Here is a 56,225-nt window from a genome sequence, read left to right as displayed (position 1 = left end):
TAAAGGCCGATAGGCTGCATGGCCAAGAAGAAAACAGCTGTCATCACTTCCCCATAAAAGGCACTATTATAGGAAAGCACAAAGTAAATCAGACTGTTGATAAAACCAAAAACATAGTTACTAGCCCGGCCTTCTGCTACCATGATGACACAGACAATCCCCGTCCAGGAGGCAAAGAGCCCCATCCAGTCGTGTTTGTCGCTACCGCTGGTAAACTCTAAAATCAGCGGCACACTGGATAGGCCGATGAGATAGAGCCACTGAAAAGCTGTCCGTCCCAAAAACATATCCGCAAAGGCTGCCTTCAAGAGCCCGAAAAATCCTAATTCCTTGGCTGCCTGGCCTAATTTCACAAAGGTGGCAGGGACATTTCGGATGCCCTCCACCCAGCCAGTCAGTATCTGTTTTATTTTTTCCATATCTCCTATTTTCTCCTAAAATTCCTGATAGATGGCATCAATCAGATCAATGGATTTTTGATAGTTTTCCAGATAGGACCCACCGATAAAGGCCAAATGCGCATCTGGGTGATTTTTTGCCACTAATTTTTTCAATAACTCCGTAAAAGCATGGCGTACTTCCTGGTCGGCCATAGACATGTCCCGAAAACCGTCGTCCACATAGTTACCTGTCGGCAGGACAAAGATAATCAAGTCCCACTTTTCATTCTTGACCGTGTCAGCACAGAGGGAATGGAAGGAGCTGGAGCTTTCGCCGATATAGTAGTTATAGTAGGCCTCGGTCACAGTCGCATTGGTATCCGCAATGACCAGCCCACGATTGGTGTCTGAGTCAATCAAATCAGAGGTCTGGCGATACTGGCCCGTCAGCAGGTAATTGTAATCCTTGCCTGTCAACTCATCGTCACGAACATTGTAGCGCTTTTGGTAATAGCGGGCGTACTCTAGGGAGACAGGACAGGAATAATAGCGTCCCAAATCCTTGACCAGGGTAGTCTTGCCGTTTGAGGCCGAACCAACCACCAAGACATTTTTTGAAAAATGCCGTCTGAAGGGCTTGGCAATCAGGTTCCAGTGCTTGGCTGGATTTTCCCGAATTAGGGTAGCCGAAATACCGAAATTACGCTCGGTGAAAGATGCTCTGAAGCCACGCTCTTCCAGCTCCGCAGAGTATTCTTTTTCAGAAACATAGAAGACCAATTCCTCGTCTTCGCCAGCCTGCACCAGCTGTTGTAAGGCCTCTAGCCAGGGCGCCCAACCTTCTGGATAAGGAGGCATGCCTGTTTCGTCTAGCTTATAAACCGAAATCAAGGACTCGTCATTAAAAGTTTCACGAATATAGCGAAAACGCTTTTGCAGACCCAGGCCAATCTTGTCCCCACGGTCATTTTCATAACCAGATACGATGACCACCGCTCGGTCACAGGCTCGCTTGGCCCGCTGGATCAGGTCAATGTGACCCTTGTGCATAGGCGCAAAGGTCCCAAAAATAACAGCAACAGTTTTTTTCATAAGATACCTATTTACATTTTATATTTTAGGGAAATGGCGAATACGTTCTCCCTTTCCTTCTTACACTATGTCAAATTTCAATTGGCCAGCTTTGACGCCCACTTTAAGGGTTTGACCGCCAACCAGGTCACCACGCAAGAGCATTTCTGCCAATGAATCTTCCAGCTTGGTCTGCAAGAGACGGCGGAGCGGACGGGCACCCATTTCTGGATCGTAGCCTTCTGTCGCTAGGAGTTTGAGTGCAGACGGTTGCAACTTGAGGGTCAGACCACGCTCGGCCGTGATGGCCATCAGCGGCTGCACCATGACCTTGACAATATCCTGCATATCCGCTTCAGATAGGCTGTGGAAGACAACCTTTTCATCAATACGGTTGATAAACTCTGGGCGGTAGGCCTTTTTCAATTCCTCGAAAATCCGTTTTTCCACATGCTCCTGGCTCTTGGACAAATCAAGGGCACCAAAACCAACCGTCTTATCGTCCCTCAGGGCAGTTGCCCCAAGGTTGGAGGTCATGATAATAATCGTATTAGAGAAATCTACCTTACGCCCCTTGTTGTCTGTCAAGACACCGTCGTCCAAGACCTGGAGGAGGATATTGAAAATATCTGGGTGGGCCTTTTCAACCTCGTCAAAGAGAAGGACAGAGTAAGGCTTGTTGCGGACTTTTTCCGTCAACTCGCCACCCTCTTCATAGCCAACATAGCCTGGAGGCGCACCGTTGAGGCGGCTGGCCGCAAATTTCTCCATATACTCGGACATATCAAAGCGGATTAGTGCCGACTCATCATCAAAGAGGACTTCTGCCAGGGCCTTAGCCAGCTCGGTCTTGCCGACACCTGTTGGCCCCAGGAACATAAAGGAACCGATTGGACGGCGACCGGTCCGAATGCCAGACTGATTGCGTCGAATGGCTCTGCTGACGGCTGAGATGGCCTGGTCCTGACCGATGACCCGCTTGTGGAGTTCTGCTTCCAGGTTCAGGTATTTCTTGGCATCTGTCTGGCTGAGTTTCTGCACTGGAATACCCGACAGGCGACTGAGGGTCTCCAAAATATCTGCCTCCGTCACTTCTAAGTCGTAACCTTGGCCGGCTTTAACAGCCTCTTTCTCAGCCAGGAGGAGCTTACTGACCGTTTTATATTTGCCAGCCATGAGGGCCTGGTCAAGGACTGTCAAGCCTGTCGCAACTGGCTGACCCTTGACACGGTTCTGCACCCTTGCCGCTGATTCGTCTAGTAAGTCAATTGCTGAATCCGGCAGGCGTTTGCTGGTCAAATACCGCTTGGCATAGGTCACGGCTGTCTCTACAGCACTATCTGTGATTTGGACCCTGTGGTATTTTTCAAAAGTCCCTTTGAGACCTGCCAAAATGGCAATGCTGTCCGCCACTGTTGGCTCTTCGATGATGACCTTGGCAAAACGGCGAACCAGAGCAGCATCCTTCTCGATATGTTTCTGATATTCCGACTGGGTCGTCGCACCAAGCGTCCGCAGAGTGCCACGCGCCAGAGCAGGCTTGAGGATGTTGGCCGCATCCATGGTCGAATCAATCCCAGAACCAGAGCCCATAATAGTATGAAGCTCATCGATGAAAAGAATCACCTGACCATCTTCTTCTATGTCGTTTATAATATTGTTCATCCGCTCCTCAAAATCCCCACGGAAACGGGTCCCAGAAACCACACTCATCAAATCCAGCTCCAAGACCCGCATCTTAGCCAGGCTAGGCGGAACATCTCCCGACGCTATACGCTGAGCAAGTCCCAGGGCCAGGGCTGTTTTCCCGACACCCGCATCACCGACCAAGACAGGATTATTCTTGGTCTTGCGCGATAAAATCTGCACCATACGCGAAATCTCAGTATCACGACCGATAACAGGCTCCATCTTGCCTTCACGAGCCAAGGCAGTCAAGTCACGGGTGTAATCTTCCAAACCACCTGTCTGGGGCTGAGGCATACCGCCACCCATCATCTGCCCCATGGTCTGTTGAGGAGCCTTGCGCCCCTTCAAGGCCAGACGAATGGCCTTAAGATCTTCCTTGTTGAAGCCTGCACGGGTCTCAAGATTTTTCCGCAAATCTAGCAGGCGAATCTTATCATCCGAGTCTTCATGGTGAAAACCAACCTTGTCCAAAATCTGACTGGCCACTGTTTTCTTGTCCAAAAGCATGGCTAGGAAAAGATGCTCTGTTCCTACTTCCTTAGCCTTGACGGCCTGCGCAATGGTTTTGGCATTGGCTGCCTTCTCATCCAAACGCTTGGACGACGGCAAAACCTTGAAGGACTCTATGTCCTCCTGATAGACTTTTTCGGTCACGACAAAGGTAGCATGCTCATAGTCTGCCACACTAGGTGGATAATCTGCCAGGACCGCTCCAGCCACTGTATCTTGGTTGATAACAAAGGCCAAGAGCACATGCCAGGTCTCCAACAAATCACTACTATAACGTTGGGCAATCAGCTGGGCATCCTCAAAAACCCGTTTCAATCCCTTTGAAATATTCATTCCCCTAATCCTCTTTCCTATCTAAGCGCCGTAAAATCTGACGCATCATGCGGGCCCGGATACTTGCCGCTTCCTTGCCGAGCACCTCATCTGTACCCGTCGCAAGAAACAAATTGCCCTCGCGCTCTGTCATCAATTTCTCATCAAACAAGAGCTGTAAAATATCATTATAAACGGTCGCAGACAACTGGTCGCCCATATTATTTAACAAATCACGAACCAATTCATGCTTGTCCGAAAAGGTAATGCGGCCAATTCGGATATAGCCTCCGCCACCGCGTTTACTTTCCACAATATAACCCCGACTGGCTGTAAACCGTGTCTTAATGACATAGTTTATCTGACTGGGCACGACCTCAAACCGACTGGCCAATTCACTCCGACGGAGTTCCGCCACATTGACCTGATCCAAGATCGCCTTGATATGCTCTTCGATATAGTCTGATGTATTTTTCATCGCCATGGAATCGCCTCTTTCTTTGACTTTCTTTGACCATTATACCCTAAAAAGAGGATTTTTTAAAGTAAAACTCTTTTCCAAGCAAATGGGAACATATAATATGTCTGAAAAAAACATTTATTTCTTTAGTTTTTCTTCAAAATATCTACCAAGCAAGGAAAACAATAAAGACTGGTCAAACTAGCCTAATAAATATCTTAACGGTGTCCAAACTCAAGGGCCAGAATAACCAGCTTATCCTCTTGAATATCGCAAATCAGTCTGTAATCGCCGATACGATAGCCCCATTCATTATGTCAAGCCCTTGCCATGCTGCCTAGGATTTTCTGTACCGTCCAGATGTTTGTCAATCTAGGCAAATAGTAACCTCTATACCTGCTTATCCATTTTACGAATCTGACGCTGTGCTCTTTTGGAATAGTCAATACGGTACATGTTAAAAACCTAGCTCTTTCTTGAAGTCAGCGTGCGAAATGGTTTCAGGGTCGTCTTGGTACTCCTTATAGGCTTGGTGGTAGATTTTTAAATCAAACTCATCTTCTATAGTCCGCTCCAGCGCCTTCTTAAATAAACTCGAGAGGCTTTGGCCTGTCAACTGCGCGTAACTTTTGAAAAAAGTTTCCTCTTCTTGGTTCAATCGAACTGTCACTGTACTCATGCTTTTCCCTCTTTTGTGTTACATTGTAGCACATTTGCCAAAAAAGGCAAACTATCCCTCCTCTTATATGGTTCTACTTACGCCAATTCTGCGCCCTCTATTTTTTCCCCACCCTGTCCGACGCTCTAGGAGGCCAGTGACGTCAAGAATTAGAAGACGGTTCAGGAGTTACAAACACGGGACAAGAGCAATAACTACAGAAGATAAAGCTCCCAACGTAGCAGAATTTTGTAATTCTTGCTAAATTCTTCTATAATGTAAAAAAAAAAAAAAGAGGTGAACATTATGGATTTCCAAACTTACATCGAAGATTTTACAACTGTTACTGTGCAAGAGGCTGAAAAGCTCTTGGCAGATAAAGAGGGGGACATTCTCTTCATCGGTCGCGCCACCTGCCCCTACTGCAATCGCTTTGTACCGAAACTCCACAAGGTCGCTCAGGAAAATCAGCTGACCGTCAACTTCCTGGACTCTAGCCAGATGAGCCCAGCTCTTCAAAACCTTCGTGACCACTACGGTGTCCCAACTGTACCAGGTCTCCTCGTCGCCAAAGCAGACGGTGTCCAAGTTCGTTGCGACTCTAGCATGACGGAAGAAGAGATTTTGAATTTCCTTTCTTAATTCAGCACAAAAGCACTGACCATCACGGCCAGTGCTTTTTAAGGAGATTATGAAAAATATTTAGGATTGGTATTAGTATACCCCAAATTTTCCATCTCTCCATCGGTCTTGAGACGGATTATTACTTGCTATCAAAAATATTTCCCAACTCAACGTCCACTCGGTTTTCTTTGACATTGATATCGGTCACGGCTAGCAGAGACTTGTAGTTAGCCACACTGCGGTCGCCTTTTTGATTTTCCGCAAAAACTGCTACACCGACCAAGGTCGAGTCAAACTCTGTCAAGAGGCTAATCATACCGTTGATAGTGCCACCATTTTTCAAAAAGTCATCGACAATGAGCACCCGGCTACCGGCCTTGAGACTGCGCTTAGAGAGGAACATCTTCTCAATCCGGTCGCTAGAACCCGACACATAGTTCACTGAAACGGTCGAACCTTCAGTAATTTTCAAGTCCCGACGAACGATAACAAAGGGAACATTGAGGACGTTGGCAACGGCATTGGCCAAAGGAACCCCCTTGGTCGCCACGGTCATAACAGCATCAATCTTCTCTGCCTTAAAGGCATCCGCAATAATGCGGCCAACATTTTTTAATACATGGGGCGTCGACAGCAAATCCGACGAATAAATATAGCCACCAGGCAGGATACGGCTACTTTCCGCCATCTGGTCACGAAGAGTCTGGGCAATCTCGATGGACTCTTCCTTAGAAATAGACGGCGTAAAGACAACACCCCCACTAGCACCCGTAATGGTCTCGATATGTCCGATAGAGCTCTCTTCAAAAGCTTTTTTGATAATGGCAATGTCCTCTGAAATCGAAGACTTGGCTGATTCGTACTTTTCCGCAAAGGTATTCAAACTGGTTAATTCATAGGGGTGGTTAATCAGGTAATTGGAAATAACCACCATCCGTTCACTTCTTCTTAATTTCATAACGATTTCCTCTTTCACTTTTTTTCATTATACCACACCAACACACAAAAAGCGAACTTTTTCTATCAAGAAAGTCCGCTTTTTTCGTTTTTTATCTATTTTTACCTAGATACCAGGAGGGAATGACCTCCTTATAGCCCTGATACCAATCAAAAAGCTGTTTAGCCTGCGTTTTCATCAGAGAAATCTGGTCTGGATTCACCTCTTCCGCCCAGACCAAGGCTCCAATGCTATTGACCGTCAGATAAAGGGCCAGCAGCTGCCAAAATTCTTCTGGAATAGTCTCTTCAAAATAGGCATCCAGCATCCCTCGAGCCAAAGCTGGAGAAGTTTCCACTGTAAATATCAGTCGATTGAACTCCTCCCAAGGATCGCCCTTGTCAAAACGATCAAAATCCAGCAGGTAAAGCTGACCATCCTGGCCCACCAACATATTCCCATCATGGAAATCCCCGTGGTGATAAGCAATCGGACGACCCCCTACCAAGTGACGACTGCGCTCGATGAACTCCAACATAGCCTGCCCCTGCTCATAAGCATGGCTAGCAGTCTGGTAAGCCGCAGTCTTTTTGTCAATTTTAGCCTGATAATAGCTCTCCCAATTCAAGCTAGTCTGGTCAATTGGGATTTGATGAAGGACTTTTAATAGCTTCCCCGCTTGGCAACCTAGCTCATAGAGAGTTTCATCCGACAAATTCGGAGCCGCTTGTCTCAAATCCTCCCCCTCAATCCACTCAAAAATCTGGTAGACTGACTGACCATCATAAGTCAATTCGACTGTTTTTTGCACTGGCAAATTCCTCTCAAACAAGATTTTGAGTAGGGCAAATTCAGCCTGCTTATCGGCCAACTTTTCCACAAGCGCAATCCGTAATAAAAATTTCTGACCATGTTCATCCACAGCCAGAAACTTTTGGTCAGCAGACCAGCCCTTGGTGATGGGCTGGCACGCAATCAATTTGGTTTTCATCTTCATTGGTCAATATCCGGTTTGTAGAAGGCGCGATTGTCCATGGCAAAGATACGGCTGGTCATCTCGCCCGGTCCCACCTTTTCCAGAGCCGTCAGCATCATCATCATTTCCGCATCAATGTTGTCAATCATGTGGAGAATTTCTGCCTCCATGATTTGCGGACGAACTGGGCTACCATATTCCAGCAAACCATGGTGGCTGAGAATAACATGGCGGAGAACGGTTACTTCTTCCAGACTATCATCGATGCCCAATTCCATCAGAACCTTGGTAATTTCTTCATCAATCAAGGAAATGTGCCCAATCAGATTGCCCCGAACAGTATAGCCCGTATTGTCTGGACCTGTCAATTCAATGACCTTGGCTAAGTCGTGCAACATAATCCCGGCAAAGAGCAGGCTCTTGTTGAGCTGCGGATAGACATCGCCAATCTTGTCCGCCAGACGAACCATGGTCGCCGTGTGGAAAGACAAACCGGAGTAAAAGGCATGGTGATTGGTCTTGGCCGCTGGATAGGAATAAAATTCCTTTTCGTACTTGCTGTAGAGAGCCCGAACGATGCGCTGCCAAGTCGCATTTTCAATCTGGAAAATCATCTGACTCAGGTAGTCCTTGGTGTCCTTGACATCAACAGGCGGTTTTTCCTTGAAATCCGCTGGATCATTTGGCTCGCCAGCTTTCGGCAAACGGATCACCAACTGATTGACCTGAGGCGTATTATTGTAAACCTCGCGGCGTCCTTGAACATGAACGACCACTCCAGCCACAAAATCCTTGATTTTTCCCGGTTGGGCATCCCAAACCTTGCCATCAATCTCGCCCGTATCGTCTTGGAAAGTCAGGGCTAGATAATCCTTGCCAGCTCTAGTCTGACGAACATCGGCTGACTTGATCAGATAAAATCCTTCGAAGAACTCATCTACTTTCATTTGGTTAATTTTCATCTAAATCCTCTTCTAATGGAGAAATGCCGAGCAGACCCTTGGTCTGGTCGTCTTCGTAGAGTTCAATGGTGCGCAGGGTCCGCTCAATGGCTGACGTCCGTGTCGTCAGGAGCTTGTCAATATTGGAGCTAGCTTGGCTAATCTGGCGCTGGGCCTTGATTAATAGATCGCTGAACTTGCCAAATTCCAGCTTGACATTGCCCAAGACCTTGCTGATATCATCTGCCGACCGCTGAATATTGAGGGTCTTAAAGCCGACGGACAGGGAATTGAGCAAGGCAGATAGGGTCGTCGGACCTGCCACTACAATGTTTTCCTGCCGGCGCAGGTCATCAAAGAAAATGGGATTGCGGACCACTTCCGCATAGAGCCCCTCGGTTGGCAAAAAGAGCACACCAAAATTAGTCGTTTCAGGCGGGTTCAGATACTTGCTCTGAATATCCTTGGCAAAGCGCTTGATAGCCGCCAACAGTTGCTTGCGGTGAAAGTCAATTTGGTCCCTGTCACCGGTTTCATAAGCATCTTCCAAACGGTAATAATCCGCCAGGGGAAACTTGGAGTCAATGGGCAGGTAGACATAATCCTCTGCTGATTGCCCCGGCAACTTGACAGCATATTCGACCCGCTCTCCGGAACCCTTAACCGTCGCAAATTCCCTCTCGTACTGGCTGGGCGTCAAAATATCCTCGATAATCTGTCCCAGCTGGAGCTCACCCATGATGCCTCGCGACTTGGTTCCGGACAAAACCTTATTGAGGCTGCCAACATCACGCGCCACTGTCTGCATCTCACCCAATCCACGATTGACAGATTCCAACTGCTTGGACACTGTTTCAAATGAGGCTTGCAGGCGAGTTTGCAGGGTTTTTTCTAATTTTTCTTCCACCGTCTGGCGCATCTCTTCCAAGCGTTTTTCGTTGGACTCCTGAATGGCTTGGAGGCGCTGGTCAGTGGCATCACGATTTTGCAGGAGACTGTGGTGAATATCCTGCCGAATGTCTGTTAATTGTTGATAGAGTTCGCGCCGGAGTTCATTGACTTCACGGCTGAGAACCTGTTGCTGCTTGAGACTGGTTGATTCCAATTGATAGGTCAACTGGTCCGACAATTGGTCAGCAGTGTCCTCGGCCTGGTCTTGCAACATCAGAGACAAGCTCTGCCATTTTCCATAGAGAAAGACCAAACCGACCACCACCAAAAGCAGCAAGATGATTTGTAGTATTTCCATCTAATCCTTATCCTTGCTGTAAATCAGGACCACATAGCCTGCGTCCAGACTGATGTCCATGTCCCTACCTATAAATTCGTTAGAGGCGTAGCATTTTTTGTAAAAATAATTTTCGTCGTCCAAGGGATACTTGGCATATTTGATGGTCAAGCGACTGCCGTCGGACGGCATGAAGGAAATATAGGTCATACCCGCAATCGGTGAAATCCTGTGCTGTCCAGCCGGCCGAAAACGAATGACATTCTGTTGGTCCACTAGCTCGATATGCTCCATAAATGGCGCCAAATTAGGTTCTGCTGCCAGAAACAAATTGGTCATGACATGGTCCATTCGACCGCCAAAGGCTGCGTAAATCTGAACCTGTGCCGTTTGATGCCGCTTGAAAATCTCCTTGAGCGCCAATTCCAAGTCCGTATCATCCTTCTCAGCTGGGGCCTTGATAACCAGCTCTGCTCTTTCCTCAATCCGCGATAAATCCGCTGGGCTGACCGAGTCAAAATCGCCAACTGCCATATCAAGAGGAAGGTCATTTTCCAAAAGCCGTAAACAACCTGCATCTACGCCCACATAGAGGTCCACAGGCGCAGGCAAGCTGTCAAACTGTCCACCAGCGACGACTGCGACCCTAATCATGAAGAGCTGCTCTCAACTTGGCAACATTGGCCTCCAAGTCACCCTTGAAGAGGAAGGAGCCAGCCACAAAGACGTTAGCGCCCGCGTCCTTGGCAGAATGAATGGTCTTATCATCAATACCACCGTCGACCTCGATGTCAAAATCCAATCCCTTAGCCTTGCGCATTTCCACCAAGGCTGCAATCTTTTCAGCCACCTCTGGAATGTAGGCCTGACCGCCGAAGCCCGGATTGACTGTCATCAGGAGCACTTGGTCCACCAAATTGAGCACAGGCTCAATGGTCACCAAAGGCGTACCCGGATTGATAACCACGCCAACCTTCATACCCGCCGCATGGATTTTCTGCAAGGTTCCATGCAGATGTAGGGTCGCCTCAGCGTGAATGGTTAAAATGTCCGCACCCGCACGGGCAAAGGTTTCGATATGATTTTCTGGATTGGACACCATCAAATGGCAGTCAAAGACCAGTTTGCTATAGGGACGCATGGCAGCCACCACGTCAGCACCGAAACTGATATTGGGCACAAAATGACCGTCCATGACGTCGATGTGGACATATTCAACACCAACCGCCTCTAGGCGCTCCAGTTCTGATTGAAAATTTGCATAATCTGCCGCCAAGATAGATGGCGCAATCTTGTAATGTGACATAGGAACCAACTTTCTATTTGAATTTCTTACTAACTTTGCTATAGGTTTCGCGCTGATTTTGGATTTCACTCAAAAATTGCAGGTAATTGTCAAAGCGACTTTGGGAAATGGCAAAGCTTTCTACCGCTGCCTTGACTGCACATTCCGGCTCGTGGGTATGAGTACAAGTTCTGAACTTGCAAGCCTGACTGGCCTCCGCAATTTCTGGGAAACAATCCGTCAGAGCCTCTGCCTCCTTGACCTCGTAGTCCAAGGATGAAAAGCCCGGTGTATCCGCAATTTTCCCGCCGAATACATTGTAAAAACTGACCGCACGTGTCGTATGGCGACCGCGACCAAGGCTGTCTGAAATCGCCCCCGTTTCTAAGGCCAAATCTGGCGCAAGGCGATTGAGCAGGGTCGACTTGCCCACACCTGTCTGACCCATAAAGACCGTGACCTTGTCGGTCAAGAGCGGCGTCAGCTCCTCCAAGCTGAAAATGAAGGGATAGCCAATTTTTTCATAGATGGCCTTGAAGGCATCCATTTCCGCATGGTCCTCCAGCAAATCCATCTTGGAAATGTAAACAATCGGTTCCATCTCCTTTTGCTCCAAGAGCACCAAAAAACGGTCTAAGAGATTGGCATTAAAATCCGGCTCCTTGGCCGACATAATCACGACCGCTTGGTCAATATTGACAATGGGTGGCCGCACCAAGCTATTCTTGCGCTCATGGATTTTTAAAATGTAGCCCTCCGACTGCTCCTCAGCCGAAAAGTCCACAAAATCTCCAACGTAGGGCGTCTGGCCTTTCTTGCGAAAATTTCCCCGCGCTCGGGTCTGATAAATCTGTCCATCCGCCTCGACATAGTAAAAACCAGCCAAGGCCTTAATAATTCTTCCTTGCAAACAAGACTCCTTTGGGTATTCTTATAAGTATTATACCAAAATTCCCTAGAAAAAAGGGAATAACAGGTGTTTAACTGCTACTCCCTCATCTAAAAACTGACTCTTTTTATCCATAGTGCGTTTTTCTACTTACGGCTATTTTTCTAGTAATTCTTTGCCAAATCGGTCCAGCGGGATAGCCCCTAGAGGTGCGGTGACTAGAATCCCCAAAACAGCCACAGATAAAATCAATTGCCCAGTAGCCAGACCGGCCGCCAGGGGAATACCACCGATAGCCCCCTGAACAGTTGCCTTGGGCAGATAGGCAATGACACAGAACAGCTTTTCCCGCTTACTAAAGCCATTGCCACTGACGCTAAGCCAGACAGCCAGGGAGCGGATGACCAGGGTCAGAGCAATCAAGCCCAGCGCTGGCAAACCAGCCACTGCAACGTAGGAAATATCCACGATGGCCCTGACCAAGACAAAGAGGAAAATTTCCCCAATGACCCACAAACGGCTAAAGAAACCAGCAAACCCTGCAACCTCAACCGGCAAGGCCTGACGATTGACCACCATGGTCGCCACCAGAATAGCCAACAAGCCTGAGAATGGAAATTGATTGGCATAGCGGGCCTCAATCGTCGCCAACAAGAAGGACAAGCTAAAGAGTAAGAAGTATTGGTAGATAGGAGGAAGACTGTCAGACTGGCGAATTGTTTTCAAGAAACTGGCAAAGGCTAAGCCTGCCAAGACCCCCACTAGCATACTGGTCAGAATAGTCAGTGGTATATTGACCAGGGATAGGACTTGGTAATCCCCCTTCTGAACCAGGCTAAGGAAGGACGTAAACAGGACAATCACCACATCGTCAAAGGTGGCCCCCGCCAGTATCAATTGGGGAATTTTCTTCTGATGGCCAACTTTATTTTCAATCAAGTCCACCATGCGCGGAACAACAACCGCAGGAGATACTGCTGCCATGACACTGCCCATCAGAGCGGCCTCCCCATAGGACAGGTCAAAGAAAAGAGGCGCCAACAGGGTATAGCCGACCAACTCTGCACAGGCTGGCAGGAAGGACATAAGCACGGCTGACCGACCAATGGACTTGAAATCCGATAATTTTATGGTCAAACCTGCCTTTATCAAAATAATAATCAGGGCAATCTTACGAATATCTGCTGAATTATCCAATAAACTCCTATCAATCCAATTCCCAACATAGGGTCCCAGCAGCATACCAACAAGCAGGAAACCAATGATTTTAGACAGACCACCCTTTTGGCATAGCCAAGAAACAGTAACCGCTGCTATACAAATTAAGGCCAAAGACAATAACATAAACCCCCTCATTTCTCCAAGAAAAATTCAAATCTAGATTGGTATAAACTCCCTACACCAAACTATTTGATTAGGAGAAACACATTAGCGCAGGGGTTGATTGTTCAAAAGGCTCGAGGAACCTTTGAAGCTGTGGGGGGCAAACGAACTCTTTCAACTTTCTGAGTTCTGGCCCACTCCCAGTATAAGCCAAATAGAGAAAGATGTAAAGTTGCATTTGCCTCTAGCCAAATGAAGAAAAACGTAGTATAATAGTATCTATAAGCGGAGGTGGTGGAACGGCAGACACGCATGCTTCAGGCGCATGTGCCCATCGGGTGTGAGGGTTCAAATCCCTTCCTCCGCATATCATGATAAAAACTCAAAACCCGAGTCAGACAACTGGCTTGGGTTTTAGTGTTATTCCGTAACCTTAAAGAAATTCTTTTGTTTGAGCAGGTAGCCCTTGCCTGTCGATAGGTCGTACTGGACCATCTTGAGTTCTTCTGCTACCTTGGCATCGCGCTCGGTCAAACCCACTCGGTCCTTGTGGAGGACTTCCGTCAAGAGGGCATAGTAAGGGCTGACCTTGGCATTGGTGGTCTCTAGCATGAGGGCATTCATATCGCTGGAATTGACCAACTCGTAATGACGGTCCTCCGTCTCAAAATTGCTCCAAATGAAGTAATCCGTCTTGTATTGGAGGCTAGGGTCTGTCACAAAAGCTGACTCAGGATAGAGCCCCGGCAGGTGGTCGCCATAGAAGACAACCGTTACCTTTTGATCCAACTGCTTGAGCTGGTCCAAGAAATCGCGGGTCGACTGGTCCGTAAAGGACAAAAGTCTTGCATAGCTGGTCAAATTGGCATTTTCCTCAGCCGTGAAATTGACCCCTGTACCTGTAATGGCAACTGGCTCCTCTGAGTGCCACTGGACATGGTTTTGCATGGTTATAGCCGAGACAAATCGAGGATTACCTGACCGCACCTGCTCCAGTATCAAATCATAGGTCTTCTTGTCGCTGACAAAATTCCCCTGATAATCCTCAGCCGTCACCGCAATAGGATGGGTCGTAGAGTTCAAGGTGTAAAATTGCTCAATCCCCAGCTGCTTGTAGATGGCATTGCGGTTGTAACTGGTATCAAAATAAGGATGGATGGCCACACGCGCCGTGTCCGCATACAAATCACTGATACTTGGCAACTTCTTCATCCGAGGTGCCACATCCAGATAGACAGACGAAATGGACGAATTGTAATTGTAAAAAGGCAAGCCACTGTAAACCTGAAACTCAATATTAGCCGTACCCCCACCATAATGGTCACTCTTCATGAGACCGCTGGTCGTCTGGCTCATAATCTGTTCAATATTTGGCAGGACATTCTGGCTCAAGGTCACACCCGGAATCCGTCTCGGGTCCGCTAGACTCTCGCTGAGAATGTAAATAACGGTCTGGTCGGTCAGCTGATTGGCACGTTCAGCGTTGATTTCCTCTGCCAGCTTTTCATATTTCTTGACGATAGCCTTAATGGTTTTCTCCGAATATCCCTGCGGTTCTTCCATACTGGTCTTACTCAACTGTTGCAGCCAGAGGAAGGATAGCGTGCGATAACGAGCCACGAAAGCATAGCCCTTCCAATCCACGTTCCGCCAATTATTGACCTGGGACAAAATCGGTATCCAACTGGCAATCTTGTGGTCTTTTTCCTTGCGGATAGCAAAGCCCATTCCCACAATCAAGAAAACAATCATGGCAACCGTCACCAAGCGCTTCCAGAAGGTCTTTACAATTGACCCCAGGAAATAGCGCCTGTGAATACGACGATAGAAATAAGCGGCGATGATTAGAAAGACGACTGATACAAGGACAATGCGCAAACTGATGAAGCTGAGAATCATCCCCATATTTCCAATCCACTTGAAATCATTTGGAGTCAGAGGCTCTGACCGGTAGCGGAATTTGAGGAAATTGGCTGTAATCAAGGTCACATTGAGACTGGCAATAACAGCCGCCGACAGGACCTGGCGATTGAGCATTAGGCTGATGATGACGTTGAGCAAAAAGAGACAGCCTATCTGAAAAATAATGGCACCAGGGAAGAGATGGCGGGTAAAATAAGACCCCGTCGCCCCAGCCATAGAGACCTGATAGCCGATATGGGACAGGCTTGCCAGCACCAGACTGATAAAGACCATGCTGTGGACATTGGTCCGATTGGCCTTAAACTCTACAAATGCCTTATGAAGATAGCAGAGAAATATATAGGTCCCTATAAAATGAATAGGCGCAAACAGCGGTGTCTGGCTGAAAAACTCTATGTAAGAACCTTTCTCAACCAAACTCTCATAATGGCTATCTTTCCAATAAGAGATAGCTAGAGGGCTGAGAGAAAGCAAACTGGTCAAGAGCAAATAGCCATCTGGTACCAAGTGATTGGCTGACCACTGGCTTAATTTTTCTCGAATTCCCGTCTTCTTCCGCCATAAAAATGCCAACAATACTGGAAGAGCCAACATCAATAGAAACTCAAATTGAAAGAGATTATTACGGAAAATATTCCAGGGTTGATATTTCTTGGCATTGAGCCGATAGACTAGATTGACAAGATACAGAAAGCCTAGAAAATAGCCGACATACTTGGCAAAGGTTTTGGTCTTGATAAACTGTTCGTACTTATCCAGCAGGACCAAGATATAAAAAGTAAAAATAAGATAGGCAAGCAAGGGCAGGGGGATAAACCAGAGCGGGAAAGATACTCCACTTAGTAATAGAGCCCGACCCATCGCCAGCAAAACGGTCATAATCATAACCAGAATAAATTGCTTGCTTGCCTTTGGATTAATTTGTTTCATAACATTTCTCTCTTAGGAAAGGTTTGATTTTTGGTAAATAAAGATGTAGTACATCGACCAGACTAGCCATCCAGTCAAGCTAATCGCGATAACAGGCAGTAACCACCATTGTTGTTTGTAGGATAGAATTAGGGTATTCTGCCCCGGTTGGCTGGTAACTGTTGGTACACCGATTGTGGAAAGAATCATATCTTCTCTATCTAAAGCGGTATCATTCAAAATAAGCTGACTGTCTTGGTAAACAATAACTGGTACCGCAGTTTCTTCTGCTTCTGACGCCGTCCAAGTCACCACCAGCTGATTACCATCAACTTCTTTGACAAAATCTTGATTTGGTAAAATCACTTGGTCACGATAGGTAAAATAGGTATTATCCGACTCTTCGTTGGTCAGATGTCCAGTCTTTTCTGATAAATCTGGTACATAGTCCGGCGTGGATTTCTGAGCAATGTGGATAAATTCGCCCAAGTCTTTAGAATGGAAAGAAGCTCGTAACTCTTCCGTCGTGCCATACAAGGTCGTATGAATTCGTTTTTGCAGGAAGGTCTCGCTATAGTAATGTCCATTGATTTCCTTAAAACTTTCATTCCAGAGGAAACCGACCGAAACAAGCAAAGAAATAACAGTCAAACCAGAGAAAATTTTCTGCATTTTTTCTGACAAGCCAGATACTTGTAGCCCTACCACTCCTAATAACAAGGCATTGGCATAGAGGAAGAAACGGAAAGGAAATTGGATCAACTCAACTAAGTCAATCCCCTTGCCAGCTACTAATTGCCAAGGGAAGAGGTTGGTTGACAAAATTAAAAATACTGCGTAGGTAAGAGCAAGGCCAGCCAGAACCAGCGATTGTTTCTTCCAATTTTTCACCAAGAAATAGAAATAAATTCCAAAGAAAATTGGCAATGGATATGGATAGTAGAGAAAGGCTGTTTTCAGCCATGTGACAGTATTTTGAACAAATTTCTTGTTAACAAATGGTGGCACCAAAGTGTTGGTCGCGTTGATATAAACCAGTGGCAACCAGATATTGATGGTCAGGAGCAGGAAAATCCCTACCGACAGGGCTACTTGCCCAATAATCTTCCATTTTTGGTCTGATTTCCACCAACCAATGAAAAAGAGAATGCCATAGGCAATAACCAAGAACAAGGTCGATAGCATATGGACCTGTAACATAAGACCCACAGCTCCTGCCATGAGGAATATCGGTACTTTTTTAGTCTGTAAGAAACGAACCGCAGGAATCAAACAAAGCGGAAAGAGAGCCACTCCCCAGCTGGTAAATCCTTGGGTTGCCCACCAATACTGAATGGAGTAGGTCGTCACAAAGAACATAGATAAGAGAATGGAATGAGTATATTTGACCTTGACCTCACGCATGAGGAAATAGAGGGAGGTTGCACTCAGAGTTCCCAAGAAAAGATTGGATAAAATCTGATAGCGGAACCAGGTCCCACTTAAAAGAACTAGCGCCCCCTGTAAATAGGCAAAATAAGGTCCATAGAGAGCATTGACAATCCGTCCTGACTGCTGGTAGCCATACAAACTGATGATATAGGAGAAATTCCCCTCCTTCATCTGCATAGCCGCATCATAGAAACGATTGTAGTGGAAAATCAAGTCCGCACCTGTCACCATGCCCTTAGTGAGCAAGTGGGGAACCAATAATAATAAAGAAAAGCCCACAAATAGGCCCAGGGCTACTAAATGGGGATGCTTTTTTAGCATAGTTTTTAACATATCGATACCTTCATAAAAAAAGAGGGAAATCCTCTCTTGTTTTTGTAAATATTCTGCCAATTTGCAGACAATATTTTTCAAAAGTTAGTCACTTTTCAGTATAGCAAGCTTTCCACCCACTGTCAACGAACAAGGCAAATAGGGAAACAATTTTCCATTAAAATAAATATTGATTGCAGATTTCTCCGCAATCAATACTTGCTTATAAACCGACTTCCCGGAGGCTGTCAGATAGACGCGCGAAGTCTGCCATGGAAAGGGCTTCTCCACGGACACTGGCTTCCAGCTCTGCCATGCCAAGTGCCTGCGTCAGCTTATCCTTGACCTCTTCGGACTTGCCGAAATGGTTGGTCAGGTTGTTCCACAGGGTCTTGCGGCGGTGAACAAAGCTGGCCTTGGACACACGGAAGAAGAAATCTTCATCTTTGACACTCACCAGGGGTTGGTCACGACGGACCATTTTGAGAATGGCGGAATCCACGTTTGGAGCGGGCACAAAGACAGTGCGAGGCACGATGAAGGCCACCTTGGCAGTCATGTAGTACTGGACCGCAATGGACAGGCTACCGTAGGCCTTGGTGTTTGGCTCGGCAGAGATGCGGTCGGCCACCTCCCGCTGCATCATGACCACGAACTCGCTGAAGGGAATCTTGCTCTCAATCAGGTGCATGAGGATGGGGGTAGTGATGTAGTAGGGCAGGTTGGCCACAACCTTGATGGGTAGGTCAGGATTCTTGAAATTCTGAATCTGGGTCTGCAGGTCGGTCTTTAGGATATCTTGGTTGACCACAGTCACATTGTCAAAGCGACCCAAGGTATCCGCCAAAATCGGAATCAGGCGGTCGTCAATTTCAAAGGCCATGACTTCGGCGGCACTCTCCGCCAAAAACTCGGTCAAGGCCCCGATTCCAGGCCCGATTTCGATGACATTGACATTCTGGTCAATCTCAGCCGTATCTACAATCTTCTGTAAAATATTGGTATCGGTCAAAAAGTTCTGACCGAAGGATTTCTTAAAGGTAAACCCGTGGCGTTCCAGGACGGCGCGGGTAACGTTTTTGTCTGCGATTCTCATGTGTGTTCTTTCTTGTTTTTTATTTCTAGACAAGCTTCAGATAGACAGCGAGGTAACAAAATCAATTTTAGTCAGTCTGATTATCTACATCTTTTATCTTTTTTCCTCAACCCTCACCTATAATGGTCCTTTAGAGACAAGATATACAATTGGTCTGCTTCTAGCATATAAATCAAGCGATTCTCCGCATCAATCCTTCTTGACCAGGCACCTTGATAGTCATACTTCAAAGGTTCTGGCTTGGCAATGCCTTCAAAAGGATGTCGCTGCATATCCTTGATAATCTTATTGATTCTCTTCAGTGTTTTCTTATCCTGACCTTGCCAATAAAGATAGTCTTCCCAGGCGTCGTCTGTAAAATGGATTCCCATATTAGTCCGCCTCTATCAGATTGCGTTCTTGGGTTTGCCCCGCTTTGACTTGAGCCATACCACGCAAGACTTTCTGAGATAGGTAGGCATTCCGAGCAACAGCGAGGGTTTCTTGTAAGCTATCCCACTCGCTCTTTGAGAGTACAACAATATCTTCCTCTGGATTTTTATTAACCACGACCAAAGGCTCAAACTCGTCATTGACCTTTTTCATATAGTCCTTTAAGTGGTTTCGAAAATGGGAATATACAATAGCTTCCATAAGCAATACCTCTCATCATTTCTAGGCTTACTATAGCATAGAAAAAAAGAGTTGTCAAACTTATTGTACAACTCTTTAGCGATTCTCCACCTTCCACGCGCCATCTTCAAACCAGTAAAAATTCTCCGTCAGTTGTGGATGTTCAAAGATTTCCAACATGGATTCAAAACCGTCAGCAAGTTGGAGATTCTTCAATTCTGCACGGTCAATCCAGAAGACCTCCCCCTCATCTGAAGTTTGGATAGAGCCTGAAAAATGGCTGGTTTTGTAGCAAAATACCAGATAGCGATAGTGGTCAGTAGGGTCCGTCCAGTTTTGAATGCCACAGAGTTCGAGGTTGAATACAGTCAAGCCCGTTTCTTCTTTGACCTCACGAATGACGGAGGAAATAATACTCTCGCCACGTTCGACATGGCCACCCGGAAACGTGACTCCCGGCCACTTCTCTGACTTCCTATTCTGGACCAATACCTGCTGACCGTCTGTAATCATACACATATTGGTTAGGATGATTTGCTCTCGTCTAGACATTCCCTATCTCCCCAAATCATCAAAATAATAGAGATTCAAAAATTCTTCCTCAGTAACAGGACGTTCAAAATTGTAAAACCAGCGATAGACTTCCACGGCTGGTCCATCAAACTCTACCCTGTCGTCCATTTCTAGCACACCGGCAATATGAAACAAACGGCTCTGCTTCCAAATACCTTCCGCATTGACATAGCCATCTTCAACTGAACCACGCAAATAGTCAGCTAGTTTGTTCTTATCAACCTGCTCATCCTCCCAAACAAGGACATTAGCCGGCAGCAAGTAGGTCACTTCTTCATAAGATGAGTAATTCTCATAAGTTGGCTCAAACTCGTTTTTTACCAAGCACTTAACAGCGTAAACTCTATCCATGATAGCTCACCATACACTCCTCAACTTCCGCCAAGCTTATCCCAAACAGTTCCAAGCGTTTGAGGAGTTGCTTACCATTGCAGTAGCCGATGCGGAGCTTTTCTCCCAGATACTCCCTCCGCTTGCGACTGTCTCCGCCCATAAGGAGCCCTAGGCGCATTAGATCTGACTTGGTGATGTCAAAGTTATGTTCATCATCATAGTAGCCACGAACGCCTGCGAGGGCCTTTTCCAAGTCCTCAAAGCTGGCGTGCTCAATGCCCAAGGACCGCCCTTTTGTCTTAGATTTAGGTGTAGCCTCGTCCCGCTGTAAGAAGGCGTGTTTGACCGTGGGAATGGCCTGCATAATGATCTTTCGAATCCGCTCCCCATTGTAGTCTGGGTCGGTAAAGACAATGACTCCCCGCAGGTCATGGAGTTTCTCGATGCGTTCCAAGTCATCGTCTGATATGGCAGAGCCTCTGGTTTCGTAGGTATCCACCTCATAAAACCGCTTCAAGTTTGCCGTATCGTCCTTTCCCTCGACAACGAGGACTTCTTGTATCTTAATTTTCTGTGTCAATTCTGAACAAGCTCCTTGCATTCTCGTAGGTCGCTCTCGCCACCTCTTCGACCGATTGGTTGCGAAGCTGGGCCAGCATATCCACCACATATCTAGTGTAGCCGGTGCGATTTTCCCGACCACGCTTGGGAACTGGGGCCAGGTAGGGCGCATCCGTCTCGACCAGGATTTTTTCTAGGGGCAATGCTTGCGCCGCTTCCTGAAGTTCGACAGCTTTCTTGAAGGTCACCACTCCCGAGAATGAGATGTGCATACCCAGGTCCATGAAAGCTTGAGCCTCCTCCAGAGTGCCAGAGAAGGAATGCATGATGCCTCCGCGTGGACCGACACCGACTTCCCTGATGATCTGGTAAGTATCTTCCAGAGCGTCGCGAGTATGAACCACAAAGGGTAAGTCCAACTGCTTGGCCAGCTCCATCTGTCGCTTGAAAACACGAGCCTGGGTTTCCTTATCCGCCGTCATCCAGTAGTAGTCCAGCCCAATCTCCCCCAGGGCAATGACCTTGGGATGTTTAAGAGCCCTGAGTAAATAACGTTCAACTTCTTCATCATAGGTCCCAGCCTCTGTCGGATGCCAGCCCAATGTCAGATAGATTTCGGGATGCTGATCTGCTAGTTCCATAGCCTTGTCAATGGTTGCTCGGTCAAAACCGACAACGTTGTGGAGGGTGACCCCCATTTCCTTAGCAAAGTCTAATTCTTCTTGGACCCGACCGTCAAACTGCTCGACGTTGAGGTGGGTGTGGGTATCAAAAATTTCTATCATCATACTTCTCTTTCTTTTCTACTATTATACCATAAGCCACCTCTGTCTTTGGCTGAGAAAAAGCACCGAACCCTGTCCGATGCTTTCTTTTATGGTCATTCTTCAAGCTGGCCGTCCTTAAATCCTGTGAGACCTTTTCTGTCTCTAGTATATTATATTTTTGAATAGAGTATGAACAGATGACCCCGATAACAGTTTTATCTTTCATCAGTATCCGGCAAACATTCCAATTATGAAAGATAGTCAGATAGAATGGCTTGATAAATCGCAATAAAATCCCAGTACTGCTCCACCGGTAAACGTTCATCAATCTTGTGATTGAGCATGGGAATGCCTGGGCCATAGACGGCCACGTCAAACGTTTTCTCCGACAGAGTAAATTGGGCTGCATCGGTTGTTCCCGACACCGCTAGAGGGACTAAGGTGGTTGGCAGATCGTTTTGTCCTGACAGGTCACCTCCTAAAACCTCTTCCATCTGCTTCAACTGGGCAGGAACCTGTAAACTAGGAAACTGCTGCTGTACTTTCAAAATAGACTGAATGAGTGGAGAATTCTTATCACTAACAACTGGTTTTTGATCAGCAGTCACCTCTATACTTAAATCAAATCCTTCTTGCTCATTCAGCTCTTCAATCACTTCCTTGACTGTTCGAATTACGTCTTGGTTATCAAAAGCAGGGATTGTCCTGGCATTAGCTTCAAAACTTGCCCAATCGGGAATAGAATTCACCTGTTGCCCCCCTGTTACCACCGTAATATTATGAAAGGTTTGACCCAACTCTGGATCAGTATGCTTTGTTGCTTCTTGTGCAATAGCTTCTGATATCTTCAGCATAGCATGATTGAGGTGCTCAATGGCATTGTTCCCGAGTTCTGGCATGGAAGAATGGGCTGCCGTACCCTTGGAAGTGACCTTGTAGTTCAACGAGCCTTTATGAGCATAAATAATCCCAATATTACAAGGTTCTCCAATTAGCATACCATCTAAATCATCCACATAGCCCAGCTTCGTTAGCTGCTTGGAACCATATTCTCCAACTTCTTCACCAACAGTCGCCAACAATCGAATGGTCCCTGAATAGTCTTGTGATTCATGGAGGGCAACCATAGCCAGAACAAGAGCTGCAAGACCCGACTTCATATCTGAAGCTCCCCGTCCCCAAAGAATCTTGTTTTCATCAACGAAACCTGAAAAAGGAGAATGGGTCCAATCCTCGGCATTTCCAGCACTGACAACATCCAAATGACCAGTTAGACCCAATTTTTTCCCAGGCCCATTTGAAATTTCCGCTACTAAACTGGCACGTCTTGGCGCAAATTCCACTAACTCGCTCTCGATGCCATGAGCAGATAAAAACTCTTGAATATAGCGAGCCAGTTCTTCTTCATTGTCATTTTCTGTATTAATCTGTATCATGTCCTGTAACAATTGGACTGCTTCTTCTTTTGTTACCATATCGATTCCTCCTTATAATATCCTAGTATATCACTTTTAATTGTTTTTTGATATATTGAATTCACGTGACAAGGAGCTTCCTTTTGCAATCACAGCCTAAATACCTTATAATATAGAGGTAAGTTGTATTTTGAAAGGAGACTCGCATGAAAAAAGCTTTATTAGTAGTGAATCCTAGTTCTGGTGGGGAACGTGCCCTGGAGTTTAGAGACTTGGCCCAGGCCAAATTGGAGGAATATTTTAACCAAGTCCTTATAAAAGAAACTCAAAAAGGCGGAGATGCTTGCCAATTCGTCAAGGAGGCTGCGCAAGAAGGTTTTGACAGTGTCTTTGTCATGGGCGGAGATGGGACAGTTAACGAGGGCATCAATGGTCTGGCTAAGGAAGAATATCGACCGAATTTTGGATTTTTCCCACTAGGTACGGTCAACGACTTAGCGCGAGCCTTGGGAATTCCCCTTGATCCAGCGCAAGCTATTAAACAATTTGATCCAAACCGTAAGCGCCCTCTTGATATTGGCCAGGTCAACGATAGCTACTTTATGAATGTCGTGGCAATCGGCGCTATTCCACAAGCTATCAATAATGTTGATCCAGATGAGAAAACCCGCTATGGGAAGATGGCCTATTTCATCAATGGCTTCAAGGAATTGATAAACAACCAACGCTATGAGTTTCAGATTCAATTAGACGGTGAGACTAAGGAAATTGCCTCGACAACCATCCTGATTGGACTGACTAATTCCATTGGTGGGTTTGAAACCCTTCTTCCAGATGCCAAGGTAGATGACGGCCTTTTACACCTGCTCTATCTGAAAGATAGCCACTTCTTAAATACGGTATCTGCCATTCCTCAGCTGATGGGCGGCGTCACAGAAGAAAGTAATAGCCTGGGTTATGCAACCTTCAAGGAAGGGGAAATCAAACTTCTCGATGGGGACCTACAAATCAACATTGATGGAGACGAGGGAGATCGTCTTCCTATTCGTATCTCGGTCCTTCCATCTCACCTATCTGTTTATTATTAAAAAAGAAAAAACCAGCAGACTCGAGTTTCTGCTGGTTTTACATTCGACTTCTTATGCCACTGCAAGCACTTTACGTCCTTTACGACGACGAGCTGCTAAGACACGACGGCCGTTTTTGGTTGACATACGGTTACGGAATCCGTGTTTACGAGCACGACGGATTTTACTTGGTTGAAAAGTACGTTTCACGATGAATACCTCCTCTTAGATTCTTGTATTCGTTTAGCCGGCTAGTTTTGATCAGTTACTAAACATACCAAACTATTTTATAAGAATTCTGACTGTTTGTCAAGGCATTTTGACCTATTTTCAGTAAGGAGTGTGAAAAAAAGAGGCTAAACCTCTTTTAATCGTTGTGTCCTTCAATGTCCACGACCACATAGCGGTTAGGCTCGCTACCTTCAGAATAGCTGGTCAAGCCGTCCATTTTGGAAATAATCCGGTGGATAATCTTGCGCTCACTGCTAGACATCGGATCTGTGTGATAGGCCTCTTGTTCTGCCAGGACCCGCTCCGCCAATTTTTGAGCGTAGCCTTGCAAGACTTCTGCACGATGTTCCACATAGTCATTAACATTGATATTGATGTAGAAATTGCGCTCATAGCGGTTGTAGAGGAAGTTCTGCGCCAACAATTGCAACGCCTTCAAGACCTTGCCGTGGTAGCCGATTACGCGACCAGGCTCATTTGTATCAACCTGAATGTTGATGGTACGGCGGTTATGGCTGGTCTCGATCCGTGCCTCAACGTCCATGTCATCCAAGATTTCCTGCACGTAAGCTGATACTTCTGCCACCACCTGCTCAATGTCATGCTGGTACTCGATTTTAATGTCTAAGTCGGAAAACTCTTCCGATTTTGAAACAGGCTCTGTCTCCTCAGTAGCCTCAGGAGTTTCAACAACTTCTTCAATTGTCTCTTCTGCAGTGGCCGGTTGCAGGAGTTCTTCTGGCAAAATTTCGATACGACCTGTTTCTTCTAAAATCGTAGTCGCTTCTTTTTCATTTTTCAGAATCTGAGCCTTGATATCATCCTCTAAGACCTCACCAGACTTTTCGTATTCCTTAACAGCGGCAACAACCTTACCAAGGTCAATCGTCGCTTCTGATACGCTTTTCACTGGCTCGTTTTGCTCGTTGATTTCATCTGGAACGCCACGAACAGCCTTCTGGTTAGCCTTGACAACCGTTGTTTCATTGATAACATCAATATCGACGACCGCTGGTTTCTTACCAAAACCAAGGAAACCTTTTTTCTCACGAGCAACGACAGTAATATGTGCCTTCTTACGAGGGATATTTAATTCTGCCAAACCATTTTGGATGGCTTCTTCAACATTTGCACCTGTAAATTTCATCTTTTCTCTCCTACTATCCTATTTCTTTTTCTGGGCTTTTTTCTGAGCTTTCCTGATTTTAGCCTGGCGCGCTTTCTCTGCATCAATCTTAGCTTGACGCTCTGCTATGATTTTAAAAGGATTATTGAAAATCAAGGTTTGAACGACTTGGTAGGCGTTGGACACGGTCCAATAAAGGGCAACCCCGCTAGCTGACGTCACCGCAAAGAAGAAAATGAGAAACGGCATGACGTACATCATCACGGTCAGAGCACCATTTTTCTCTGGCGCAGCCTTATTGGTCAACCAGGTACTAAGGAAGGTGAAGACCGCAGCCAGAATCGGCAAAATAAAGTACGGGTCCGGCTGACCCAAGTTCATCCAGAGAAACTGGCCAACCTTGAGAGCATCCACCTTAGTCAGGGCTTGGAAAAGAGCCAAAAGAATGGGCATCTGGATCAAAAGCGGTATAAAGGATGACCCCATGCTGACGCCGTTTTCTTTGTAAAGACGCTGGGTCGCTTCAGCCAATAATTGGCGGCTTTCCATATCCTTGCCTGGATAGCGTTCCTGCAACTCTCTCAGCTGCGGCTGAATTTCCTGCATCTTGCGAGAGGATTTTGCCTGAATCTGAAAGAGTGGCAACAATAAGGTCCGAATCAAGATAGTGAAAAGGATAATCCCAATACCGATATGACCATTGATAGACAAGAATTGGATGATGCTGGCAAACCACTCAATGAGTGAATCCCAGGCACCCGAAGATTGGTTGCTGGCTTGATTTCCACAGGCCGCTAACACGACAAGGGACAGGGTCAAGAGGCCCGCCCATTTAATTTTCTTTTTCAATCTCAACACCTTCCTGGTAGAGTTTCGCAAGTTTCAAAACATGGAGCAGATTCTTCTTGATTTCTTGGTAGGTCAATTCCTCCACACCCTTACGGGCAATGATAACAAAATCCTCTGCCTGTATATCCTCTTTCAATTCAAGCAGAACATGCCGCAGGCGACGCTTGATTTTATTGCGTGTGACGGCATTTCCTAACTTCTTGCTGACAGATAAACCTACACGAAAATGCTCTTTTTGATTGGCTAAACGGTAGACCACAAAGCGTCGATTGGCAACATTGTGTCCCTTGGAAAAAATATCATTGAAATCTCGTTCGCGCTTGACACGGTAGCTTTTTCTCAAACTGTCACTCCATCTTTCAAAATTACCTCTATTATACCATAAAATTCAAAAAAGCCAATAAACATCACGTTTAGAGGCATTTTTCATTATTTATCTGGGTTTAATTCTGCTGTCGCTTGCTGAATTTGGTGTTGAACTGACTCAAATCCTGTCCCACCCAGTGAGGTTCTGCGTTCCACCGCTGTACGAGATTGCAGGGCCTGGTAGATGTCCTCCTCAATCAAGTCCGTCACTTCTTGGTAACGTTCCAGCGGAATATCCTGCAAGTAGTGACCAGCCTTGGTGCATTCCAAGACTAGCTTGCCGACCACTTCATGGGCCTGGCGGAAAGGCATTCCCTTGCTGGCCAAGTAGTCTGCCAGCTCAGTCGCATTGGAGAAGTCTTTCTCAGTTGAAACAGCCATTCTATCCTTGTGAACGGTCATGGATTCCAGCATACCGGCCAGAATGTCAATGGCAACTGTAATGGTCTCCGCCGTGTCAAACATGCCCTCTTTATCTTCCTGTAGGTCTTTGTTGTAGGCCAATGGCAGAGCCTTCATGACGGTCAGTAAACCAACCAAATTGCCCACTACCCGACCCGATTTTCCTCTGATCAACTCTGCCATATCAGGATTTTTCTTCTGCGGCATGATAGAGGAACCTGTTGAGAAGGTGTCTGATAGGGTGACAAATTGGTACTCGTGGGAACACCAGTTGATGATTTCCTCGCATAAACGAGAAGCATGCATCATGAGAATAGAGCTATTGGACAAAAATTCCAAGATGAAATCACGGTCAGACACCGCATCCAATGAATTGCTGTAAGGTTTGGCAAAGCCCATCAAATCAGAAGTCAGTTGACGGTCAATGGGAAAAGTAGTTCCTGCAAGGGCCGCTGCGCCCAGCGGTGACATGTCCGCATGCTGGATATTGAAAGTAAAGCGCTCGCTGTCACGGGTGAACATTTGATAGTAGGCCATGAGATGGTGACCAAAAGAAATGGGTTGGGCATGCTGCAAGTGCGTATAGCCCGGCATAACGGTCTCCACATGTTCCTCAGCCAAATGGACCAAGACCTGACGTAGATTGGCCAATTTCTCAATCACCTCATGGAGCTTGTCCTTGAGATAGAGGTGCATGTCTGTCGCGACCTGGTCATTCCGTGAACGAGCCGTGTGGAGCTTGCCAGCCACTGGACCGATTTTTTCCGTCAAGAGCGATTCCATGTTCATGTGGATGTCTTCGTTGGTCACGTCGAATTCCAGCTGACCAGTCTCATACTCAGCCAAAAGCTCTTCCAGACCAGCCTTGATAGTGTCTGCTTCAGCCTGCTCAATGATACCTGTCTGACCCAGCATGGTCACATGGGCAATGGATCCTTGAATATCAAACTTGGCTAGTTTCTGGTCGAAGCGGATAGAGGCACCAAATTCCTCTACCCAGGCCTCCAAGCTGGCCTCAAAACGACCGCCCCATAATTTCTTTTCCATCAAAATCTCCTATTGGTTTTGGTGATGTACTTCCGCATTTACCTTGGTTGGCAAGCCCCAGAGCTTGATAAAGCCGACTGCTGCTGCCTGGTCAAAGGTATCTGCACTTGTGTAGGTTGCAAGATTTTCATCATAGAGTGAGTTTGGTGATTTTCTAGCAACGACTTGAGCTGTACCCTTGAACAATTTAACCTTGGCAGTACCGTTTACCACTGACTGGGTTTGTTTCAAATAAGCCTTCAAGGCATCTGTCGCTGGATTGAACCACAAACCGTTATAAATCAAGTTTGACAATTCATTGGAAATGATTGGTTTGAAATGAGCTACTTCACGAACCAGGGTCAAATCTTCAATTTCCTTATGAGCTGTCAAGAGGGTAATGGCACCTGGGCACTCGTAGATTTCACGCGACTTGATACCCACCAAACGATTCTCAACGTGGTCGATACGACCAACACCATGGGCGCCCGCAATCACATTGAGTTTCTGAATCAAATTAGCCAGGCTCAGCTCTTCTCCATTGACGGCAACAGGTACACCAGCCTTAAATTCGATTTCGACATATTCAGGCGTATCTGGTGCCTTTTCTGGAGCAGTCGTGATACCGAATGCATCTTCTGGCGCCTCGTTCCATGGATTTTCCAAGACACCACACTCATTGGCACGACCCCAAAGGTTTTGGTCGATTGAGTAAGGGCTGTCCAAATTAGCTGGAACCGGCACACCATTTTCCTTGGCAAAGATAATCTCTTCCTCACGAGACCAGTGCCATTCACGAACCGGAGCCACAACCTTCAAGTTTGGATCCAGGGCAGCGATTGCCACCTCAAAACGAACCTGGTCATTTCCCTTACCGGTACAACCGTGGGCAATAGTCGTCGCGCCAGTCTGGTGGGCAATTTCAACCAGTTTTTTAGAAATCAAAGGACGGCTGAGAGCGGATACCAATGGGTATTTTTGCTCATAGTAGGCTTGAGCTTGGAGGGCAGGAAGCACGTAGTCATAGGCAAACTCTTCCTTAACATCGATAACATGGGACTCAACCGCACCGATCGACAAGGCCTTGTCATGGATAAATTCCAAATCCTTACCCTCACCCACGTCCATGCAGACAGCGACAACATCATAATCCTTCTTCAACCATGCAATAGCAACCGAAGTATCTAAACCACCTGAATAGGCTAGGATTAATTTTTCTTTCGTCATAAACATTCTCATTTCTATTTAAATTAGCAAATAAAACTTAGTGACTATTATAGTGTATATTTATACTTTTTGCAACATATTTATACACATTTTTTAAAAAAATTGAATAAATCTCGTACATTTACAGAAAAAACAAGAAAAAGCCAGAGATTTTTCTCCGACTTCTAGACTATATTTTATCTCAACTCACATTAAGGTTGATAAATTTTCCGTTCTTTCAAGATTTTCCAAAAATAATATGCCAAACTAAAATCGAGCAATCCATGAAGTGCAGAACCTAGACCAACTAAGCCAAGCATAGTCATCCAATAAGTATCTGAAGTCTGCCCGCCCGAAGTCAGGGCCATAACCACAATATACTCCCCTAAGCCATGAAGTAGATTGAGACCAATCCCTAATAGGAAGAAACGCTTGGTGTCCATAAAACTTGGAAATCGTTTTATTAAAAAAGCTCCCAGAGTAAGAAAAATCAAGTGAGTTAATGCACGAAATACGATGACAATAGGAAATCCTGCTAAAAAGAAGCCTAGACTGGAGCCCAATGCTACCAATATGGCCGTTGCTGGTGAAATAAACATTGCAATAAACAACGGAATATGACTAGCAAGTGTGTAGGATGCTGGACCAATAACAATTTTAATCGGCATCATTAAAGGTATTAAAATGGCAAATGCGGTTAAAATTGCACTAATTGATAGCTGCTTGACGGAACTTTTAGATGATAGTGTTAATTGGGACATAAGGAACCTCTCTTTCTATAGGTTCGATTATAAACCAAAACATTACAGGTGTCAAGACACCTGTAATGTTGAGTTTGTAGACAAAGTCTCTTTTCAGACTTTCCTGAGGTGATGTCGGACGGTAGCGACTTCCTTCGGAATTCCATACCTAGCCTTTGAGCCTAAGGTCTCACAGGCTCCGAATGCTTGAAACGACAACGTTTCAAGCATTTTCATCACAGCGGAAAGTCCCGGCTTAGGGCTCGCTCCGCTTGCAAAATAAATCAAATTTTTATTTCTTCTTAGCGGAGCTACTAAGTTTATTTATACAAAAGCTAGTTTGTCTACGTTCTGAACATTACAGGTGTCAAGACACCTGTAATGTTTTATTGATTTTCTAGCAAAATTCCTGCAGCCTTTAATACCAAAGAAAGTTCTTGGTAGGCTTGAGCCGAGGGAAATGAGACAGTATGAGTATGAACTCCTTCTGTTAAATTACTCAATAGTACTCCTTTATAATGACTCAAATCATCTAAAAAACGGTCCCGATCTTCAAAACTGGTAATATTTAGTTTGCCAGATAATAGACCATAAATAGGATGTTCAATTTCGACATCAAGGATTTGAGCTCCTCCCTCTAATAGGATAGTCAACTCTTTTTCAACATCTTCTGGTCCATGTTGACAAGCTATTTTACGAATATAAGCTCCTTCAAGAGGCGCCAGAGAAGACTGCAGTAGGTAGCCTCTCGGAGTCGCCAAAACCAGATCCCCCTCTGCTCGAAGCAGGGCTATATCTCCCACAATCACCTGACGGCTCACTCCAAATTCTTTTGCTAGGTAATTCGCTGAAAGTGGTTGAGATGTTTCCTGTAAAAGTGATAAAATGTGCTTTCGTCTTTCTATTGCTTTCATGTGGTCTCCCCTCTACTTTCTTTCATTATACCAAAAACCGAGCCAATTCATTCATTCTTGTCTAATAGAAAAAACAGAAACTGCTATCCAGTTCCTGCCAATCTTGACTAATTTAATATCGTTTGAATAGTTGCGAAATCTAGACGTTTCATGGTCAACACTGCAGCATTCACAGCCTTAATCTGTTCTGGGCTAGCCGTATCGTATGCTTCCATCAACATACGCGGTACAATCTGCCAAGAAATCCCAAACTGGTCCTTGACCCAACCGCACATTTCCGCCTCTGGCACCGCGGACAGGAGGTCATAATAGAAATTGAGCTCATCCTGACTATCCACATAGACCATGAGCGAGAAGGCTTCGTTGAATGAAGCTTCGCCACCGTAGCCGTGGTCCATGACAATCAATTTCTGTCCAGCGACAAGAAGTTCTGCATAATTCAGTTTAGCAGCCTCAACAGCAGCTTCCCCTTCACCGTAGTAGGAAAGTTGACCGACACTAGCCTGAGGGAGCTTGTCCTTGTAGTAGTCTAACATAGGCTGGGACAAACCAACCTGTTCCTGCGAGAAGAGCAGGCAGATGTCAAACTGATAAGGCTTGTCCAAGTCAGGTGCATAAGACAGTTGCCAAGACAGACCAAAGCGGTCTTCCAGCCAGACATAGTAAGGGCTGAAGGGATATTCTGCCAATGGCATAAGCACACGACCACCGTCTGATAGCGCCTCATAAAGACGGCTTACGTCGTCCTTACTAGCTACATTTACCATGAGGGACATAGACTCATTGAGTTTGAAATAAGGCCCTGCACTAATAGCTGCCAGGGTCATGTCCCCCAGTTGGAATTGGACCAAATCAGAGTCGCCAGAAGGCGTATCCGTAATGGTATAGGCCCAGTCAATCTTGCCTCCGAAAAGGTCCACATAGAACTCTACAGCTTCTTTTGCCTCTGTATTGTACCAGAGATGTGGGATTATGGTTTGCATTGATTTCTCCTTTGAGTTAGTAGCCCCAGTATAACACTTGTCCGTACAAAAACAAAGCCTGTTGCTTTGCACTTTTAGATGTGCTATACTGAATAACTACAAAATTGACAGGAGAATGAAATGGAAATCTGGAACGCCTACACAGCCGACGGTCAGCTGACCGACCACACTCTCACACGCGGAGAATCCATTCCCCACGGCCTCTACCACCTAGTCGTCGAGTGCATCATCCGCCACCGCGACGGCAGCACTCTCTTCATGAAACGCGACAGCACCAAACCCTCCTACCCTGACTATTACGAAGCGACAGCAGGGGGTTCGGCTTTATTTGGGGAAATAGCAGAGCAGGCTATTTTACGCGAAGTCCGCGAAGAGACAGGCATTGAGCTGACAGCTGATCAGCTCCGCCACCATACACACTTTGTCGCCCATGACGACCAGTGCATTTTCCACTGCTACTGGGCCGAAACCAATTGGGACAAAGCTGCTATCCAACTGCAAGTCGAAGAAACCAGCAACTACATCTGGGTCCCGCAGGAAAAACTGAAAGATTTCCTAGAAACAGAGCTAGTCATTCCAAGGCAGAAGGACTATGTGGAGAGGCTATTTTTAGAAAGCTAAATTCCCCTAACAGACAAATCCCCACCGCCATATGACAGTGGGGATTATTTGTATTACAAACTCTTCAACATATTCTCAATATGCTGGATAGATTTTTCACGGCCGAGCAGGTAAATGGTATTTGGCAACTCTGGTCCGTGCATTTCGCCTGAGACAGCGATACGAATTGGCATGAAGAGGTTTTTGCCCTTGATGCCTGTTTCTTTTTGAACAGCCTTGATTTGCGGGAAGATATTATCTGGTTGGAAATCTTCGTCCGTCATAGCTTCCAATTTTTCCTTGAGGGCGTTGAGAACAGTTGGAACTGTTTCGCCTGCCATGACTTCTTTTTCCTCGTCTGTCAATTCTGGGAAATCAGAGAAGAAAAGGTCTGTCAAACCAACGATTTCATCCGCAGATGACATCTGTGGCTTGTAGAGTTCCACCAATTTTTCTGCCTTGTCTGTCAAGCGACCAGCCTCTTCCAAGAATGGTTTAGCAAGGTTGAAAATGGTCTCCAAATCAGCTTTTTTGATGTATTCATTGCCCATCCAAGCCAACTTTTTCGGATCAAAGGAAGCAGGAGACTTGCTGAGGCGTTTTTCGTCAAAGAGTTGGATAATCTCCTCTTTGGAGAAGATTTCTTCCTCACCACCAGGAGTCCAACCCAAAAGCGTGATAAAGTTGAAAACAGCTTCTGGCAGATAGCCTTTTTTGCGGTAATCTTCGATAAAGGCAAGAGTATTGGTGTCACGTTTGGACAACTTTTTACCCGTTGCAGAGTTGATAATCAAGGTCATGTGGGCAAATTCTGGAGCTTCCCAGCCTAGTGCTTCATAGACCATGAGTTGCTTAGGTGTGTTGGCGATATGGTCATCTCCGCGGATAACGTGCGAGATTTCCATCAGATGATCATCGATCACCACTGCAAAGTTATAGGTTGGGTAACCGTCACGTTTCTGGATAACCCAGTCACCACCAATGTTGCCACCTTCGAACTCGATTTGACCCTTAACCATGTCATTCCACTTGTAGATACCAGCTTCATTGACAGCCAAGCGTACAGTTGGGACAATGCCAGCCGCCTCACGCTCTGCGATATAGGCAGTTTTTTCATCCTCAGACATGCCCAGGTATTCATTGATATAGCGAGGTGTTTCACCTGCAGCTTCCTGACGCTCACGCTCCGCCGCCAACTCTTCTTCGGTCACGTAAGACTTGTAGGCCTTTCCTGAAGCCAAGAGCTCATCGACATACTTCTGGTAAATATCCAAACGCTCAGACTGGCGGTATTGCTCATGGGTTTCTGGACTCTCATCCCAGTCAATACCCAACCAACGCAGGTTTTCCAGCTGAGAACGCTCTCCGTCTTCCACATGGCGTTTGCGGTCTGTGTCCTCGATACGAATAAGGAAAGTACCGCCATGATGACGGGCAAAAAGATAGTTAAACAATGCTGTACGAGCATTTCCGATATGCAAAAGTCCCGTTGGACTTGGTGCGTAACGCACGCGAATTGGTTTAGTCATGTTTCTCTCCTGTAAAATTTCAATCAAGAACATTATAGCATAGATGCCCCGCAGATAACAGAAAAATCAGCCTAAGCAGACTGATTTTGAGGTGTTTTTTGGTTGCGTGCCAGCCAGTAGAGGACATAGAGGACTAACAAACCAGTAGCTGTTAGGAAAAGACCGCTAATCTGATCGACAGCCAATACCAAGACCAAACCTGAAACAAGTAGTCGGACAAAGGCCTGACCCAGCATAAAGTAGGTCGATACTGCACCGCCGATAGTTGCCAGTTGCTCCTCTGGCATGGAGTTGACAAACTTGGCATTAAACTTAGGACCGCTGGCACCAAAGCTAATTCCCATTGTAGTAAGGAAGAAGAAAATAATTGGCAGTTGATGTAGCAACATTCCGACAAACACGCCAAGAAGAGAGAAGGTGGCTGCCACTTCCAGCGTCACCATGCTGGTCTTTTTGAAGAGAGTAAAGACCAATGTCGAACCCAAGATATTGCCAACAAAGAAGATCAAAATGGTCAGGGCAAGGGTTGTTTCAACATTGAGGAAGACAAGGCCTGGGTCTTCGCTAATCAAGAGGACCAGAATAGGATAAAGGATAGCTCCGCAGGCATTGATAAGAGGGCTGGTAATCAGGACCAGACGGAACTCGGGAATCTTGCGCAGCTCCACGATGGCTTGCTTGAAGGAAGCTAGAATGCCTGGTCTCTTGGTTTTTTGCTCAGTCTGGCTCGGCTGCTCTACTATTTTCAAAGGCTGCTCCGTCAGGAGTTTGCGAAAGACTGGCGTCAGCAGCTGCATGATGAGGAGGGCGGCTAAAAAGGTGCCGGCGTTGAGAAAGGCCAGGTTTTGGTAGGAGAGGAGGCCGACCAAGAGGGCAGAGAGGGCCTGAAAGGCGATGTTGAGGAGGCTGGTCACGGTCTGGCGAAAGGCCGAGTACTGCTCCCGCTCTTCTTTGGGTGCTACGCGTAATCCCAGAGGTGTATAGAGGCCGTTTTCATAGAAGCCAGCGAAGTCTGCAAAGACATTGAAAGTTGCAGCCACCACGACAATCCAGAGGGCTGGCTCAAAGCCCATGCAGAATCCGAGGATGAGGTAAAGAAGAACACGAAAGAGAAGGGTCAGCTTGATAGTACCGATTTTGTTGACCGTCTTGTCTGCCAGATAGCCTGTAAAGAGCCCCATAAAGCTAGGGAAGATTTCCGAGAAGGTCACGATTGCCAGAGCCAGACGACTGTTGGGCACCAGCAAAACATAGTTCATCAAGGCCAGGTAATAAACCACATCGCCAAAATTGGACAACATATCCGCAGTCAGTACCCATAGGTAAGTAGCATTTTTCAAAATCTTTTTCATGATAATCCCTTTCTTTTGGTTAATTTTCGGAATATTCTGACTCTTTGTCCTGCAGAGGAGCCTGAATAGACTGCTCTCTGTTCACTCTAGGTGTAATAGATATTCAAAGTGGAGAAGGCCATATCTCCTGTGATATGTAGCATCTTTTCTCCTATACCAGTTGCATAGTTATTGACAGCAGACATAGAACTGTCTAGCTCCACGACCGCCTGCCAATTTGCCGGCAGATAAAGATTAACTGATGAGAAAGCTGCATCTATATGAAATTCAGCCTTATCTCCCAGAATAACCGCCTGATCAAAATAAACCATACTGGAGCCAAAGGCCACTTCCACACTATCATAGGTAAAATTTTCCTCATGAATGTAGCGAGTAGAGGAGCCAAAAGCTATTTCCCGACCCTTATCACCAATCACTCCTGTACCAACTCCATGAGCTGGTCTGCGCTTCTTGGGTTTAAAAATCAGTTTCAAGCCAAGGCAGAGCAGAACAAGTGACAGAACCATGTTCCAGGTCCCGAACTTCACCCAATCATAAACTGAGTTCACCGCTATAAAAGCTAGACCGAAACAAAAGATACTGGCAAGCCAATCCAGCTTCACCAAGCGGTGAAAACCAGTCACAAAGGTTAAAACAAACCAGACTGTTGTCCAAAATGGCAGAGCCAAATGCAAACCTAGTGAATCCCTAAATAGGACCAAGACTGCTAGGACTAGCAGGGCAATCCCTAAACCATATTTTTTCATCTCTCTACCTCACTTCTCGTAACTTTTCTTTTAATAAATGATAATAATGCCGCGACACATGGACTTCCTTGTGGGTCTGATAGAAGGAAATCCGACTAGTTCCTGAAAAGGATTTATCCAGCGAATAAACGGCCTTGCTATTGGCAATAGTTGACTTGGAAACCCGACAAAAATAAGCAGGGAGGCAGTCTTCCAGTTCATAGAGTTTCATCTTGACTTCATAGGCATCATCCCTGGTATGTCCCATCAGCTTGGTTCCATCCGTTTCAAAAAAGAGCAAGTCTTCCAATTTCAAGAAATACTCACTGGTTCCTTTGTAAAAGACAAGCGAGGGACGGCTAACCTGTTGCAAAGCCTGCTGGATGCGTTCCAACTCTGGTCCTAGTTGGCTACTTCTGATAATCACTTCGACTTGTTCTAAGCTGTCATCTAATTCAATCCGAACTTTCATACGACCTCCCTTTCATTTGATATACCTATTATATCAGGCTATGGTGTGAAGGCAAGGGCTTTTCAGTAAGTGGTAAAAAATGCCTGGTAAGTGGTGATGAAGGACAAGTAAAAAACCAGCCGCAGCTGGTTGAGTCTTAAAAAATCGCATCGAGCAAGGAAGTGCTACCACCACCGCCATCGCCACCTGTAACAATATGGCTGCCGATGACTTGGGCAAATGTTTCAATATTCAAACTTTGCACATAGATTTCACCATAACCTGAGAAGGTATTGACAATCCCTTCACCAGTACCGATAGATTGAAGAAAGCCATTTTCTAGATGAATATCATAATTGAGGTCACGGCTCCATGCAACTACATGGGCGTTGTCAATGGTGATGCTGCCACCTGTTAGCTCGATCTTCTTGATAGAACCAAAGGCATTTGCCAAAAGTGTACCCTCGCCTTCTGTAGTCATGACAAAGAGTCCGCCTTGGCCACCAAAGAAGGCACGGCCCACACTTTGGCGTTCCATCTTATATTGAGCAGAACCATCCAAAGCCAGAAAGGCACCATCATTGAGGCGGTATTGTTTGGCACCCAGCTCTAGAGCAATAACCTGACCAGGTGTGGACGGCGCCAGGGCGATTTTCCCGTCATAGCTATTAGATACAGCCTGGGTGATAAACATAGACTCACCCGACACCATGGAGCGACCGATAGCTCCCAGCAACTTACCGAATCCTGAACCACCGCGGGCATTGAGCTTAGTATTTAAGGTCACACTGGGTGTATGGTAAACCATGCTCCCCTGTTGAATATAAGCCGACTCTCCAGCCTCTAAGGCAATTTCCACCAAAGGAAATTGCATATTGCTATCAATTGTGTATTTCATACGATTATCAGACATGAGAGGACTCCTTTGTTTCTTTGTATTATTTTTATAAAACAATTCTACATCAACTCAGAATGACTGTCAAGCATTTTTACAAAAAAAAGCCGGAAATAATCCGACTTCACAACTCTGCTCTTAGAACCTGTATTAACAAGTAAGGTGCATGTAGATAAGAGATAGTTTTTTGCTGGAATACTGACTGTATTTCGAGAAAAACGAACGCTGAGTAGTAGAAAACTAGCCTTAGCTAAAGATGGCGAGCTATGAATACGGGTTCTTAGCTGACCTCTGTCATCCGACCCGTATCCACATCATAGACCGCACCTGAAATGACCACATCCTCAGGAATGAGCGGTGATTTCCGCAGTAGCTCCATATCCTCACGAACACTCTCTTCCACATCTGTAAATGGCAAGAAATCCTGCCCAGCAACGTCCACACCCAGCTCCCTGTGGATATGCTCCGCAAAAGCCTCATTGGTAAAGGTCTGCGCACCGCAGTCCGTATGGTGGAGAACCACAATCTCCCGCGTTCCCATTTGTTGCTGGGAAATGACTAAAGACCGAATCATGTCCTCAGTGACACGTCCGCCAGCATTCCGCAAGATATGGGCATCCCCTAGAGCCAGCCCCAAGGCCTGGGCAACGTGCAGGCGCGAATCCATACAGGTCACAATGGCCACCTTGGTCTTAGGACGCAAGGGCAAATGCTGGGTTCCATGCAAGTCAACATAGGCCTTATTGGCCTTCATAAAATTTTGAAAATAGGACATAAAGCAACCTCCTCTTGAATAGTTTCCGAAATTTTCAGAAAATTATCTGTTTCTAGCTTACCACAATCACTCTTTTATGTCGCAAAAAAGAGAGCGACAACTTGTCACTCCCGAACATTTCCTAAAATAGGATCCCTCTATTTGCCAAATAATCTAGCAAAAAAACCTTTCGGTTTTACCTCTTCCGCCTGGGCCTTAACCTCGTCTAATTCTAACTTGAGAACTTCCTTGTCCGCCATAGCCTTGGCTGTTAACTGCTGCTGTTGGTCCAGCTGCTTATCCTTCTCCGCAATCTGGATATCCTTGACCCGCAACTGCTCATCTTTCTCAGCCAATTGTTGATCCTTAACCTTGAGTTGGGCATACAAGCGCTCGATTTCTTCATTTTTTCCATCGATGACAATCTCAATCATTTCACGGTGAAGAACTTCGTCGCTGACTGGCTCATCTTCAAAAATCGTGGTCTTGTAAATCTCTTCCAGCTTGACCAGACCCTGACGATTGACCACCGTCACGCCCTTATCATTCTTCTCAACAAACTCATCTGGAAGTGATTTTACCCGGTTATTCATAGCCTGACGGCTGACACCTAAAATCTCAGCCAATTCGCTGACTGTTTTTTCAATTCCCATATTATCCTCAAATACTTGATTTTTCTACTGACTGTATCATTAAAATATTACCATAAGCACCCTAAACTGTCAAATTTAGACCAATAAATAAGTAGAGGGGAGTAACCTGCCAACCAGCTCTGCTATTTTATGATACAATAAAGGCATGAATACAGTAGATACCATTATTATCGGAGCGGGACCTGCTGGCATGATGGCCGCTATTTCTTCCAGCTTTTACGGCAAGAGGACCCTGCTCCTGGAAAAAAACAAGCGTTTGGGCAAGAAACTGTCTGGCACGGGCGGCGGTCGCTGCAATGTGACCAACAACGGCACACTAGAAGACCTGCTGGCTGGCATTCCTGGCAACGGCCGCTTTCTTTACAGCGTCTTTTCCCAGTTTGACAACCACGACATCATGAATTTCTTTCAGGAAAACGGAGTCATGCTCAAGGTGGAGGACCACGGTCGTGTCTTTCCGACTACCGATCGCTCCCAGACCATTATCAAGTGCCTGGAGATGAAAATGTTGGAAAATGGCGTCGATATCCGCACAGGTACGGAGGTGGTATCCGTCCGCAAGATTGACGACCTCTTCCATGTCAAGACCAGCGAGGAAACCTTTACGGCACCCCAGCTCATTGTCACCACTGGCGGCAAGACCTATCCCTCCACTGGCTCGACCGGTTTTGGACACGACATTGCCCGCCACTTCAAGCTGGAAGTCACGGAGATTGAAGCCGCAGAAAGCCCTGTCCTGACCGACTTCCCCCACAAGAAGCTTCAAGGCATTTCCCTGGACGATGTCACCCTGACCTACGGCAAGCACGTCATCACCCACGACCTGCTCTTTACCCACTTTGGCCTATCGGGGCCCGCTGCTCTTCGTCTGTCTAGTTTTGTCAAAGGCGGCGAAACCGCATTTCTCGATGCTCTGCCAACCTATTCTGACCAAGACTTGTTTGAGCATTTAGAAAAGAACAGAGAAAAATCCGTCAAGAATGCCCTTGCTGAACTCATGCCAGACCGCCTAGCCGACTTCTTCGCAGAGAACTACGACTGCAAGGTCAAGCAGGTCTCCCAAAAAGACCTGACTAATCTGGTCTCCCTGCTCAAATCCCTGCCGATCAAGATTACCGGCAAGATGTCCCTGGCCAAGTCCTTTGTGACCAAGGGTGGCGTTGACCTCAAGGAAATCAACCCCAAAACCTTGGAAAGTAAGAAAATTCCTGGCCTTCACTTTGCAGGTGAGGTCTTGGACATCAACGCCCATACAGGCGGCTTTAATATCACCTACTGTCTGGCAACTGGCTGGGTGGCAGGGAGTTTGCATTATTAGGAGGGAACCATGCCTATCAATTCATTCGGCCAAGAAATTGGTATGCCCTTGCCACATTACTCCAGTGGTGAGCGACCAAGTCTGGATATTCTTCAAGGAAAAACAGTCCGCTTAGAAAAACTGGGCCTGCACCATGCAGATGATCTCTATCAGTTTTATGGACCAAATGCCAAGAAAGCTGACTGGACCTACTTGGCCCTTGAACCCTTTGCAGACCGTGACTCTTTTCAAGCCTATTTCCAGACGATGTTGGATTCTATTGACCCTTATTATCTAGCTATTGTGGACCAGGAAAGCCAACAAGCCATTGGTAGCTTGGCACTAATGAATATTGTTCCAAATCACCGTAGCATCGAGGTTGGCTGGCTTATCTTTTCTCCACAACTGCAACGGACCCGACAGGCGACAGAAGCCCACTATCTTCTCATGAACTATGTGTTTGAAGAACTGGGCTATCGACGTTATGAATGGAAATGCGACTCGCTCAACCAAGCCAGTCAGGTCGCTGCCAACCGTCTGGGCTTTACCTACGAAGGTACCTTCCGTCAGGCTCTAGTCTATAAGGAACGCAATCGGGATACCGCCTGGTTTTCTCTATTAGACCACGAATGGCCCGACCGCAAGCATGCCCTTGAAAACTGGCTAAAGGATAGTAACTTCAATGGCCAGGGGCAGCAAAAACAACCCCTATCCTCTTTCTAAATTCAAGTAAAAATCTGCTTGAATTTTTTTGTTTTTTATTGTATGATAAATCCATAACAATATAACAAAAAGGAGATTGGCTATGCAACTGAAATTATCTTCTATTTCCAAGAAATTCGACCATAAAATCATTTTGGAAGACGCTTCTTTTACCTTTGAAAAAGGGAAGATTTACGGCTTGCTGGGGCGGAACGGAGCTGGTAAGACAACCCTGTTTAACTGCATTGCCCGAAATCTGACCTTGGATAGTGGCTCGATTCAGTTTGTAAAGGATGGAAATGCCTTTGACTACGATAATACGGACATCGGATTTACCCAAACCTACCCACAACTGCCTGCCTTTATGACGGCCTATGAGTTTGTCCGTTTCTATATGGATATTCACAAGGATAAGCTCAAATCTCCTCGCAGTCCAGAAGAATGGCTGAACTTAGTCGGTATCGGAGAAGAAGACCAACATCGCCTGCTCAAGGATTTTTCCCACGGTATGCAGAACAAGGTCCAGTTACTCCTGTCTTTGATTGTCCAGCCTCCTGTCCTGCTCTTGGATGAGCCGCTGACGTCCTTTGACCCTGTGGCTGCCCACGAGTTTAAGCAGCTGATTCGAGAAGCTAAGAAGGATTCTGTTATCATCTTTTCCACCCATATTCTTCAGCTGGCTCAGGATCTCTGCGACGAGATTGTGTTGCTCCATCACCATAAACTCCAAGCTGTGCCGACAGACAAGCTCCATGACACGGACTTTGAGCAGGAAATTGTCAACCTACTAACGGAGCAATAGGAGATAGCCATGAAGAAACAAATCAAAGACATGCTGAGCTACACCTGGTACCAGCAACAATTCAGAGCCTACAAGTCGGCCAATAGCCTGCTCTACTACCTACGAAAAATTCCTCTTGTCGGCCATAAAATTCCGGTCAACATCTTCAAAAGTTATGGTTTCAAGAGTTTTCTTTTCTATTTCAACATCATCCTCAGCATCCCAACGCGCTTTTTTGCCAAGTTCTTCTGGTTGGCACTCCACGTGGGCATAGCCGTTCTCTTCCTCAATCTCTTCAGAGGTGAACCTCAGTTTACCCTTGAACAAGAAGACATGTGGACCATGGGCTTTGTCAGCTGGTGCTACTTCATTGGAATAGCCAATCGATTTTTGGGGAGTTTTGACCCCTTTATCAGCCAGCCCGACCGGGAATTCATGACCCATTTCGGCTTATCACGAACCACCTACTTCTATAGTCGTATTTTCTTAGAACCTGTCTTGACTAGTATCTACTACCTGCCCGCTCTGGTAACCTTCTGCCTCTTGTCGGGACAATGGATTTTCCTCCCACTAGGTTTCTTGACCCCCATGGCGCTGAGCTTTTCTGGACAGGCACTCAACCGCTTCATTTTTCAAAAAGGCTTTCGCTACAAACGAAATGGTTGGTCATCTGCCGTCATCGGGATTTCTGGTATCATTCCCTATTTTCTTGCCTTTTATTACAGAGATAGCCTGAGCAACCAGCTGTTTATGGGGCTGGCTGTCTTACTAGGCATTCTCATCCTGGTCAGTCTGTGGACCTTGCTCCAGCCCTATCAGCTGAACAGCTACATAGAATTTTGCATGGACCAATCTGCTATCACCGATAAAAAAATCGCTGGTATCGTGCAGGGTAATGAATACACCCATCAAGGTCTGCAGATGCAGGAGAAACTCAAACTCAAAAAAGGCAAGGACCTTAGTCACCTGTCTGGCATGAACTACCTAAACGCTCTGCTATTTGACCGCTACCGAACCATCCTAGAGAAAAAATCCCTCTTTCGGGTCGGCATTCTGGTCTTAATTTTTGCGACCTTGGAGCTCATTCGGTTCTTGGACCCGACCTTTACGGTTCCTGCCGAGAAAGGATTTCTACCCCTCCTGCCGGTGACCTTTATAGTCATGTATGCCGGCTCAATGGGGAAAACCATTGCTCAAATGGTCTTTGTCAACTGCGACCTTTCCATGCTCCATTACCCCTTTTATCGGGAACCGCAGACCATTATTGCTGGTTTCAACTACCGATTCAAGCAGTCTATCTTCTACAACGCTCGCTTTGCTGTCACCCTCTTTTTAGGGCTTGTCCTCTTTACACGGGCAACATACACTCCTGGCAGCTATCTGCTGACTGCTCTGCTTTTGACCAGCCTGACCGCCCTCTTTTCCTTCCATGACCTCTTTATCTATTATATGTTGCAGCCCTTTACCAAAGACATGGAAGTGACCAACCCTGTCTATAAATTTCTCAGTGGAGCCCTCTACTGGGTGGCCTATCTCAATAGCCGCGTAGATATTGGTTCTCACTACTATGTCATCGGCGTGTCATGCCTTCTCCTGCTCTACGTCGGCTTCGGCTATTTCTTTCTCTTGAAAAAGGCGCCACAGACTTTTCGGTTGAAGACATAATACCTTCTGCAAACAACTCTCGTGACCACTCAGACTTTTTAGACAATTTTATCTGAATACACAAAAAGGCGACCACAATCGCCTTTTTTAATATGTCTATTTACAAAATCTTGTTCTCCCCTGTTTCACGGTGGAGCTGATAAAAACTAATCTTCTATCTGCAACTGGAATCGGGTGTGACCGACCACATAGTCTTCGATTGGCCCGTCTTGATTGCAGACCAGACCATGGAGGACACCGCCATAGATAGCACCGCCATCCATGCCAATTTTTCCATCACCACTGTCCCAAATCTGACTGATTCGCGTCTTAGTTCCAAACAAATTATAGACTGGTGTATGGCCGAAAATAATCCACTTGCCAGTTTCATTAGCTGCCTCGTGGAACTTGGATCGCAACCAAACCATGTCATGCTCACTGGTTTCCCGCCAATCATCCAAGGTCAGGTCAACCCCCGCGTGAACAAAGATATAGAGCTCCGTTTCTAGATAGTAGGGACAAGATTTGAGAAAGTCAATCAATTCCCCATATTGCTCTGAAACCTGATGGGCATCCACCATACCATCCACCGACGCATCCAAGGAACGCCCCAGCAATGAATTGATGGTCGTATCACCACCATTTCTCTGATAATGGTCATAGCGGTCCTGTGGGTCCCGCAACCAGGCCAGGAACATCCGCTCATGATTACCTGTCAGGCAAATGGCTCCCTGATTCTGCACCAAATCCATGACCAATTCCAAACAAGCCTTGGAATCCTCACCCCTGTCAATTAAATCCCCTAAAAAAATCAATTGCTGACGCTCAGGATTCCACTTCTGCAACAAATCAACCAAGAGTTGATACTTGCCATGAACATCCCCGACTACAAAATACTCTGGTTTCATAGACCTATCTCCTTGTAAAACCATTGTACCATAATTTTAGGCATAAGAAAAACCGACCAAGCGGCCGGCAATGAGAAAGAGACTAGAGTTATGCCTCTTGATTGTTATTGTAGGTTAATCAAACCAGTCTCTGTACCCCAAAATCCAGTTTGTACTTTGAGTTGGATACTTGGATCATTTGCTGTCTCTTCTGTAATATCAAAGATGACATTGCCAGTAATGGTACTCTCTGGATTTACCTCAGAGAGGAAGAAATTTGCATCTTGATTAGCAAATAGACCCGCTGACGAATCTGTCTCGTACTCCACTTCACCTTTTAACAAAGTAAAGAAGTCATCTGTTACTGTAATGGCTTTAGTCCCATTATTTTTTACGGTAACATTGAGCAACAAGAAAACTCCATTTGCATTTTTACCAAATTCACCACCAACATTAGTGACAATTTCTTTTGAATTTACAATATAGGTTACATCACCAACTGGTACTTCTTGCCCAATGCCATAGGTCACCTCTGCTGGCTTCTCCTCTGCTTTTTCTGAGCTACTTGCTGGAGTCTCCGTATTTGCCTGGCTTGTTTCCTGTGTTGAAGGTTGGCTTGAGGTTGTTGTTCCCTCTTTACCGCCGCCAAGTGCATTGCCTAAAGCTCCAAGTACAATTAAACCTGCCAACACGATAAACCAAATCCGTTTGTAAAATGGTTTCTTCTGTACATAGACATTGCCATGCTCATCCCTAATTTTCTTTGCCATAATAGCCTCCTAAAGAATGTTATATGTCCATTATATATATATATATATCGGTTGTCAATAGATAAATGCAAGAAAATTTAGAGAAAAATTACTTTTTTAGACAATAGACACCTAGACACACAGACAGGATTTGAGGCATAAGAAAAACCGACCAAGCGGCCGGTTCATATTCATTACAAACGTGCATTCAATTCTGCACCGAGTTCTTCAAATCCTGGCTTGCCAAGAAGAGCGAACATGTTTTTCTTGTAGGCTTCTACACCTGGTTGGTCAAATGGGTTGATGGCATTGAGGTAACCAGAGATAGCAATTGCCAACTCGAAGAAGTAGAAGGTGTAACCAAGTGTGAACTCATCTTGTTGTGGAAGAGTGACAAACATGTTTGGTACGCCACCGTCTGTGTGGGCAAGAAGTACTCCGTCCGTTGCTTTTTTGTTTACAAAGTCAACGTCTTTTCCTTGCAAGTAGCCAAGACCGTCAAGATCTTCTGCCATGTCAGGAATCAAGATATTTTTTCTTGGTTTGTCAACACGAACTACTGTTTCAAAGATATTGCGGTTTCCTTCTTGGATAAATTGTCCGAGCGAGTGCAAGTCTGTTGAGAAGTTAGCAGATGTTGGGTTGATACCTTTTTGGTCCTTGCCTTCTGACTCACCAGCCAATTGTTTCCACCATTCGCTGAAGTATTGAAGTGATGGCTCATAGTTTGCCAAGATTTCTGTTACATAGCCTTTTCTGTAAAGAATGTTACGAACAGCTGCATATTGGTAGGCTTCATTATCGGCAATTTTATCTGATGTGTAAGTCGTACGAGCTGCGTTTGCACCTTCCATAAGGGCATCAATATCTGCACCAGCTGCCGCGATTGGCAAAAGACCAACTGCAGTCAAGACAGAAAAACGACCGCCGACGTCATCTGGAACAACGAAGGTTTCCCAACCATTTGCGTCCGCTTCAACCTTAACTGCACCTTTTGCCTTGTCAGTTGTCGCATAGATACGCTTATTAGCTTCTTCTTGACCGTATTTTTTCACAAGCAATTCTTTGAAGACACGGAAAGCAATGGCAGGCTCAGTTGTTGTTCCTGATTTAGAAATCACGTTAACTGAGAAATCCTTGTCAGCAACATAATCCACCAAGTCAGCAAGGTAGCTTGATGAGATAGAGTTTCCAGCGTAAAGGATTTGTGGAGCGTTACGCTCTTCACGAGTTTGCAAGTTAACAAAAGAGTTGCTCAAGAAATCAATGGCTGCTTTAGCACCGAGGTAAGATCCACCGATACCGATAACCACCAAAACTTCACTTTCATTTTGGATCTTTGCTGCTGCTTCCTTGATACGTGCAAATTCTTCTTTGTCGTAGTTTTCTGGCAAATCCAACCAGCCGATAAAGTCGTTACCAGGACCTGTTCCTTGACGGAGCATTTGGTCAGCTAGAGTAACTTGTGGTTGCATATAGTCTACTTCTTGAGCACCAACAAATTGGCCCAAGACTTTTGAATAGTCAAATGTAATATGTGTCATGTCATTCCTCCATTTATGTACCATAATATGATAACGCTTTATCATGTTTTTTTCAAGGGATTTGTGAATTTTCATTCATTTTCATGAAATGGTTTGCGCTAGACCTGCTTTTTGATTGGATTTCCGATGATTTTTAGCGAATATCTTGTCTGACAATGTCTCACCCTCTCCCAAGACAGTGATACATTTTGGCAGGCAAATGGATAGTAGATAAAAAGGGAGCAACACTAGATACCAAATAAACATAACCTCAAAAATAAAGCGGGAATTGTTTCCTCTTTGAACATAGCGCTTCCTGTATTCTTCTTTCAAGGAAAAGTGAGGAATGTAAATATGGAAGGAAACTGGGTGTTGAATGAACATCTTAACCATCATGCGAAGTAAAAAATTCATTGCCACCAGAACCGTCTTGCCCTCATGCTCCAGGGCATAGGCCCTGTCAATATAAGTCTGACGGTAGCCCTTATCCTTAATAGGCCGCGGCACAGACTTCCTCTCTTCTTTGGTCAAATGGCTGACGCTCGAATTGTCATACTTGATGTCAGACATCTCTAAGTCTACGATGGCTGACGACTGTTTCGCAAGGGTCGATTTTCCCGTACCAGGAAAGGCAAAAATAAACATAGAATCTCCTCCTTTTCCCAGTAGAATAGCAGAGTAGACTAAAAAATACCTTAATGTAAATACATTATAGGCATTTTAGAGTATTTTTCAAGACCTATTTGAAAAAATCGGTATGGGGTCTGAGAGCTTGTTTTCTAACCTTCCTTATGCACTGTTTTGGTCTCATTGAGCCAAGCATAGGCAATCCCGATAAAGAGACCCCCACCTATCCAATTGCCAAAGAAAACTACGGTCCACTGGCGAAGAATATTGACCAAATCAAAACCTTTGATGTTGTCAACAGGGCTAAATCCAGCCAGCGAAAAAGAAGCAAAGTTGGCAATCAAGTGCTCATTGATGAGGAAAACAAACATGAAAATGGCAGATAGGGCCACAAAGAACTTGGCAGATTCCTCCTTCAGGAGCATATATCCCATAATAGCCATATTGACAAACATATTGGCAGTAATGCCCTCGATGAAGTTCATCCAATCTGTCTTGGCCAACTTGAGCTGGACCGCATTGATTACAAAACTCTTGTCTGTCAGTTGCTGGAAGGAAAAAGATTGATTGAATAGATAGGCCAAGACAATAGCACCAATCAAGTTAAAGAAGGTACAATAAAGCAATATCGTGCAGACCTTCTTCCAGGAAATCTGCTTGTAGTAGCCTCCTACTGTTAGATACATCATATTGGATGTCGCTAATTCGCCATTGAAAATCAAGACAAAAATCAAGCCGATAGCAAAGATAAAGGTAAAGACAAAGCGAGCCAGGGCCGGAAATTGGCTAGAAATGACATCCGCACCGATAATTCCCACAGCCGTTGACATGGTCAGATAGGCCCCAGCAAACATGGAACGCAGGGCATACCGACCCAAACTCTCATCAAAGAGAGCCTCTTTTTTGGCACAAGCCGCACCGATTTTCTCCTTAAAAACTGTCATAATCTCCTCTTTCTAATAAAATAAGAAAGGAAAAGTGCCCTGATGGCACCTTTCATTACAAATCTAATAGGCTTCTGATGCACCAGAGCTTGCATCCACATCGGAAGCAGCTGGAGCTGGAGCAGCACCTGCATCCGATGCACCGGATGTCGCATCGACATGGGCAGCTGCATGACCATGACCAGCAGCTGGCATAGCCTTACCGCCAACCAACTGTTGACCAGTTTCGTTGAGGTACCAATCCAACCATGGCTTGAAGTTGAAGATAATCTCGTTGATACCTGCAAAGGAGCCATCCGGATAGTACATAGCCTGATAGTTGTGGGTATTGATAACTTCTGGCGGTGTACCTGGAACAATGGTCCGAACGTATTCTTGGTTACCGTTACGGAGCGTTCCAACAACCCACTCCACGTTCTTCATGCGAGCTGGTGGCAGGGTGCCGTGTAGGGTTGCCAAACGACCGCCGACATGCTCTGGCAGACGTTTTCCAAGCATGGTTTCAGGATCTTGGTGAGCGGCATTATAGTAGAGGAACTGGTTGTTATCGTCTGTGAAAGTCAATTCAAAAGGCATGGCCTTGAGGAATTGATTGAGCTGATTAACCGTCAGTAGACCGTTGTCCAATTTGACATAGGTGTCTCCTTCAACAGCTCCAACCTGGGCAGCAGCCTTCTCCAACCAGTTTGGATCATCTGGGTCAATGCCCTGAACAGTCGTTGCAATTGGCTTACCGCAGTAAAGATCTTCTGGTTCAATTGGTTTTGGTTTTTTCAACTGAGACACTACTCCTACATATTTGATAAAGTTATCGAGACAGCTTTCTAGGAATTTCACTGTCCCCTCATTGATGATATTTCCTTTCTCATCAAAGGCCTCTTTTGCCTTGCCAAGTAGGAATTCATTTCCTGGAAGGGTATAGGCATTGACACCTGGAGCATCTAAAATCTTACGGAGATGGACCTGGGCACGGGATGTTCCTTGGTCATAGTAAGAAGCACCGACAATCATGACAGGCTTATCTGTCAGTGGGTGGAGCTTGAAGGACAACCATTCCAAGGTGCTCTTGAGGGCTGGTGTAATCGTATGGTTGTGCTCTGGTGTTGCAATGATGACACCGTCTGCACGAGTAATCTTATTGTACAAATACTGGATAGCAAAGCAGTCCGATTAGTCTTCATCTTGATTGAACATCGGAACATCCTTGATTTCCAAGACTTCTAGTTCAAACTTCAACTTAAATTGACGGCGGATATATTCCAAGAGCATACGGTTGTATGATTGGTCCGCATTTGATCCTACAATACCAACAAATTTCATCTTTTCGTCCTCTTCCTATAAACTTTCCCAGTCGAAATTCTCTGCCTCTTTGTGCAAGAGTTCCTTGGCATGAGACAATTTTCCAGTCATTTTCACAAATAAGCGGTAGTCGTCAAACATAGCCTCCAATTTTTGGATTGTTTCAATATCCACTAAATGACCTTTCTTATCAAAGGCAGTCAGGGAATTTGACAAGAGAAACTCATCAGGCAAAACGCTGGCTTTGAGCTCAGGAGCATTCAAAATCTGACGTAACTGCAACTGGGCACGGGAAGAACCCAAGGTACCATAAGATGCACCTGTAATCATAATCGGCTTGTTCAACAAGGGATAGATGCCATAAGACAACCAAGCCAAGGTATTCATCAAAACTGCTGGAATAGAGTGGTCATATTCGGGTGTTCCAATGATAACCCCTTCTGCCCCTTCAATTTTCTTAGCCAATTCCAAGACAGCTTCTGGTAATTGACGGGTGGCAGGCTTGTTAAACATTGGTAAATCCTTAATTTCTACCAATTCTATTTCAGCCATCTCGCTAAAATGTGTAGCCATGAACTGCAATAATTTCCTGTTGGTGGATACGGCGGAGTTTGTTCCAACCAATGCAATCAATTTCATCTTGGTCCCTCTTTTCATCGTATTTGTGACAGAAATCACGTTACCTCATTGTGATAACGTTTTCTTTATTAAAATGCAAGTCTTTTTTTCATTTTCCTTTTATGATACAATCGTAACATGAAAAAATATCTCTATTTTCTTTCCGGCTGCCTCAGTTTGCTTGTCGGAGTCATCGGCATTTTCCTGCCCATCCTCCCTACCACTCCCCTGCTACTCTTGGCTGGCTTTTGCTTTGCCAATAGTTCAAAGAAGTTTGAAACCTGGCTCAGGACAACCAGGCTTTATCAATTTTATGTCGCTGACTATGCGGAAACCAAGTCTATCAGCAAGAGTCGGAAAAAACGAATTATCCTGCAAATTTACATCCTCATGGGGATTTCTATCTATTTGGCCCCACTCCTATCAGTCAAAATCCTCTTAGTTGCTTTGACTATTTTCATTACCTACTATCTCTTCTTTATTATTCCAAATAAACAATAAAAGCAAGTTCCAAAACGGAGCTTGCTTTACTGTTTATATGTTAATTTTCAGCTACTTTTTTCAAGGAAAGGAGTAGACTGATAATACCAACTGAAACCAGGATATGGCTGATACCTGCCAAGCCTGCAATACTAGCATTGACGGCTTTTGACAAATCCATTTCTAGAACCTGGGTCATACCGCGAACAGCCAGCATGATAGCAGAAAGAGGCAAGCCGATGTGGTAGGTCACTAGGAAGACACGAAAAGACTTGATTTTTTCCAGTTCATGGCGCTGGGCAAAGAGCGCCACAATCATAAAGAGGAACATGCCCAATGTAAACAGGTGGGTGTGAACCAAATTAAGAGATGTCTGACCAGTAAAACCGGTTAATTTGATGATCTCACGGTAAGCAAGACCGCTGAGAAGACCTGCAATAGCGTAAATTAAGGCGATGTTGATGTATTTTTTCATCCTCTACCTCCCCTACTCTGCTCCAAGTTCTGGCAAGAGGCTGGCAAAATCATTTTTGATGGTATCCAGGCTAGTCTTGACTTCCTGGCGGGTCTGATTATTCTTGACAGTAATCTGGCCGCTTTCCAGCTCGCTTCCACCAAGGGTGATGATGTATTTGGCACCAAAGACATCCGCAGACTTAAATTGGGCTTTGAGCTTGCGGTCTAGGTAATCACGCTCGGCAGACAGGCCTTGCTTGCGGAGGGCTTGAACCAGCTCCAAAGCTCCGCCATTGGCCTCCTGACCCAAAACAGCGATATAAACATCCAGAGACTGGTCAATCGGCAGCTCAATTTCCTGCTTGTCAAGGACCAAAATCAGACGCTCAATCCCCATACCAAAGCCAATACCTGGTGTCTCAGGTCCATCGAAATAACTGACCAAGCCGTCATAGCGACCACCAGCACAGATAGTCAAATCATTGCCCCCCACCTCGGTGATGAACTCGAAAATGGTATGGTTGTAATAGTCCAAACCGCGAACCATATTCGTGTCAATGACATAGGTGATACCCAGGCTGTCCAACATAGACTGGACCCCTTCAAAGTAGGCCGCGCTCTCTTTATCCAAGTAATCCAAGATAGACGGAGCATTTTCAACTGCCGCCTTGTCCTCTTTTTCCTTGGAATCCAGCACGCGCAAAGGATTTTCCTCCAAACGGCGCTGGCTATCCTTGGACAACTGGTCCTTGAGCGGTGTCAGATAATCAATCAAGGCCTGGCGATAGGCCGCACGACTCTCTGGGTTACCCAGGCTGTTAAGGTGAAGGGTGATGTTTTGAATCCCCAGTTCCTCAAAGAAATGATAGGCCATGGCCATGATTTCCACATCCGTCGCAGGATTGTTGGAACCAAAACACTCCACACCAATCTGGTGGAACTGGCGCAGACGACCAGCCTGAGGACGCTCATAACGGAACATTGGGCCCATGTAGTAAAACTTGCTTGGCTTTTGCACTTCTGGAGCAAACAACTTGTTTTCCACATACGAACGAACCACCGGGGCGGTCCCTTCCGGACGAAGGGTAATATGGCGGTCGCCCTTATCATAGAAGTCATACATTTCCTTGGTCACGATGTCCGTCGTGTCGCCAACAGAACGGCTGATAACCTCGTAATGCTCAAAAATCGGCGTGCGAATCTCTGCGTAATTGTATCGCTTAAAAATACTGCGGGCAAAGCCTTCCACATACTGCCACTTGACCGTATCCTGTGGCAATAGATCCTGGGTTCCCTTAGGTTTTTGAAGTTTCATCTCGTCTCTCGTTTCTACAGTTTGTTTCCTATTTTACCATATTCCCAGGCTTTTTGGAAATGGCAGAGCGAGCAAAAAACCATGTCTGCTTGACACGGTTTCCACTGCTATTTCTTATCAACGATGACAAAGTTGAGGTCATCCAGAGATAAATCAACTTCTAACTTTTCATCGGAATTTAAATTGAGTAGACTTTCAAGAGAATTTTCCGCAAAGCCGACCACCTTTTCCTGACGTTCAGCGTCATTCAGGACATACTCACTGGTCTTGTAAATTGCCTCCTGGGACTTATCAGACAGAAATTCTTGCGCCTTTTGTCCGGCAGTAAAGACATCGACAGCCTTGTCAATCAAACCATTGCTATTATTGGAAATCTTGATTTCCCCATGTTGCTGGGAGTCCACCTCAACAGTCAGAAAATTTTTGAAGGTCAAGGTATTGTCCTCAATGCGAATATCATCCTTGGTCAAGCCTTCCAAATCCAGCTTAAACTCGGTCTGGATAGGAATCTCGACCGACATTTCTCGTCCGACAAAGAGCTTGGTGATAGGCTCTGTCCAGTCTGGCCACTCCTTCATTTTATTGTTTTCAAAGGTATGATTGGCAGTCGTTTCCACATCTGCACCTGCCACGATCAGCTTGGTCTCCTGCTCAAACCGCTTGATGACAAATTCATACTGGACCGTATGAGTGCCTCGGAACCAGGCAAAGATGCTATTTCTAAACCAGATGACACCAATTACTAAGACCAATAAAACAACCAAGAGGCTCGCCAACTTTTTAGCAAAAAATTTTCCAACTGTCTTCATACAGTTCTCCTTAAAAGTAGTTAATATGGATTTCTCCTTACAACCATTATATATATCATGTCAAGTATTTTCTGATGTTATTGTAAAAAATTTTGCCAACCTGTGCAAGTCCTTTTTCCCGTAAAGAAAAAGCGGTTTGCACCACTTTTAGGAGTTGTGTTTACTAGTTAGGTACATTTAGATATGAGATAGTCTTTTGCAAGTCAAGGCCGTTTGAGCTGGAATACTGACTGTATTTCGAGAAAAACAACGCTGAGTGGTAGAAAACTAGCCTTAGCTAAAAGTGCCGAACAGTGAATACAGGTTCTTAATCTTCCTTATAGAGAACAAAGGTCACCACAAAGGAAATCAGAACGGAAATGACCAGGCCGGCTACCGCTGTATAAAAATACTTGAGCGTGTCCTCACCGATATAGGCAGCAATGGTCAAAAGCCCTGGAGAACCACCAGAAAAATTGCGAGCCCCCATAATCCCCATAAAGAAACCACCAATACCACCGGCAACCATGGTCCCAATCAAGGCAGGACGGTGACGCAGGGTCACACCATACAGGGCGGGCTCAGTGATACCAAAAATCGCGGTAATACCAGCCGATGAAGCCAAGGCACGCTTATTGACATCCTTCGTTTTCAGTGCAATAGCTAAAGCTGCCCCACCCTGGGCCACATTGGACGGAAACATGCCAGGCTGAGCGATGGTATCATAGCCAATGGTCATGCGGTTGTTGATGCCAATCGATACTAGACCGTAGTGGGTACCAGTCATCACCAAGAAAGGCGACACTGTTCCTACAATAGTTGGCACAACCCAAGGACCAAATTCTTCCAACCAGAGGAAGAAGGCACCCAGCCAATTGCCCACAATAGTACCAAGCGGCCCCAGCACAATCAGAGTAACCAGGGCAGTCACCAGAGTTGTCAAGAGTGGAACAGAGAAGAATTTGATAGCCTTGGGCGAAATCTTATCCGCAACTCTTTCCACATAGCTCATGAACCATACTGCTAAAATTACCGGAATAACGGTCGAAGAGTAGCTTGATAGGGTAATCGGAATGGAGAAGAAATTCAGACCCGCCCCAGCCTCCTTGGCCGCTGTCACCAAGGCCACAAAGCTAGGGTGGAGCAAAATCGCCCCGATTAACATCCCCAGCTGCTGATTGGTCTTAAACTGTCGGGCAGCCGAGCCGCCAAGAAAGATAGGCAGGAAGAAGAAGCCAGCATCCCCAATAAAGTTGAGAATTTGATAGTTGGTATCATCAGCAGCCACCACACCAAACACCGTCAGCAAGGACAGCACAGCCTTGATCATCCCGGCTGCCGTAATGACTGGCAAAATCGGGGTAAAGATACCTGAGATAGTAGCCAGAACAGTCGCAAAAATTCCCTGCTTGCTCGAAGCTTCTTGGTCTGCGACTACTTGTTCTTCCAAATCCTCTGCCAAAGGACGATAGACCGGGCCACGTCATTTCCGATAATAACTTGGAATTGACCACCCTTATCAATCACACCCAAAATACCCTCTAACTGTTCCAGGCCAGCTTGGTCTGCCTTAGACTTATCCACCAAGGTAAAACGCAGGCGTGTCGCACAATGGGGCAGACTGGACACATTGGCCTTGCCTCCTACACCTTCTAAAATCGCTCTTCCTAAATCCCTATGACTCCTCCTATCTCCTTTTTCTCTCCTAATTTCCCCAGACCTTGTCCGTAATCGTCTTAATCAATTGTAATTTTTTCCACTCGTCTTCCTCAGTCAGAATATTTCCTTCTTCCGTAGAAGCAAAGCCGCACTGGGTTGAGATGCCAATGTTCTTGAGTGGAATCAATTTCGCTGCTTCTTCAATACGGGCAACCACCGCGTCAATATCCTCTAACTGAGGATCTTTAGATGTAACCACACCCAGCACCAATTCGACATTCTCACGGCCATTCCAGATGTCCACAATTGGTGAAAAATCGCCTGAACGCTCATCGTCATATTCTAAGAAGAAGATATCATAGTTGAGTTGACCCAGATACTTGGCAACCGTCTGGTAGCTTCCTTCAAAAAGGTAGGTTGACTTGAAGTTGCCTCGACAGATATGGGTCGCCACCGTCAAATCCTCTGGCAGGCCCTCCAAAGCCTTATTGATCACGTAGACATCATCTTCAGCAATCTGCTCAAATTCCGCCCGTTTTTCCTGTTGGTCATGATAGGTCTCCAATTGCTGAATCAAATAAGCCCAGGTTGTGTCGTCCAATTGAACATAGCGGGCACCCAGATCATAAAAATGCTGAATGGTATCATGATAGGCTTTTGCCAAACCGTCTAGGAAATCACTCCAATTTTCGTAGTAATCCGCATAGAGATCGCTGCGATGGTCACGCTTGATAACCAGTGACGGGCTTGGAATAGTCACCTTTGGTGTAACTCCCTCAGGCACGATAGACTGAAGGTATTGGAAATCACGGTAAAACGGGTGGTCTGGATTTTCAGCTACCTTGCCATTGAGGCGGACATTGGTCGTGCGAGTCTTAGCCCCGTGAAACTTGTAAGAATCCTCCTGCAAGTAAGCTTCGAACCCTGTCAATTCCCAGAGGAAGTCCAGGTGCCACCAAGAACGGCCGAACTCGCCGTCAGAAACTACCTTGAGCCCATTGTCAACCTGGTGATGGACCAATTCAGCGACCAATTTGTCCTGAATAGCGAGCAGGTCTTCGTGGCTGATTTTGCCTTGGGCGAATTGCTCACGGGCATCCTTCAAAGCTTGTGGACGAAGATAAGAACCGACATGATCGAAATGGTAATGTGTTTTTGACATGATGAAAACTCCTTGAAAAATTTTGATAGTTTCATTTTATTCCCAAAAGCTATAATTGTAAAATATATATTTTCTATACATTTCGATAGTTTTTTGCTATATCTGACCATTCACCTTGCTTGATGGCAAAAAATGGTAAATTCTCAAAGTAAGTTCTAGTTCTCTTTCTTTCAGAAGTTACTTTGAGAAAACTGCATAACATCAACAGAA

59 protein-coding genes, 1 tRNA gene and 2 pseudogenes (1 of these 62 running past the window's edge) are annotated in these 56,225 nt (G+C 45.7%); 9 read left to right on the top strand and 53 right to left on the bottom strand.

Features of this window, described 5'->3' with window-relative positions; all coding sequences use genetic code 11:
- The 6 genes and pseudogenes from pnuC to relB form a co-directional block, all read right to left on the bottom strand.
- Window positions 1-419: the 5' portion of a nicotinamide riboside transporter PnuC gene (pnuC, locus tag ACHBGV_RS00310; RefSeq protein WP_172079647.1), read on the bottom strand. It extends 385 nt beyond the left edge of the window; only the first 419 of its 804 coding nucleotides appear in the window; it begins with the start codon at window positions 417-419; its stop codon lies beyond the left edge, outside the window.
- 15 nt (window positions 420-434) lie between these two features.
- The gene (locus tag ACHBGV_RS00305; RefSeq protein ID WP_257117149.1) at window positions 435-1,472 is read right to left on the bottom strand and encodes an AAA family ATPase; all 1,038 of its coding nucleotides are present in this window, start codon (window positions 1,470-1,472) and stop codon (window positions 435-437) included.
- Between the two features lie 60 nt (window positions 1,473-1,532).
- Window positions 1,533-3,983, bottom strand: coding sequence for an ATP-dependent Clp protease ATP-binding subunit (locus ACHBGV_RS00300; RefSeq protein WP_394735388.1), 2,451 nt, complete (start codon window positions 3,981-3,983; stop codon window positions 1,533-1,535).
- A gap of 4 nt (window positions 3,984-3,987) precedes the next feature.
- Window positions 3,988-4,446: a CtsR family transcriptional regulator gene (locus tag ACHBGV_RS00295; RefSeq protein WP_125265901.1), complete on the bottom strand. Its 459-nt coding sequence runs from the start codon at window positions 4,444-4,446 to the stop codon at window positions 3,988-3,990.
- Between the two features lie 194 nt (window positions 4,447-4,640).
- A pseudogene (locus ACHBGV_RS00290) lies at window positions 4,641-4,878 on the bottom strand (type II toxin-antitoxin system RelE/ParE family toxin).
- Between the two features lies 1 nt (window position 4,879).
- A complete protein-coding gene (gene relB / locus ACHBGV_RS00285; protein WP_172009559.1) occupies window positions 4,880-5,101 on the bottom strand; it encodes a type II toxin-antitoxin system RelB family antitoxin in 222 nt (73 codons plus the stop codon).
- Between the two features lie 285 nt (window positions 5,102-5,386).
- On the opposite strand from relB, the gene ACHBGV_RS00280 reads away from it, so the two are divergent.
- Entirely contained in the window at window positions 5,387-5,722 is a 336-nt protein-coding gene (locus tag ACHBGV_RS00280) for a thioredoxin family protein (RefSeq protein ID WP_105111719.1), read from the top strand.
- Window positions 5,723-5,843: 121 nt separating this feature from the next.
- Here the strand turns inward: ACHBGV_RS00280 and purR are convergent, their stop codons facing one another.
- From purR to ACHBGV_RS00240, 8 genes are all read right to left on the bottom strand, one after another.
- Window positions 5,844-6,662 (bottom strand): pur operon repressor, encoded by an 819-nt coding sequence (purR, locus tag ACHBGV_RS00275; RefSeq protein ID WP_172059175.1) that lies wholly within the window; start codon window positions 6,660-6,662, stop codon window positions 5,844-5,846.
- Between the two features lie 91 nt (window positions 6,663-6,753).
- Window positions 6,754-7,632, bottom strand: a complete 879-nt coding sequence (locus ACHBGV_RS00270) for an aminoglycoside phosphotransferase family protein (RefSeq protein ID WP_125265948.1) — start codon at window positions 7,630-7,632, stop codon at window positions 6,754-6,756.
- 2 nt (window positions 7,633-7,634) lie between these two features.
- Window positions 7,635-8,579, bottom strand: a complete 945-nt coding sequence (locus ACHBGV_RS00265; protein ID WP_172059174.1) for an HD domain-containing protein — start codon at window positions 8,577-8,579, stop codon at window positions 7,635-7,637.
- A complete protein-coding gene (locus tag ACHBGV_RS00260; RefSeq protein WP_394735387.1) occupies window positions 8,569-9,807 on the bottom strand; it encodes a DNA recombination protein RmuC in 1,239 nt (412 codons plus the stop codon). The genes ACHBGV_RS00265 and ACHBGV_RS00260 overlap by 11 nt, the downstream gene beginning before the upstream one ends.
- The gene (locus ACHBGV_RS00255; protein WP_394735386.1) at window positions 9,808-10,440 is read right to left on the bottom strand and encodes a thiamine diphosphokinase; all 633 of its coding nucleotides are present in this window, start codon (window positions 10,438-10,440) and stop codon (window positions 9,808-9,810) included.
- On the bottom strand, window positions 10,433-11,092 hold the full coding sequence (rpe, locus tag ACHBGV_RS00250) for a ribulose-phosphate 3-epimerase (RefSeq protein ID WP_394735385.1): 660 nt from the start codon (window positions 11,090-11,092) through the stop codon (window positions 10,433-10,435). The genes ACHBGV_RS00255 and rpe overlap by 8 nt, the downstream gene beginning before the upstream one ends.
- A 13-nt stretch (window positions 11,093-11,105) precedes the next feature.
- Window positions 11,106-11,981: a ribosome small subunit-dependent GTPase A gene (gene rsgA / locus ACHBGV_RS00245; RefSeq protein ID WP_394735384.1), complete on the bottom strand. Its 876-nt coding sequence runs from the start codon at window positions 11,979-11,981 to the stop codon at window positions 11,106-11,108.
- Between the two features lie 135 nt (window positions 11,982-12,116).
- Window positions 12,117-13,304 (bottom strand): cation:proton antiporter, encoded by a 1,188-nt coding sequence (locus tag ACHBGV_RS00240; RefSeq protein ID WP_394735383.1) that lies wholly within the window; start codon window positions 13,302-13,304, stop codon window positions 12,117-12,119.
- A gap of 264 nt (window positions 13,305-13,568) precedes the next feature.
- Between ACHBGV_RS00240 and ACHBGV_RS00235 the strand changes: the two genes are divergently transcribed.
- Window positions 13,569-13,650, top strand: a tRNA-Leu gene (locus tag ACHBGV_RS00235).
- A gap of 53 nt (window positions 13,651-13,703) precedes the next feature.
- Here the strand turns inward: ACHBGV_RS00235 and ACHBGV_RS00230 are convergent.
- The 10 genes from ACHBGV_RS00230 to ACHBGV_RS00185 all read right to left on the bottom strand — a co-directional run bounded on the left by ACHBGV_RS00230 (window position 13,704) and on the right by ACHBGV_RS00185 (window position 23,275).
- Window positions 13,704-16,136 carry an LTA synthase family protein gene (locus ACHBGV_RS00230; protein ID WP_394735382.1) on the bottom strand — a complete coding sequence of 811 codons (2,433 nt, stop codon included), beginning with the start codon at window positions 16,134-16,136 and terminating at the stop codon, window positions 13,704-13,706.
- Between the two features lie 12 nt (window positions 16,137-16,148).
- A complete protein-coding gene (locus tag ACHBGV_RS00225) occupies window positions 16,149-17,879 on the bottom strand; it encodes a hypothetical protein (RefSeq protein ID WP_394735381.1) in 1,731 nt (576 codons plus the stop codon).
- A gap of 202 nt (window positions 17,880-18,081) precedes the next feature.
- Window positions 18,082-18,954 carry a 16S rRNA (adenine(1518)-N(6)/adenine(1519)-N(6))-dimethyltransferase RsmA gene (rsmA, locus tag ACHBGV_RS00220; protein ID WP_394735380.1) on the bottom strand — a complete coding sequence of 291 codons (873 nt, stop codon included), beginning with the start codon at window positions 18,952-18,954 and terminating at the stop codon, window positions 18,082-18,084.
- A 113-nt stretch (window positions 18,955-19,067) separates the two neighbouring features.
- Window positions 19,068-19,325 (bottom strand): Txe/YoeB family addiction module toxin, encoded by a 258-nt coding sequence (locus ACHBGV_RS00215; protein WP_172059171.1) that lies wholly within the window; start codon window positions 19,323-19,325, stop codon window positions 19,068-19,070.
- A gap of 1 nt (window position 19,326) precedes the next feature.
- Window positions 19,327-19,587, bottom strand: coding sequence for a type II toxin-antitoxin system Phd/YefM family antitoxin (locus tag ACHBGV_RS00210; protein ID WP_029693774.1), 261 nt, complete (start codon window positions 19,585-19,587; stop codon window positions 19,327-19,329).
- A gap of 75 nt (window positions 19,588-19,662) precedes the next feature.
- Window positions 19,663-20,118: an 8-oxo-dGTP diphosphatase gene (locus tag ACHBGV_RS00205; RefSeq protein ID WP_394735379.1), complete on the bottom strand. Its 456-nt coding sequence runs from the start codon at window positions 20,116-20,118 to the stop codon at window positions 19,663-19,665.
- Between the two features lie 3 nt (window positions 20,119-20,121).
- The gene (locus tag ACHBGV_RS00200) at window positions 20,122-20,490 is read right to left on the bottom strand and encodes a hypothetical protein (RefSeq protein WP_394735378.1); all 369 of its coding nucleotides are present in this window, start codon (window positions 20,488-20,490) and stop codon (window positions 20,122-20,124) included.
- A complete protein-coding gene (rnmV, locus tag ACHBGV_RS00195) occupies window positions 20,483-21,073 on the bottom strand; it encodes a ribonuclease M5 (RefSeq protein ID WP_161943339.1) in 591 nt (196 codons plus the stop codon). Before rnmV ends, ACHBGV_RS00200 begins: the two co-directional genes overlap by 8 nt.
- Window positions 21,036-21,818 carry a TatD family hydrolase gene (locus ACHBGV_RS00190; protein WP_394735425.1) on the bottom strand — a complete coding sequence of 261 codons (783 nt, stop codon included), beginning with the start codon at window positions 21,816-21,818 and terminating at the stop codon, window positions 21,036-21,038. The genes rnmV and ACHBGV_RS00190 overlap by 38 nt, the downstream gene beginning before the upstream one ends.
- 230 nt (window positions 21,819-22,048) lie before the next feature.
- The gene (locus ACHBGV_RS00185; RefSeq protein ID WP_172079658.1) at window positions 22,049-23,275 is read right to left on the bottom strand and encodes an ArgE/DapE family deacylase; all 1,227 of its coding nucleotides are present in this window, start codon (window positions 23,273-23,275) and stop codon (window positions 22,049-22,051) included.
- A 146-nt stretch (window positions 23,276-23,421) separates the two neighbouring features.
- Between ACHBGV_RS00185 and ACHBGV_RS00180 the strand changes: the two genes are divergently transcribed.
- Entirely contained in the window at window positions 23,422-24,303 is an 882-nt protein-coding gene (locus ACHBGV_RS00180; RefSeq protein WP_394735377.1) for a diacylglycerol/lipid kinase family protein, read from the top strand.
- A 51-nt stretch (window positions 24,304-24,354) separates the two neighbouring features.
- Here ACHBGV_RS00180 and rpmH read toward each other — a convergent pair whose 3' ends face one another.
- From rpmH to ACHBGV_RS00135, 9 genes are all read right to left on the bottom strand, one after another.
- Window positions 24,355-24,492, bottom strand: a complete 138-nt coding sequence (rpmH, locus tag ACHBGV_RS00175; RefSeq protein WP_018368178.1) for a 50S ribosomal protein L34 — start codon at window positions 24,490-24,492, stop codon at window positions 24,355-24,357.
- Window positions 24,493-24,649: 157 nt separating this feature from the next.
- Window positions 24,650-25,660, bottom strand: a complete 1,011-nt coding sequence (gene jag, locus ACHBGV_RS00170) for an RNA-binding cell elongation regulator Jag/EloR (RefSeq protein ID WP_105111055.1) — start codon at window positions 25,658-25,660, stop codon at window positions 24,650-24,652.
- 18 nt (window positions 25,661-25,678) lie between these two features.
- Window positions 25,679-26,488, bottom strand: a complete 810-nt coding sequence (locus tag ACHBGV_RS00165; RefSeq protein WP_105111056.1) for a YidC/Oxa1 family membrane protein insertase — start codon at window positions 26,486-26,488, stop codon at window positions 25,679-25,681.
- Complete coding sequence (gene rnpA, locus ACHBGV_RS00160) at window positions 26,472-26,831, bottom strand: ribonuclease P protein component (RefSeq protein ID WP_105122258.1); 360 nt, start codon at window positions 26,829-26,831, stop codon at window positions 26,472-26,474. The genes ACHBGV_RS00165 and rnpA overlap by 17 nt, the downstream gene beginning before the upstream one ends.
- Before the next feature lie 86 nt (window positions 26,832-26,917).
- On the bottom strand, window positions 26,918-28,306 hold the full coding sequence (gene argH / locus ACHBGV_RS00155) for an argininosuccinate lyase (protein ID WP_394735376.1): 1,389 nt from the start codon (window positions 28,304-28,306) through the stop codon (window positions 26,918-26,920).
- A gap of 6 nt (window positions 28,307-28,312) precedes the next feature.
- Window positions 28,313-29,509 carry an argininosuccinate synthase gene (locus ACHBGV_RS00150; protein WP_125265882.1) on the bottom strand — a complete coding sequence of 399 codons (1,197 nt, stop codon included), beginning with the start codon at window positions 29,507-29,509 and terminating at the stop codon, window positions 28,313-28,315.
- Window positions 29,510-29,700: 191 nt separating this feature from the next.
- Complete coding sequence (locus tag ACHBGV_RS00145) at window positions 29,701-30,249, bottom strand: hypothetical protein (RefSeq protein WP_024403818.1); 549 nt, start codon at window positions 30,247-30,249, stop codon at window positions 29,701-29,703.
- 365 nt (window positions 30,250-30,614) lie between these two features.
- The gene (locus ACHBGV_RS00140; RefSeq protein WP_394735375.1) at window positions 30,615-31,142 is read right to left on the bottom strand and encodes a transcription repressor NadR; all 528 of its coding nucleotides are present in this window, start codon (window positions 31,140-31,142) and stop codon (window positions 30,615-30,617) included.
- 107 nt (window positions 31,143-31,249) lie between these two features.
- Window positions 31,250-32,125, bottom strand: a complete 876-nt coding sequence (locus tag ACHBGV_RS00135; RefSeq protein WP_394735374.1) for a VOC family protein — start codon at window positions 32,123-32,125, stop codon at window positions 31,250-31,252.
- A gap of 120 nt (window positions 32,126-32,245) precedes the next feature.
- On the opposite strand from ACHBGV_RS00135, the gene ACHBGV_RS00130 reads away from it, so the two are divergent.
- Entirely contained in the window at window positions 32,246-32,746 is a 501-nt protein-coding gene (locus ACHBGV_RS00130; RefSeq protein WP_394735373.1) for an NUDIX domain-containing protein, read from the top strand.
- 53 nt (window positions 32,747-32,799) lie between these two features.
- On the opposite strand, the gene gltX is transcribed toward ACHBGV_RS00130, so the two are convergent.
- From gltX to ACHBGV_RS00095, 7 genes are all read right to left on the bottom strand, one after another.
- Window positions 32,800-34,254, bottom strand: a complete 1,455-nt coding sequence (gltX, locus tag ACHBGV_RS00125; protein WP_394735372.1) for a glutamate--tRNA ligase — start codon at window positions 34,252-34,254, stop codon at window positions 32,800-32,802.
- Window positions 34,255-34,325: 71 nt separating this feature from the next.
- Window positions 34,326-35,606 (bottom strand): MFS transporter, encoded by a 1,281-nt coding sequence (locus ACHBGV_RS00120; RefSeq protein WP_394735371.1) that lies wholly within the window; start codon window positions 35,604-35,606, stop codon window positions 34,326-34,328.
- 86 nt (window positions 35,607-35,692) lie between these two features.
- The gene (locus tag ACHBGV_RS00115) at window positions 35,693-36,352 is read right to left on the bottom strand and encodes a hypothetical protein (RefSeq protein ID WP_394735370.1); all 660 of its coding nucleotides are present in this window, start codon (window positions 36,350-36,352) and stop codon (window positions 35,693-35,695) included.
- 4 nt (window positions 36,353-36,356) lie between these two features.
- Window positions 36,357-36,803, bottom strand: coding sequence for a LytTR family DNA-binding domain-containing protein (locus tag ACHBGV_RS00110; protein WP_125265876.1), 447 nt, complete (start codon window positions 36,801-36,803; stop codon window positions 36,357-36,359).
- A 136-nt stretch (window positions 36,804-36,939) separates the two neighbouring features.
- Window positions 36,940-37,695 carry a TIGR00266 family protein gene (locus ACHBGV_RS00105; protein ID WP_394720126.1) on the bottom strand — a complete coding sequence of 252 codons (756 nt, stop codon included), beginning with the start codon at window positions 37,693-37,695 and terminating at the stop codon, window positions 36,940-36,942.
- 262 nt (window positions 37,696-37,957) lie between these two features.
- Window positions 37,958-38,452, bottom strand: a complete 495-nt coding sequence (locus ACHBGV_RS00100; RefSeq protein WP_105122268.1) for a carbonic anhydrase — start codon at window positions 38,450-38,452, stop codon at window positions 37,958-37,960.
- Window positions 38,453-38,589: 137 nt separating this feature from the next.
- Complete coding sequence (locus ACHBGV_RS00095; RefSeq protein ID WP_105111069.1) at window positions 38,590-39,084, bottom strand: DUF536 domain-containing protein; 495 nt, start codon at window positions 39,082-39,084, stop codon at window positions 38,590-38,592.
- Window positions 39,085-39,229: 145 nt separating this feature from the next.
- Here ACHBGV_RS00095 and ACHBGV_RS00090 point away from each other — a divergent pair, with 145 nt between their 5' ends.
- The 4 genes from ACHBGV_RS00090 (at window position 39,230) to ACHBGV_RS00075 (ending at window position 43,529) form a co-directional block, all read left to right on the top strand.
- Complete coding sequence (locus ACHBGV_RS00090) at window positions 39,230-40,402, top strand: NAD(P)/FAD-dependent oxidoreductase (RefSeq protein ID WP_394735369.1); 1,173 nt, start codon at window positions 39,230-39,232, stop codon at window positions 40,400-40,402.
- Between the two features lie 9 nt (window positions 40,403-40,411).
- Window positions 40,412-41,104, top strand: a complete 693-nt coding sequence (locus ACHBGV_RS00085; RefSeq protein ID WP_394732662.1) for a GNAT family N-acetyltransferase — start codon at window positions 40,412-40,414, stop codon at window positions 41,102-41,104.
- An 82-nt stretch (window positions 41,105-41,186) separates the two neighbouring features.
- Entirely contained in the window at window positions 41,187-41,885 is a 699-nt protein-coding gene (locus ACHBGV_RS00080) for an ATP-binding cassette domain-containing protein (RefSeq protein ID WP_394732661.1), read from the top strand.
- 9 nt (window positions 41,886-41,894) lie between these two features.
- Complete coding sequence (locus ACHBGV_RS00075) at window positions 41,895-43,529, top strand: hypothetical protein (RefSeq protein ID WP_394735368.1); 1,635 nt, start codon at window positions 41,895-41,897, stop codon at window positions 43,527-43,529.
- A 146-nt stretch (window positions 43,530-43,675) separates the two neighbouring features.
- On the opposite strand, the gene ACHBGV_RS00070 is transcribed toward ACHBGV_RS00075, so the two are convergent.
- The 7 genes and pseudogenes from ACHBGV_RS00070 to ACHBGV_RS00040 all read right to left on the bottom strand — a co-directional run bounded on the left by ACHBGV_RS00070 (window position 43,676) and on the right by ACHBGV_RS00040 (window position 50,176).
- A complete protein-coding gene (locus ACHBGV_RS00070; RefSeq protein WP_394735367.1) occupies window positions 43,676-44,416 on the bottom strand; it encodes a metallophosphoesterase family protein in 741 nt (246 codons plus the stop codon).
- 104 nt (window positions 44,417-44,520) lie between these two features.
- Complete coding sequence (locus tag ACHBGV_RS00065) at window positions 44,521-45,165, bottom strand: DUF4352 domain-containing protein (RefSeq protein ID WP_257117169.1); 645 nt, start codon at window positions 45,163-45,165, stop codon at window positions 44,521-44,523.
- Between the two features lie 173 nt (window positions 45,166-45,338).
- Window positions 45,339-46,688, bottom strand: a complete 1,350-nt coding sequence (locus ACHBGV_RS00060) for a glucose-6-phosphate isomerase (RefSeq protein WP_394735366.1) — start codon at window positions 46,686-46,688, stop codon at window positions 45,339-45,341.
- 81 nt (window positions 46,689-46,769) lie between these two features.
- Window positions 46,770-47,312, bottom strand: coding sequence for a hypothetical protein (locus ACHBGV_RS00055; protein WP_172021011.1), 543 nt, complete (start codon window positions 47,310-47,312; stop codon window positions 46,770-46,772).
- 134 nt (window positions 47,313-47,446) lie between these two features.
- Window positions 47,447-48,238, bottom strand: coding sequence for a formate/nitrite transporter family protein (locus ACHBGV_RS00050; protein ID WP_105122278.1), 792 nt, complete (start codon window positions 48,236-48,238; stop codon window positions 47,447-47,449).
- Window positions 48,239-48,301: 63 nt separating this feature from the next.
- Window positions 48,302-49,558 (bottom strand): annotated as a pseudogene (locus tag ACHBGV_RS00045) (NAD(P)H-dependent oxidoreductase).
- Window positions 49,559-49,573: 15 nt separating this feature from the next.
- Complete coding sequence (locus tag ACHBGV_RS00040) at window positions 49,574-50,176, bottom strand: NADPH-dependent FMN reductase (RefSeq protein WP_394735365.1); 603 nt, start codon at window positions 50,174-50,176, stop codon at window positions 49,574-49,576.
- A 117-nt stretch (window positions 50,177-50,293) separates the two neighbouring features.
- Here ACHBGV_RS00040 and ACHBGV_RS00035 point away from each other — a divergent pair, with 117 nt between their 5' ends.
- Window positions 50,294-50,656, top strand: coding sequence for a YbaN family protein (locus tag ACHBGV_RS00035; protein WP_394735364.1), 363 nt, complete (start codon window positions 50,294-50,296; stop codon window positions 50,654-50,656).
- Between the two features lie 40 nt (window positions 50,657-50,696).
- Here ACHBGV_RS00035 and ACHBGV_RS00030 read toward each other — a convergent pair whose 3' ends face one another.
- The 6 genes from ACHBGV_RS00030 to ACHBGV_RS00005 form a co-directional block, all read right to left on the bottom strand.
- Complete coding sequence (locus ACHBGV_RS00030; RefSeq protein WP_172059154.1) at window positions 50,697-51,110, bottom strand: DUF2871 family protein; 414 nt, start codon at window positions 51,108-51,110, stop codon at window positions 50,697-50,699.
- A 12-nt stretch (window positions 51,111-51,122) separates the two neighbouring features.
- Window positions 51,123-52,406 (bottom strand): histidine--tRNA ligase, encoded by a 1,284-nt coding sequence (gene hisS, locus ACHBGV_RS00025; RefSeq protein WP_394735363.1) that lies wholly within the window; start codon window positions 52,404-52,406, stop codon window positions 51,123-51,125.
- A gap of 107 nt (window positions 52,407-52,513) precedes the next feature.
- On the bottom strand, window positions 52,514-53,215 hold the full coding sequence (locus ACHBGV_RS00020) for a hypothetical protein (protein ID WP_105160417.1): 702 nt from the start codon (window positions 53,213-53,215) through the stop codon (window positions 52,514-52,516).
- Between the two features lie 307 nt (window positions 53,216-53,522).
- A complete protein-coding gene (locus ACHBGV_RS00015; RefSeq protein ID WP_394735362.1) occupies window positions 53,523-54,644 on the bottom strand; it encodes a PTS transporter subunit EIIC in 1,122 nt (373 codons plus the stop codon).
- Window positions 54,629-54,823, bottom strand: a complete 195-nt coding sequence (locus tag ACHBGV_RS00010) for a PTS glucose/sucrose transporter subunit IIB (protein ID WP_394735361.1) — start codon at window positions 54,821-54,823, stop codon at window positions 54,629-54,631. Before ACHBGV_RS00010 ends, ACHBGV_RS00015 begins: the two co-directional genes overlap by 16 nt.
- Before the next feature lie 76 nt (window positions 54,824-54,899).
- Window positions 54,900-56,015 (bottom strand): vitamin B12 independent methionine synthase, encoded by a 1,116-nt coding sequence (locus tag ACHBGV_RS00005; RefSeq protein WP_172009830.1) that lies wholly within the window; start codon window positions 56,013-56,015, stop codon window positions 54,900-54,902.
- Window positions 56,016-56,225 lie beyond the last annotated feature (210 nt).

Origin of the sequence: Streptococcus sp. A34 (genome assembly GCF_043674115.1) — a bacterium.
Classification (GTDB): domain Bacteria; phylum Bacillota; class Bacilli; order Lactobacillales; family Streptococcaceae; genus Streptococcus; species Streptococcus suis_V.
This window is presented reverse-complemented; position numbering and strand designations above follow the sequence as displayed.

Excerpts from the sequence above, each read along its gene's own strand:
- ACHBGV_RS00215 (WP_172059171.1), bottom strand. The coding sequence starts at position 19,325 with ATGGGAATCCATTTTACAGACGACGCCTGGGAAGACTATCTTTATTGG.
- ACHBGV_RS00260 (WP_394735387.1), bottom strand. The coding sequence starts at position 9,807 with ATGGAAATACTACAAATCATCTTGCTGCTTTTGGTGGTGGTCGGTTTG.
- ACHBGV_RS00140 (WP_394735375.1), bottom strand. The coding sequence starts at position 31,142 with ATGAAAGCAATAGAAAGACGAAAGCACATTTTATCACTTTTACAGGAA.
- purR (WP_172059175.1), bottom strand. The coding sequence starts at position 6,662 with ATGAAATTAAGAAGAAGTGAACGGATGGTGGTTATTTCCAATTACCTG.
- ACHBGV_RS00145 (WP_024403818.1), bottom strand. The coding sequence starts at position 30,249 with ATGTCCCAATTAACACTATCATCTAAAAGTTCCGTCAAGCAGCTATCA.
- ACHBGV_RS00240 (WP_394735383.1), bottom strand. The coding sequence starts at position 13,304 with ATGTTATTGTCTTTGGCCTTAATTTGTATAGCAGCGGTTACTGTTTCT.
- ACHBGV_RS00270 (WP_125265948.1), bottom strand. The coding sequence starts at position 7,632 with ATGAAAACCAAATTGATTGCGTGCCAGCCCATCACCAAGGGCTGGTCT.
- ACHBGV_RS00105 (WP_394720126.1), bottom strand. The coding sequence starts at position 37,695 with ATGTCTGATAATCGTATGAAATACACAATTGATAGCAATATGCAATTT.
- ACHBGV_RS00100 (WP_105122268.1), bottom strand. The coding sequence starts at position 38,452 with ATGTCCTATTTTCAAAATTTTATGAAGGCCAATAAGGCCTATGTTGAC.
- ACHBGV_RS00210 (WP_029693774.1), bottom strand. The coding sequence starts at position 19,587 with ATGGAAGCTATTGTATATTCCCATTTTCGAAACCACTTAAAGGACTAT.
- gltX (WP_394735372.1), bottom strand. The coding sequence starts at position 34,254 with ATGACTAAACCAATTCGCGTGCGTTACGCACCAAGTCCAACGGGACTT.
- ACHBGV_RS00225 (WP_394735381.1), bottom strand. The coding sequence starts at position 17,879 with ATGTTAAAAACTATGCTAAAAAAGCATCCCCATTTAGTAGCCCTGGGC.
- ACHBGV_RS00180 (WP_394735377.1), top strand. The coding sequence starts at position 23,422 with ATGAAAAAAGCTTTATTAGTAGTGAATCCTAGTTCTGGTGGGGAACGT.
- rpe (WP_394735385.1), bottom strand. The coding sequence starts at position 11,092 with ATGTCACATTACAAGATTGCGCCATCTATCTTGGCGGCAGATTATGCA.
- ACHBGV_RS00075 (WP_394735368.1), top strand. The coding sequence starts at position 41,895 with ATGAAGAAACAAATCAAAGACATGCTGAGCTACACCTGGTACCAGCAA.
- relB (WP_172009559.1), bottom strand. The coding sequence starts at position 5,101 with ATGAGTACAGTGACAGTTCGATTGAACCAAGAAGAGGAAACTTTTTTC.
- ACHBGV_RS00115 (WP_394735370.1), bottom strand. The coding sequence starts at position 36,352 with ATGAAAAAATATGGTTTAGGGATTGCCCTGCTAGTCCTAGCAGTCTTG.
- ACHBGV_RS00120 (WP_394735371.1), bottom strand. The coding sequence starts at position 35,606 with ATGAAAAAGATTTTGAAAAATGCTACTTACCTATGGGTACTGACTGCG.
- ACHBGV_RS00070 (WP_394735367.1), bottom strand. The coding sequence starts at position 44,416 with ATGAAACCAGAGTATTTTGTAGTCGGGGATGTTCATGGCAAGTATCAA.
- ACHBGV_RS00005 (WP_172009830.1), bottom strand. The coding sequence starts at position 56,015 with ATGTCAAAAACACATTACCATTTCGATCATGTCGGTTCTTATCTTCGT.
- ACHBGV_RS00035 (WP_394735364.1), top strand. The coding sequence starts at position 50,294 with ATGAAAAAATATCTCTATTTTCTTTCCGGCTGCCTCAGTTTGCTTGTC.
- ACHBGV_RS00110 (WP_125265876.1), bottom strand. The coding sequence starts at position 36,803 with ATGAAAGTTCGGATTGAATTAGATGACAGCTTAGAACAAGTCGAAGTG.
- ACHBGV_RS00090 (WP_394735369.1), top strand. The coding sequence starts at position 39,230 with ATGAATACAGTAGATACCATTATTATCGGAGCGGGACCTGCTGGCATG.
- ACHBGV_RS00080 (WP_394732661.1), top strand. The coding sequence starts at position 41,187 with ATGCAACTGAAATTATCTTCTATTTCCAAGAAATTCGACCATAAAATC.
- ACHBGV_RS00050 (WP_105122278.1), bottom strand. The coding sequence starts at position 48,238 with ATGACAGTTTTTAAGGAGAAAATCGGTGCGGCTTGTGCCAAAAAAGAG.
- ACHBGV_RS00185 (WP_172079658.1), bottom strand. The coding sequence starts at position 23,275 with ATGGTAACAAAAGAAGAAGCAGTCCAATTGTTACAGGACATGATACAG.
- ACHBGV_RS00095 (WP_105111069.1), bottom strand. The coding sequence starts at position 39,084 with ATGGGAATTGAAAAAACAGTCAGCGAATTGGCTGAGATTTTAGGTGTC.
- ACHBGV_RS00020 (WP_105160417.1), bottom strand. The coding sequence starts at position 53,215 with ATGAAGACAGTTGGAAAATTTTTTGCTAAAAAGTTGGCGAGCCTCTTG.
- ACHBGV_RS00305 (WP_257117149.1), bottom strand. The coding sequence starts at position 1,472 with ATGAAAAAAACTGTTGCTGTTATTTTTGGGACCTTTGCGCCTATGCAC.
- ACHBGV_RS00205 (WP_394735379.1), bottom strand. The coding sequence starts at position 20,118 with ATGTCTAGACGAGAGCAAATCATCCTAACCAATATGTGTATGATTACA.
- ACHBGV_RS00190 (WP_394735425.1), bottom strand. The coding sequence starts at position 21,818 with ATGATAGAAATTTTTGATACCCACACCCACCTCAACGTCGAGCAGTTT.
- ACHBGV_RS00135 (WP_394735374.1), bottom strand. The coding sequence starts at position 32,125 with ATGCAAACCATAATCCCACATCTCTGGTACAATACAGAGGCAAAAGAA.
- ACHBGV_RS00300 (WP_394735388.1), bottom strand. The coding sequence starts at position 3,983 with ATGAATATTTCAAAGGGATTGAAACGGGTTTTTGAGGATGCCCAGCTG.
- rsmA (WP_394735380.1), bottom strand. The coding sequence starts at position 18,954 with ATGAGAATCGCAGACAAAAACGTTACCCGCGCCGTCCTGGAACGCCAC.
- jag (WP_105111055.1), bottom strand. The coding sequence starts at position 25,660 with ATGAAATTTACAGGTGCAAATGTTGAAGAAGCCATCCAAAATGGTTTG.
- ACHBGV_RS00255 (WP_394735386.1), bottom strand. The coding sequence starts at position 10,440 with ATGATTAGGGTCGCAGTCGTCGCTGGTGGACAGTTTGACAGCTTGCCT.
- ACHBGV_RS00060 (WP_394735366.1), bottom strand. The coding sequence starts at position 46,688 with ATGACACATATTACATTTGACTATTCAAAAGTCTTGGGCCAATTTGTT.
- ACHBGV_RS00085 (WP_394732662.1), top strand. The coding sequence starts at position 40,412 with ATGCCTATCAATTCATTCGGCCAAGAAATTGGTATGCCCTTGCCACAT.
- ACHBGV_RS00280 (WP_105111719.1), top strand. The coding sequence starts at position 5,387 with ATGGATTTCCAAACTTACATCGAAGATTTTACAACTGTTACTGTGCAA.
- ACHBGV_RS00150 (WP_125265882.1), bottom strand. The coding sequence starts at position 29,509 with ATGACGAAAGAAAAATTAATCCTAGCCTATTCAGGTGGTTTAGATACT.
- ACHBGV_RS00265 (WP_172059174.1), bottom strand. The coding sequence starts at position 8,579 with ATGAAAATTAACCAAATGAAAGTAGATGAGTTCTTCGAAGGATTTTAT.
- ACHBGV_RS00295 (WP_125265901.1), bottom strand. The coding sequence starts at position 4,446 with ATGGCGATGAAAAATACATCAGACTATATCGAAGAGCATATCAAGGCG.
- ACHBGV_RS00230 (WP_394735382.1), bottom strand. The coding sequence starts at position 16,136 with ATGAAACAAATTAATCCAAAGGCAAGCAAGCAATTTATTCTGGTTATG.
- ACHBGV_RS00030 (WP_172059154.1), bottom strand. The coding sequence starts at position 51,110 with ATGAAAAAATACATCAACATCGCCTTAATTTACGCTATTGCAGGTCTT.
- ACHBGV_RS00200 (WP_394735378.1), bottom strand. The coding sequence starts at position 20,490 with ATGGATAGAGTTTACGCTGTTAAGTGCTTGGTAAAAAACGAGTTTGAG.
- rnmV (WP_161943339.1), bottom strand. The coding sequence starts at position 21,073 with ATGCAAGGAGCTTGTTCAGAATTGACACAGAAAATTAAGATACAAGAA.
- ACHBGV_RS00055 (WP_172021011.1), bottom strand. The coding sequence starts at position 47,312 with ATGTTTATTTTTGCCTTTCCTGGTACGGGAAAATCGACCCTTGCGAAA.
- ACHBGV_RS00040 (WP_394735365.1), bottom strand. The coding sequence starts at position 50,176 with ATGAAATTGATTGCATTGGTTGGAACAAACTCCGCCGTATCCACCAAC.
- ACHBGV_RS00065 (WP_257117169.1), bottom strand. The coding sequence starts at position 45,165 with ATGGCAAAGAAAATTAGGGATGAGCATGGCAATGTCTATGTACAGAAG.
- ACHBGV_RS00130 (WP_394735373.1), top strand. The coding sequence starts at position 32,246 with ATGGAAATCTGGAACGCCTACACAGCCGACGGTCAGCTGACCGACCAC.
- hisS (WP_394735363.1), bottom strand. The coding sequence starts at position 52,406 with ATGAAACTTCAAAAACCTAAGGGAACCCAGGATCTATTGCCACAGGAT.